General features: G+C 55.4%; 69 protein-coding genes, 1 rRNA gene and 1 other annotated feature (1 of these 71 only partly in view). Of the genes, 1 reads left to right on the top strand and 69 read right to left on the bottom strand.

Going from position 1 to position 54,366, the window contains the following annotated elements:
* The 61 genes from sat to ACFPB1_RS19595 all read right to left on the bottom strand — a co-directional run.
* Window positions 1–216 carry the beginning of a sulfate adenylyltransferase gene (sat, locus tag ACFPB1_RS19895; protein WP_379227839.1) on the bottom strand. It extends 948 nt beyond the left edge of the window, so 216 of the gene's 1,164 nt are visible here — the first part of the coding sequence; it begins with the start codon at window positions 214–216; its stop codon lies beyond the left edge, outside the window.
* Window positions 217–266: 50 nt separating this feature from the next.
* The gene (locus ACFPB1_RS19890; protein ID WP_379227838.1) at window positions 267–959 is read right to left on the bottom strand and encodes a phosphoadenylyl-sulfate reductase; all 693 of its coding nucleotides are present in this window, start codon (window positions 957–959) and stop codon (window positions 267–269) included.
* A gap of 148 nt (window positions 960–1,107) precedes the next feature.
* A complete protein-coding gene (rpsI, locus tag ACFPB1_RS19885; RefSeq protein ID WP_090649146.1) occupies window positions 1,108–1,500 on the bottom strand; it encodes a 30S ribosomal protein S9 in 393 nt (130 codons plus the stop codon).
* A 19-nt stretch (window positions 1,501–1,519) separates the two neighbouring features.
* Window positions 1,520–1,957, bottom strand: a complete 438-nt coding sequence (rplM, locus tag ACFPB1_RS19880) for a 50S ribosomal protein L13 (protein ID WP_379227837.1) — start codon at window positions 1,955–1,957, stop codon at window positions 1,520–1,522.
* Between the two features lie 220 nt (window positions 1,958–2,177).
* On the bottom strand, window positions 2,178–2,918 hold the full coding sequence (truA, locus tag ACFPB1_RS19875; protein WP_379227836.1) for a tRNA pseudouridine(38-40) synthase TruA: 741 nt from the start codon (window positions 2,916–2,918) through the stop codon (window positions 2,178–2,180).
* A gap of 75 nt (window positions 2,919–2,993) precedes the next feature.
* A complete protein-coding gene (gene rplQ, locus ACFPB1_RS19870; RefSeq protein ID WP_090649137.1) occupies window positions 2,994–3,362 on the bottom strand; it encodes a 50S ribosomal protein L17 in 369 nt (122 codons plus the stop codon).
* Between the two features lie 50 nt (window positions 3,363–3,412).
* Window positions 3,413–4,357 (bottom strand): DNA-directed RNA polymerase subunit alpha, encoded by a 945-nt coding sequence (locus tag ACFPB1_RS19865; RefSeq protein ID WP_090649134.1) that lies wholly within the window; start codon window positions 4,355–4,357, stop codon window positions 3,413–3,415.
* Between the two features lie 129 nt (window positions 4,358–4,486).
* A complete protein-coding gene (gene rpsK, locus ACFPB1_RS19860; RefSeq protein WP_090649131.1) occupies window positions 4,487–4,882 on the bottom strand; it encodes a 30S ribosomal protein S11 in 396 nt (131 codons plus the stop codon).
* Between the two features lie 18 nt (window positions 4,883–4,900).
* The gene (rpsM, locus tag ACFPB1_RS19855) at window positions 4,901–5,269 is read right to left on the bottom strand and encodes a 30S ribosomal protein S13 (protein WP_379227835.1); all 369 of its coding nucleotides are present in this window, start codon (window positions 5,267–5,269) and stop codon (window positions 4,901–4,903) included.
* Window positions 5,270–5,286: 17 nt separating this feature from the next.
* Window positions 5,287–5,400, bottom strand: coding sequence for a 50S ribosomal protein L36 (gene rpmJ, locus ACFPB1_RS19850; protein ID WP_003333770.1), 114 nt, complete (start codon window positions 5,398–5,400; stop codon window positions 5,287–5,289).
* Window positions 5,401–5,441: 41 nt separating this feature from the next.
* The gene (gene infA, locus ACFPB1_RS19845) at window positions 5,442–5,657 is read right to left on the bottom strand and encodes a translation initiation factor IF-1 (RefSeq protein WP_015847200.1); all 216 of its coding nucleotides are present in this window, start codon (window positions 5,655–5,657) and stop codon (window positions 5,442–5,444) included.
* A 2-nt stretch (window positions 5,658–5,659) separates the two neighbouring features.
* Window positions 5,660–5,941, bottom strand: coding sequence for a KOW domain-containing RNA-binding protein (locus tag ACFPB1_RS19840; RefSeq protein WP_090649126.1), 282 nt, complete (start codon window positions 5,939–5,941; stop codon window positions 5,660–5,662).
* A gap of 6 nt (window positions 5,942–5,947) precedes the next feature.
* Complete coding sequence (map, locus tag ACFPB1_RS19835; RefSeq protein ID WP_379227834.1) at window positions 5,948–6,709, bottom strand: type I methionyl aminopeptidase; 762 nt, start codon at window positions 6,707–6,709, stop codon at window positions 5,948–5,950.
* Complete coding sequence (locus ACFPB1_RS19830; protein WP_379227833.1) at window positions 6,706–7,359, bottom strand: adenylate kinase; 654 nt, start codon at window positions 7,357–7,359, stop codon at window positions 6,706–6,708. Before ACFPB1_RS19830 ends, map begins: the two co-directional genes overlap by 4 nt.
* A gap of 87 nt (window positions 7,360–7,446) precedes the next feature.
* Window positions 7,447–8,748, bottom strand: coding sequence for a preprotein translocase subunit SecY (gene secY, locus ACFPB1_RS19825; RefSeq protein WP_379227832.1), 1,302 nt, complete (start codon window positions 8,746–8,748; stop codon window positions 7,447–7,449).
* A complete protein-coding gene (rplO, locus tag ACFPB1_RS19820) occupies window positions 8,748–9,188 on the bottom strand; it encodes a 50S ribosomal protein L15 (RefSeq protein WP_379227831.1) in 441 nt (146 codons plus the stop codon). The genes secY and rplO overlap by 1 nt, the downstream gene beginning before the upstream one ends.
* 92 nt (window positions 9,189–9,280) lie before the next feature.
* Window positions 9,281–9,466 carry a 50S ribosomal protein L30 gene (gene rpmD / locus ACFPB1_RS19815; protein WP_379227830.1) on the bottom strand — a complete coding sequence of 62 codons (186 nt, stop codon included), beginning with the start codon at window positions 9,464–9,466 and terminating at the stop codon, window positions 9,281–9,283.
* A 13-nt stretch (window positions 9,467–9,479) separates the two neighbouring features.
* Window positions 9,480–9,977: a 30S ribosomal protein S5 gene (rpsE, locus tag ACFPB1_RS19810; RefSeq protein WP_379227829.1), complete on the bottom strand. Its 498-nt coding sequence runs from the start codon at window positions 9,975–9,977 to the stop codon at window positions 9,480–9,482.
* A gap of 30 nt (window positions 9,978–10,007) precedes the next feature.
* Window positions 10,008–10,376, bottom strand: coding sequence for a 50S ribosomal protein L18 (gene rplR, locus ACFPB1_RS19805; RefSeq protein WP_379227828.1), 369 nt, complete (start codon window positions 10,374–10,376; stop codon window positions 10,008–10,010).
* Between the two features lie 61 nt (window positions 10,377–10,437).
* Window positions 10,438–10,980 carry a 50S ribosomal protein L6 gene (gene rplF / locus ACFPB1_RS19800; protein WP_379227827.1) on the bottom strand — a complete coding sequence of 181 codons (543 nt, stop codon included), beginning with the start codon at window positions 10,978–10,980 and terminating at the stop codon, window positions 10,438–10,440.
* 30 nt (window positions 10,981–11,010) lie between these two features.
* On the bottom strand, window positions 11,011–11,409 hold the full coding sequence (gene rpsH / locus ACFPB1_RS19795) for a 30S ribosomal protein S8 (protein WP_090649099.1): 399 nt from the start codon (window positions 11,407–11,409) through the stop codon (window positions 11,011–11,013).
* Between the two features lie 30 nt (window positions 11,410–11,439).
* Window positions 11,440–11,625 carry a type Z 30S ribosomal protein S14 gene (locus ACFPB1_RS19790; RefSeq protein WP_090583249.1) on the bottom strand — a complete coding sequence of 62 codons (186 nt, stop codon included), beginning with the start codon at window positions 11,623–11,625 and terminating at the stop codon, window positions 11,440–11,442.
* Between the two features lie 22 nt (window positions 11,626–11,647).
* Window positions 11,648–12,190: a 50S ribosomal protein L5 gene (gene rplE, locus ACFPB1_RS19785; RefSeq protein WP_090649096.1), complete on the bottom strand. Its 543-nt coding sequence runs from the start codon at window positions 12,188–12,190 to the stop codon at window positions 11,648–11,650.
* 31 nt (window positions 12,191–12,221) lie between these two features.
* The gene (gene rplX / locus ACFPB1_RS19780) at window positions 12,222–12,575 is read right to left on the bottom strand and encodes a 50S ribosomal protein L24 (RefSeq protein WP_090649093.1); all 354 of its coding nucleotides are present in this window, start codon (window positions 12,573–12,575) and stop codon (window positions 12,222–12,224) included.
* A gap of 45 nt (window positions 12,576–12,620) precedes the next feature.
* Window positions 12,621–12,989 carry a 50S ribosomal protein L14 gene (gene rplN, locus ACFPB1_RS19775; protein ID WP_090583243.1) on the bottom strand — a complete coding sequence of 123 codons (369 nt, stop codon included), beginning with the start codon at window positions 12,987–12,989 and terminating at the stop codon, window positions 12,621–12,623.
* 41 nt (window positions 12,990–13,030) lie between these two features.
* Window positions 13,031–13,294 (bottom strand): 30S ribosomal protein S17, encoded by a 264-nt coding sequence (rpsQ, locus tag ACFPB1_RS19770; RefSeq protein WP_379227826.1) that lies wholly within the window; start codon window positions 13,292–13,294, stop codon window positions 13,031–13,033.
* Between the two features lie 48 nt (window positions 13,295–13,342).
* Window positions 13,343–13,543, bottom strand: coding sequence for a 50S ribosomal protein L29 (gene rpmC, locus ACFPB1_RS19765; RefSeq protein WP_090649087.1), 201 nt, complete (start codon window positions 13,541–13,543; stop codon window positions 13,343–13,345).
* The gene (rplP, locus tag ACFPB1_RS19760) at window positions 13,533–13,967 is read right to left on the bottom strand and encodes a 50S ribosomal protein L16 (RefSeq protein ID WP_090649084.1); all 435 of its coding nucleotides are present in this window, start codon (window positions 13,965–13,967) and stop codon (window positions 13,533–13,535) included. The genes rpmC and rplP overlap by 11 nt, the downstream gene beginning before the upstream one ends.
* Before the next feature lie 2 nt (window positions 13,968–13,969).
* A complete protein-coding gene (gene rpsC, locus ACFPB1_RS19755; RefSeq protein WP_379227825.1) occupies window positions 13,970–14,632 on the bottom strand; it encodes a 30S ribosomal protein S3 in 663 nt (220 codons plus the stop codon).
* Window positions 14,633–14,645: 13 nt separating this feature from the next.
* On the bottom strand, window positions 14,646–14,981 hold the full coding sequence (rplV, locus tag ACFPB1_RS19750; protein WP_379227824.1) for a 50S ribosomal protein L22: 336 nt from the start codon (window positions 14,979–14,981) through the stop codon (window positions 14,646–14,648).
* Window positions 14,982–15,024: 43 nt separating this feature from the next.
* Window positions 15,025–15,306, bottom strand: a complete 282-nt coding sequence (gene rpsS / locus ACFPB1_RS19745) for a 30S ribosomal protein S19 (RefSeq protein WP_090649075.1) — start codon at window positions 15,304–15,306, stop codon at window positions 15,025–15,027.
* A gap of 69 nt (window positions 15,307–15,375) precedes the next feature.
* Window positions 15,376–16,206, bottom strand: coding sequence for a 50S ribosomal protein L2 (gene rplB, locus ACFPB1_RS19740; protein ID WP_379227823.1), 831 nt, complete (start codon window positions 16,204–16,206; stop codon window positions 15,376–15,378).
* Between the two features lie 63 nt (window positions 16,207–16,269).
* Window positions 16,270–16,560: a 50S ribosomal protein L23 gene (rplW, locus tag ACFPB1_RS19735; RefSeq protein ID WP_090649070.1), complete on the bottom strand. Its 291-nt coding sequence runs from the start codon at window positions 16,558–16,560 to the stop codon at window positions 16,270–16,272.
* A complete protein-coding gene (gene rplD, locus ACFPB1_RS19730; RefSeq protein ID WP_379227822.1) occupies window positions 16,560–17,183 on the bottom strand; it encodes a 50S ribosomal protein L4 in 624 nt (207 codons plus the stop codon). Before rplD ends, rplW begins: the two co-directional genes overlap by 1 nt.
* Before the next feature lie 25 nt (window positions 17,184–17,208).
* Complete coding sequence (gene rplC, locus ACFPB1_RS19725) at window positions 17,209–17,832, bottom strand: 50S ribosomal protein L3 (RefSeq protein ID WP_379227821.1); 624 nt, start codon at window positions 17,830–17,832, stop codon at window positions 17,209–17,211.
* A gap of 33 nt (window positions 17,833–17,865) precedes the next feature.
* A complete protein-coding gene (rpsJ, locus tag ACFPB1_RS19720) occupies window positions 17,866–18,174 on the bottom strand; it encodes a 30S ribosomal protein S10 (protein WP_005544556.1) in 309 nt (102 codons plus the stop codon).
* 417 nt (window positions 18,175–18,591) lie between these two features.
* Complete coding sequence (gene tuf / locus ACFPB1_RS19715) at window positions 18,592–19,782, bottom strand: elongation factor Tu (protein ID WP_090649062.1); 1,191 nt, start codon at window positions 19,780–19,782, stop codon at window positions 18,592–18,594.
* A gap of 123 nt (window positions 19,783–19,905) precedes the next feature.
* Window positions 19,906–21,984 (bottom strand): elongation factor G, encoded by a 2,079-nt coding sequence (gene fusA / locus ACFPB1_RS19710; protein ID WP_379227820.1) that lies wholly within the window; start codon window positions 21,982–21,984, stop codon window positions 19,906–19,908.
* Between the two features lie 29 nt (window positions 21,985–22,013).
* Window positions 22,014–22,484 carry a 30S ribosomal protein S7 gene (gene rpsG, locus ACFPB1_RS19705; protein ID WP_379227819.1) on the bottom strand — a complete coding sequence of 157 codons (471 nt, stop codon included), beginning with the start codon at window positions 22,482–22,484 and terminating at the stop codon, window positions 22,014–22,016.
* A 67-nt stretch (window positions 22,485–22,551) separates the two neighbouring features.
* Complete coding sequence (rpsL, locus tag ACFPB1_RS19700) at window positions 22,552–22,971, bottom strand: 30S ribosomal protein S12 (RefSeq protein WP_162359851.1); 420 nt, start codon at window positions 22,969–22,971, stop codon at window positions 22,552–22,554.
* Between the two features lie 135 nt (window positions 22,972–23,106).
* Entirely contained in the window at window positions 23,107–23,337 is a 231-nt protein-coding gene (locus ACFPB1_RS19695) for a ribosomal L7Ae/L30e/S12e/Gadd45 family protein (protein ID WP_090649053.1), read from the bottom strand.
* 235 nt (window positions 23,338–23,572) lie between these two features.
* Window positions 23,573–27,193 carry a DNA-directed RNA polymerase subunit beta' gene (gene rpoC, locus ACFPB1_RS19690; RefSeq protein WP_379227818.1) on the bottom strand — a complete coding sequence of 1,207 codons (3,621 nt, stop codon included), beginning with the start codon at window positions 27,191–27,193 and terminating at the stop codon, window positions 23,573–23,575.
* Window positions 27,194–27,336: 143 nt separating this feature from the next.
* Window positions 27,337–30,900 (bottom strand): DNA-directed RNA polymerase subunit beta, encoded by a 3,564-nt coding sequence (rpoB, locus tag ACFPB1_RS19685; RefSeq protein WP_379227817.1) that lies wholly within the window; start codon window positions 30,898–30,900, stop codon window positions 27,337–27,339.
* 346 nt (window positions 30,901–31,246) lie between these two features.
* Window positions 31,247–31,849, bottom strand: coding sequence for a class I SAM-dependent methyltransferase (locus tag ACFPB1_RS19680; RefSeq protein ID WP_379227816.1), 603 nt, complete (start codon window positions 31,847–31,849; stop codon window positions 31,247–31,249).
* Window positions 31,850–31,942: 93 nt separating this feature from the next.
* Window positions 31,943–32,305: a 50S ribosomal protein L7/L12 gene (rplL, locus tag ACFPB1_RS19675; protein WP_379227815.1), complete on the bottom strand. Its 363-nt coding sequence runs from the start codon at window positions 32,303–32,305 to the stop codon at window positions 31,943–31,945.
* 66 nt (window positions 32,306–32,371) lie between these two features.
* Complete coding sequence (rplJ, locus tag ACFPB1_RS19670; protein ID WP_379227814.1) at window positions 32,372–32,869, bottom strand: 50S ribosomal protein L10; 498 nt, start codon at window positions 32,867–32,869, stop codon at window positions 32,372–32,374.
* 58 nt (window positions 32,870–32,927) lie between these two features.
* Window positions 32,928–33,086, bottom strand: a sequence feature (ribosomal protein L10 leader region).
* Window positions 33,087–33,103: 17 nt separating this feature from the next.
* The gene (gene rplA, locus ACFPB1_RS19665) at window positions 33,104–33,796 is read right to left on the bottom strand and encodes a 50S ribosomal protein L1 (protein WP_379227813.1); all 693 of its coding nucleotides are present in this window, start codon (window positions 33,794–33,796) and stop codon (window positions 33,104–33,106) included.
* Between the two features lie 136 nt (window positions 33,797–33,932).
* Window positions 33,933–34,358, bottom strand: coding sequence for a 50S ribosomal protein L11 (rplK, locus tag ACFPB1_RS19660; protein WP_090986357.1), 426 nt, complete (start codon window positions 34,356–34,358; stop codon window positions 33,933–33,935).
* A gap of 56 nt (window positions 34,359–34,414) precedes the next feature.
* Window positions 34,415–34,948: a transcription termination/antitermination protein NusG gene (gene nusG, locus ACFPB1_RS19655; protein WP_090649179.1), complete on the bottom strand. Its 534-nt coding sequence runs from the start codon at window positions 34,946–34,948 to the stop codon at window positions 34,415–34,417.
* Between the two features lie 32 nt (window positions 34,949–34,980).
* Complete coding sequence (gene secE / locus ACFPB1_RS19650; protein WP_161705055.1) at window positions 34,981–35,190, bottom strand: preprotein translocase subunit SecE; 210 nt, start codon at window positions 35,188–35,190, stop codon at window positions 34,981–34,983.
* Between the two features lie 20 nt (window positions 35,191–35,210).
* Window positions 35,211–35,360 (bottom strand): 50S ribosomal protein L33, encoded by a 150-nt coding sequence (rpmG, locus tag ACFPB1_RS19645; RefSeq protein WP_090583192.1) that lies wholly within the window; start codon window positions 35,358–35,360, stop codon window positions 35,211–35,213.
* 426 nt (window positions 35,361–35,786) lie between these two features.
* Entirely contained in the window at window positions 35,787–36,437 is a 651-nt protein-coding gene (gene sigH, locus ACFPB1_RS19640; protein ID WP_379227812.1) for an RNA polymerase sporulation sigma factor SigH, read from the bottom strand.
* 289 nt (window positions 36,438–36,726) lie between these two features.
* Window positions 36,727–37,251, bottom strand: a complete 525-nt coding sequence (locus tag ACFPB1_RS19635; RefSeq protein ID WP_379227811.1) for an NYN domain-containing protein — start codon at window positions 37,249–37,251, stop codon at window positions 36,727–36,729.
* Window positions 37,252–37,253: 2 nt separating this feature from the next.
* A complete protein-coding gene (rlmB, locus tag ACFPB1_RS19630) occupies window positions 37,254–38,021 on the bottom strand; it encodes a 23S rRNA (guanosine(2251)-2'-O)-methyltransferase RlmB (protein ID WP_379227810.1) in 768 nt (255 codons plus the stop codon).
* Entirely contained in the window at window positions 38,008–38,472 is a 465-nt protein-coding gene (locus ACFPB1_RS19625; protein ID WP_379227809.1) for a Mini-ribonuclease 3, read from the bottom strand. Before ACFPB1_RS19625 ends, rlmB begins: the two co-directional genes overlap by 14 nt.
* Entirely contained in the window at window positions 38,469–39,869 is a 1,401-nt protein-coding gene (gene cysS / locus ACFPB1_RS19620; protein ID WP_379227808.1) for a cysteine--tRNA ligase, read from the bottom strand. Before cysS ends, ACFPB1_RS19625 begins: the two co-directional genes overlap by 4 nt.
* Window positions 39,866–40,594: a serine O-acetyltransferase gene (cysE, locus tag ACFPB1_RS19615; RefSeq protein WP_379227807.1), complete on the bottom strand. Its 729-nt coding sequence runs from the start codon at window positions 40,592–40,594 to the stop codon at window positions 39,866–39,868. Before cysE ends, cysS begins: the two co-directional genes overlap by 4 nt.
* A 476-nt stretch (window positions 40,595–41,070) precedes the next feature.
* Window positions 41,071–42,528 (bottom strand): glutamate--tRNA ligase, encoded by a 1,458-nt coding sequence (gene gltX, locus ACFPB1_RS19610; protein ID WP_379227806.1) that lies wholly within the window; start codon window positions 42,526–42,528, stop codon window positions 41,071–41,073.
* A 40-nt stretch (window positions 42,529–42,568) separates the two neighbouring features.
* On the bottom strand, window positions 42,569–43,054 hold the full coding sequence (ispF, locus tag ACFPB1_RS19605; RefSeq protein ID WP_379227805.1) for a 2-C-methyl-D-erythritol 2,4-cyclodiphosphate synthase: 486 nt from the start codon (window positions 43,052–43,054) through the stop codon (window positions 42,569–42,571).
* On the bottom strand, window positions 43,051–43,773 hold the full coding sequence (gene ispD / locus ACFPB1_RS19600) for a 2-C-methyl-D-erythritol 4-phosphate cytidylyltransferase (RefSeq protein WP_379227804.1): 723 nt from the start codon (window positions 43,771–43,773) through the stop codon (window positions 43,051–43,053). Before ispD ends, ispF begins: the two co-directional genes overlap by 4 nt.
* 92 nt (window positions 43,774–43,865) lie before the next feature.
* Window positions 43,866–44,960 carry a PIN/TRAM domain-containing protein gene (locus ACFPB1_RS19595; protein WP_379227803.1) on the bottom strand — a complete coding sequence of 365 codons (1,095 nt, stop codon included), beginning with the start codon at window positions 44,958–44,960 and terminating at the stop codon, window positions 43,866–43,868.
* Between the two features lie 189 nt (window positions 44,961–45,149).
* Here ACFPB1_RS19595 and ACFPB1_RS19590 point away from each other — a divergent pair, with 189 nt between their 5' ends.
* Window positions 45,150–45,545, top strand: a complete 396-nt coding sequence (locus tag ACFPB1_RS19590) for a DUF1573 domain-containing protein (RefSeq protein WP_208850199.1) — start codon at window positions 45,150–45,152, stop codon at window positions 45,543–45,545.
* A gap of 111 nt (window positions 45,546–45,656) precedes the next feature.
* Here ACFPB1_RS19590 and pssA read toward each other — a convergent pair whose 3' ends face one another.
* The 8 genes from pssA to rrf form a co-directional block, all read right to left on the bottom strand.
* Entirely contained in the window at window positions 45,657–46,412 is a 756-nt protein-coding gene (gene pssA, locus ACFPB1_RS19585) for a CDP-diacylglycerol--serine O-phosphatidyltransferase (RefSeq protein WP_379227802.1), read from the bottom strand.
* Window positions 46,413–46,569: 157 nt separating this feature from the next.
* A complete protein-coding gene (disA, locus tag ACFPB1_RS19580; RefSeq protein ID WP_379227801.1) occupies window positions 46,570–47,646 on the bottom strand; it encodes a DNA integrity scanning diadenylate cyclase DisA in 1,077 nt (358 codons plus the stop codon).
* Window positions 47,647–47,660: 14 nt separating this feature from the next.
* The gene (gene radA, locus ACFPB1_RS19575) at window positions 47,661–49,028 is read right to left on the bottom strand and encodes a DNA repair protein RadA (protein ID WP_379227800.1); all 1,368 of its coding nucleotides are present in this window, start codon (window positions 49,026–49,028) and stop codon (window positions 47,661–47,663) included.
* 133 nt (window positions 49,029–49,161) lie between these two features.
* Window positions 49,162–51,621, bottom strand: coding sequence for an ATP-dependent Clp protease ATP-binding subunit (locus ACFPB1_RS19570; RefSeq protein ID WP_379227799.1), 2,460 nt, complete (start codon window positions 51,619–51,621; stop codon window positions 49,162–49,164).
* A gap of 2 nt (window positions 51,622–51,623) precedes the next feature.
* Entirely contained in the window at window positions 51,624–52,706 is a 1,083-nt protein-coding gene (locus tag ACFPB1_RS19565) for a protein arginine kinase (protein WP_379227798.1), read from the bottom strand.
* A 14-nt stretch (window positions 52,707–52,720) separates the two neighbouring features.
* A complete protein-coding gene (locus ACFPB1_RS19560) occupies window positions 52,721–53,263 on the bottom strand; it encodes a UvrB/UvrC motif-containing protein (RefSeq protein ID WP_379227797.1) in 543 nt (180 codons plus the stop codon).
* A 35-nt stretch (window positions 53,264–53,298) separates the two neighbouring features.
* Window positions 53,299–53,760 carry a CtsR family transcriptional regulator gene (locus ACFPB1_RS19555; protein WP_379227796.1) on the bottom strand — a complete coding sequence of 154 codons (462 nt, stop codon included), beginning with the start codon at window positions 53,758–53,760 and terminating at the stop codon, window positions 53,299–53,301.
* A gap of 321 nt (window positions 53,761–54,081) precedes the next feature.
* Window positions 54,082–54,198 (bottom strand): 5S ribosomal RNA (rrf, locus tag ACFPB1_RS19550).
* Between the last annotated feature and the right edge of the window lie 168 nt (window positions 54,199–54,366).

The raw sequence follows: 54,366 nt of genomic DNA, 5'->3' as shown, positions 1-54,366 counted from the left end.
ACGCATGCGGTCCACGACTGAGCGGTAATCTTCTTCGTTCATGAACCCCGTAAGCGGCGAAAATGCGCCGACACCGATGAGATCCAGGTCCGAAATGGTCCACGAATTGACGATGATGCTGGAAAGCGATGCCGCTTCGGAAAGCAAAGTTTCACGTTCGGCTCCGGTTGCGATTCGGTTGACGAGTACGCCGCCATGCGGTTTGATGCTGGTCATGGTATGCAAGTGCCTCCTAAGATTTATTCGGGTGCTGCCGGTTGCGCTTGTTATTTATGCAATCCGCATTCCGTTTTCTCTTGGCCTGCCCAACGTCCGGCACGCGGATCTTCGCCCGGCATAACTTGACGCGTGCAATGCTCGCAGCCGATGCTTGGATAATTGTTATCGTGCAGCGGGTTGTAGTAGACATTGTGTTCGCGGATATAGTTCCACACATCCTCGGTCGTCCAGTCCGCGATCGGATTGAATTTAATCAGACCGAACTTCGTATCGTATTCGATCTTCTTCGCGTTGGCGCGCGTCGGCGCTTGGTCGCGGCGGATGCCTGTGATCCATGCTTCGTATTTGGAGAGGATTTGCGTCAGCGGCTGTACTTTGCGGATGTTGCAGCATTCGTTCGCGTTCGACTTCCACAGCCCGTCGCCGAATTGGGCCGCTTGCTCTTCCGGCGTGATGGCGGGTTTGACCTGTACGAACTCAAGCCCGTAAATTTCGGCCATTTTATCGCGGGTTTCGTACGTCTCTTTAAAATGAAAATCCGTGTCGAGGTAGAAAATATCCGTTTTCGGACTGATTTTTTGCAGCATATCGACCAGAACGACATCTTCCGCACCGAAACTGCAAGCGAACGTGATGTTTGGGAACGTCTCGACCGCGAATTTCAGAATTTCTTGCGGCGTCGCGGTTTCCAGCTCAACTTCCTTTTGCTTGATCAACGCTTCTTTTTCGAAAAGGTTCATGGATGAGTCCCTCCGTATGCGAATTCCAAGTAATTTTATCTACATTAGATTATACGTCCACTAGGCATAATGTTCAATGTCCGAGTTACATCATTACCATGAAAAAAATGCCTTTCCTGCGAACAGGAAAGGCATTTTGATGAAAAGATTAACGTTTCGAGAATTGTGGGGCACGACGAGCGGCTTTAAGGCCGTATTTTTTCCGTTCTTTCATACGCGGGTCACGCGTCAGGAAGCCTGCGCGTTTCAGCGCTGGACGGAATTCCGGATCTGCTTTCAGCAGCGCGCGGGAGATCCCGTGACGGATCGCGCCAGCTTGGCCGGAGATGCCTCCGCCATTAGCGATCACGATGATGTCGTATTTGCTTGCCGTTTCGGTCAGTGCAAGCGGTTGTTTTACGATCAGCTTCAGTGTTTCCAGGCCGAAGTAGTCGTTCAGATCGCGTTTGTTGATAATGATTCGTCCTTCACCCGGCACGAGACGTACACGTGCTACGGAGTGTTTACGACGACCGGTTCCATAGTATTGAACTTGTGCCATGAAACTGTCCTCCCTCTATTTACCCGCGAAGTTCGTAAACTTCTGGATTTTGTGCTTGATGTGGGTGTTCTGCGCCGGCGTACACTTTCAGCTTCAGCTTCATTTTTTCGCCGAGACGGTTCTTCGGCAGCATGCCATGGATGGCTTGTTCCAGTACTTGCTCCGGTTTGTTCTTGATCATGTCTTGCGCAGGAGTCACTTTCAAGCCGCCTGCATACAAGGAGTGGCGGTAGTACATTTTGTTTTGCAGCTTTTTGCCAGTCAGGTGAATTTTCTCGGCATTGATGATCACGACGAAATCGCCCGTGTCCACATGCGGAGTAAATTGCGGTTTGTGTTTGCCGCGGATGATGCTAGCGGCTTCGCTCGCCAGACGGCCAAGCGTTTTGCCCGCTGCGTCGATGACGTACCATTTGCGTTCAACTTCATTTGGCTTAGCCATATAGGTAGTGCGCATGGAAGATCCTCCCTCTTCAATTCAAACAATCAAGGTTCATGTATCACGTTTCAAGACCGTTTATCGGTTTCAATTCTGTAAGTTAGCACTGCGTTTGCGGCCATTCTTAGCCGGGGCTGTGGGAGAGCCACTAAGAAAGCACAAGTTATATTCTACTACAATGGCCTAGCAAGTGCAAGTTATTTCTTGATTGGGGTTGGCGTCCTGTCATGGGAAGTTTTCAATCGTCGTACTGAACCTCCCATAGGGTCAACCCGTGCGCCATCGCCGTCGGGCCGGCTTCCGCCCTCTTCCGAGCCTTCAGGATCCGTTTGACGTCCTCGGCGGTCAGCTTGCCTTCGCCGACCCACAATAACGTGCCGACAATGATCCGGACCATGTTATACAAAAATCCGTCCCCTGTCAGGAATATGTCCAGCTTCCCCTCGCCGGACTCGATCCGCGCATCCAAAATCGTCCGAACATGCGACGACTTCGTCGATCGGGTCGAGGCGAACGAGGTAAAGTCGTGCGTTCCCTTCAAATGCGCGATCGCGCGGCGCATCTCCTCCAGACGCAGCGGCAGCGGAATATGCAAACGATGCTTCCTTTCGAACACGTCGCCGAACTTGCTCGTGTCGATGCCGTAGCGATACGTTTTCCGCTTGGCGTGGTACGAAGCGTGAAAGTCCAGCGGCACTTCGTCCGCCTGCAGAACGATGATGTCGTCCGGCAGCCTGGAGTTGAGGGCAAGCGCCCAGCGCTCGACGGGGATGGGTGAGGCGGTTCTGAAGTTGATTGCCTGCGCACGGGCATGCACTCCCGCATCCGTTCGACCGGAAGCCGTAATGCTGACTTCCTCGCCCGACAGGACGCGGATGGCTTCTTCCAGCACATCCTGTACCGTGTTGCCCTTCGGCTGTGTCTGGAACCCGTAATACGCCGTTCCCTCATAGCTGATCGTCATCCGAATGTTGCGCATGACATCCCCTTCCCCTGCGCCGAACGTCCTCTCGGGCAACAAAAAAAGGTGGCCGCAAGGTCCACCCTTCGTTTGCTACGCGCGATCTACCAGTTCCAAGTAAACCATAGGCGCCGCGTCACCGCGACGAGGACCCAGCTTCATGATGCGCGTATATCCGCCCGGACGTTCCGAGTAACGGGTAGCGAGCTCGGAGAACAATTTTTGGATTGCATCCTGCTCACCTGCTGCAACGGACTCACGACGAACAAAAGCTGCCACTTGGCGACGTGCGTGCAGATCGCCGCGTTTCGCCAGCGTGATCAGCTTCTCCGCGATTGGACGAAGCTCTTTCGCTTTCGCCTCCGTCGTTTGGATACGCTCATACAAGAACAAGTCGGTGACGAGATCGCGGAACAATGCTTTCCGGGAGCTAGCGTCACGGCTCAGTTTGGAATATGCCATCGAAATTCCCCTCCTTAAAACAGTCTGACGACCTTAGTCTGTGCTGCTCTCTATTCCTCCATGCGAAGGCCAAGACCGAGTTCTTCCAGCTTCTCTTGAACTTCTTCCAAAGACTTGCGTCCGAGGTTCCGGACCTTCATCATGTCTTCTTCTGTTTTCGTGATCAGCTCTTGAACGGTATTGATTCCCGCACGTTTCAGACAGTTATAAGAACGTACCGAGAGGTCGAGCTCTTCAATCGTCATCTCAAGTACTTTCTCTTTCTTGTCTTCTTCTTTTTCCACCATGATCTCGGCATCTTTAGCTTCGTCCGTCAGGCCGACGAACAGGTCGAGATGCTCCGTCAAAATTTTGGCGCCGAGGCTAACCGCCTCTTCAGGACGAATGCTTCCGTCGGTCCAAACTTCAAGTGTGAGTTTGTCGTAGTTCGTCACTTGACCAACACGAGTGTTCTCAACCGTGTAGTTAACACGGGTAATCGGCGTGTAGATCGAATCCACGGGGATGACGCCGATCGGCTGATCTTCCCGTTTGTTGCGATCTGCTTGCACATAACCGCGTCCGCGATTCGCAAATACCCGCATATGGAGCCGTGCACCGGAGGCCAGCGTCGCGATATGAAGATCTGGGCTTAAAATCTCGACATCGCTGTCTGCGCGAATATCGCCAGCCGTAACGTTGCCTTCACCCTCCGCGTCAATCTCCAAGACCTTCTCTTCGTCGGAATGGATCTTCAGCGAAAGGCCTTTGAGGTTCAGGATGATTTCCGTCACGTCTTCCATCACACCTGGAACCGTAGAGAACTCGTGAAGTACGCCGTCGATCTGAACGGAAGTTACGGCTGCGCCGGGTAGCGACGACAGCAGGATTCTCCGAAGGGAATTCCCGAGCGTCGCACCATACCCGCGTTCCAGCGGTTCCACAACGAAACGTCCGTATGTGCCATCCTCGTTCAACTCTACGGATTCGATTTTCGGCTTTTCGATCTCAATCACTAATAGTACCCTCCCTCAAAACGTCGCTCCGTTACCATTATCGCGTATGCAGTCAAATCATGTAGTATGGCAAACCTTCACAACCATTATTCACAAGTTGCAGTAATTTGATACCACAAAGTTTGGAAACTATACGCGACGACGTTTAGGCGGGCGGCATCCGTTATGCGGAACCGGCGTTACGTCTTTAATGAGGTTGACTTCCAGGCCAGCGGCTTGCAGCGAGCGGATTGCCGCTTCACGGCCAGCGCCTGGGCCTTTAACCATGACTTCGACCGTCTTCATGCCGTGTTCCATCGCGGCTTTCGCAGCGGATTCTGCAGCCATTTGCGCTGCGTAAGGCGTGCTCTTACGGGAACCTTTGAAGCCGAGGTTACCCGAGCTTGCCCAAGAAATCGCGTTGCCATGCGGATCGGTAATCGTTACGATCGTGTTGTTGAACGTCGAGCGGATGTGCGCGACGCCGGAGTCGATGTTTTTACGGTCACGGCGTTTTGTACGAACCACTTTCTTTGGTTTTGCCATTTCGGTTATCCCCCCTTATTATTTCTTCTTGTTCGCTACGGTCCGACGCGGACCTTTACGCGTACGAGCATTGGTTTTCGTCCGTTGGCCGCGAACCGGCAGGCCGCGGCGGTGACGCACGCCACGATAGCAGCCGATCTCGATCAGACGCTTGATGTTAAGGGAAATTTCACGGCGCAGGTCGCCCTCCACCTTAACGCTCTTGTCGATCGTGTCGCGCAGTTTGCTTACTTCGTCCTCCGTCAAATCACGAACACGGGTACTTTCGCTAATACCGGTCGTGCTCAGGATTTTATTGGCGGTCGTTCTGCCAATACCGAAGATGTACGTCAGCGCGATGACAACGCGTTTATCACGCGGTAAGTCTACACCAGCAATACGTGCCATCTACAGAAATCCCTCCTTTATCCTTGTTTTTGTTTGTGTTTCGGATTTTCGCAAATAACCATGACATTCCCTTTGCGGCGAATGACTTTGCACTTTTCGCAAATCGGCTTGACCGAAGGTCTAACCTTCATTGTGATTACCTCCCGATATCTTTCGTGGGCAGGCGCGAGGCCTACTTCCGATAGGTAATGCGTCCTCTGGACAAATCGTAAGGCGACAGCTGGATCACGACTTTATCTCCGGTCAGAATGCGAATGAAGTGCATTCTGAGCTTACCCGATACATGGGCGAGAATTTGGTGTCCGTTTTCCAGTTCAACCTTGAACATGGCGTTAGGTAGTGGTTCGATGACCGTACCTTCGACTTCAATGACGTCTTCTTTGGCCATAGTCATTCTCCTTTCCCTTGCACTGCCTTCTGTATGGCGAAACGCAGTTTCGCGTTTGTAACACGGCCGGTTTCCCGCATGCTGTCAACCACCTCGTGACTGACGACCGGTTGCATCTCAAGATGCAAAATGTTCTTCTTTTTCGATTGATCGAAGCGACGTTTGTCTCCGTCCGCTACAAGTACGAGACGTTCATCCAGCACCTGGACGATGACGGCGTATGAGCCTTCGTCTTTTCCCCGCAGCACCTTAACGACTCGGCCAATCTCCGGCTTATTCTCCAAGCGCTCTCAACCTGCCTGCTCCCCGGAACGGGTTAGAATTTCACAGCCATCCGCCGTTACAGCCACCGTATGCTCGAAGTGAGCGCACCATGATTGATCCTCGGTGACGACCGTCCAATTGTCCGCCAGTGTGCGCACGTACCGCTCGCCGATGTTCACCATCGGCTCGATCGCCAGCACCATGCCCGGTTTCAGGCGCGGTCCGCGACCCGGTAATCCGTAATTCGGAATTTGCGGATCTTCATGGAGTTCGGTTCCGATCCCATGACCGCAATATTCGCGAACGACGGAAAAGCCGGCAGCTTCGATAACTTGTTGAATCGCATGCGAGATGGTAAACAAGCGTTCATCCGGTTTCACGAGTGCGAGACCCGCATAGAGCGACCGTTCTGTAATGTCGAGCAGCCGCTGCGCCTCTTCACTAATTCGGCCGACGCCGTAGGTCCACGCCGAATCGCCGTGATACCCTTTATACTGCGCTCCGATATCGATGCTGATGATGTCGCCATCGTTCAGCCTGCGCGAACCGGGAATGCCGTGTACCAGCTCATTGTTCACAGAAGCGCAAATGCTGGCAGGAAACTGATTGTACCCTTTAAAAGAAGGTGAAGCGTCCTGGCTCCGAATGTACGTTTCAGCGATTTCGTCCAATTCCTTGGTCGTCACGCCCGGGCGAATCGCCTCCTTAAGCAAGCGATGCGTATCCGCTACAATTCGTCCAGCTTCTCTCATATATTGCAATTCCGCTTCGGACTTGCATACGATCATTCCGCAGTTCCCCGCAAGCAGTTTACGATGTCCGCCGTGACTTCGTCGATTTCCTTCTCGCCGTCCACTTCCCGCAAAACGCCTTTGCTTGCATAGTACTCAAGCAGGGGAGCCGTTTTGGAAATGTATTCGTCGAGACGCGTGCCTACCTTCGCTTCCGTATCGTCTGACCGCTGATACAGCTCGCCGCCGCATTTATCGCAGACGCCTTCCTGCTTCGGCGGGTTGAACATGACATGGTACGTCGAGCCGCAGCTTTTGCAAATGCGACGACCGGTCAGACGCGCAAGCAGCAGACCGCGATCAACCTTCAAGTTCACGACGTGGTCGATGCTGCGTCCCATCTCAGCCAGCATTCCGTCCAGTGCTTCTGCTTGTTGCAGCGTGCGCGGAAAACCGTCGAGCAGGAAGCCTTTCTCGCAATCCTCGAGCTGCAGGCGTTCGCGAACGATGCCGTTCGTGATTTCGTCCGGAACCAAGAGCCCTTGATCCACGAACTGCTTCGCCTTCTGCCCGAGCGGAGTGCCTTGCTTCATTGCCAAACGGAAAGCATCGCCGGTCGAGATGTGCGGAATCTTGAACGTCTCAACGACCCGCTCGGCCTGCGTGCCCTTTCCGGCTCCTGGAGGGCCCATGAATAAAATGTTCATTAGCGTGTTCCTCGCTTTAAACATAATAGGCTCGGCCGGGTTCCGTCACCGTGCAAGATGCTCGGAATCCCGCTTACGAACCTAGTGTTATTTATTGATAAACCCTTTGTAGTGGCGCTTGATCAGCTGCGTCTCGATTTGCTTCATCGTATCCAGCGCGACGCCGATTACGATCAAGAGCGAGGTGCCGCCCAGCTTCACGTCACGAGGCAAATCCGCGAGCGTTCCGAAGAACACCGGCAGGATCGAGATGAGCGACAGGAAGATCGCGCCGCTGAGCGTAATCCGAGACATGACGCGCGTAATGTAAGACGAAGTCGGTTTGCCTGGGCGAACGCCCGGGATGTAGCCGCCGTTCTTCTTCATTTGATCGGCCATCTGCACCGGATTAATTTGCACGAACGTGTAGAAGAAAGTGAACGCAATGATCAAGATGACGTACAACACCATGCCGAGCGGCTTGTCGTAGTACATATGCGTCTGAATCCATTGCGCCCATGGACGAGTCGACCAGAAATTCGCGATCGTAACCGGGAACATCAGCAGCGATACCGCGAAGATGACCGGGATAACGCCTGCGCCGTTTACTTTCAGCGGAATATGAGTCGATTGTCCGCCGTACATTTTCCGGCCAACGACGCGCTTGGCGTATTGAACCGGAATTTTGCGAATTCCCTGCTGGACGAAAATTACGCCCACGATGATCGCCGCGACCGCAATGACGATTGCGACCACTTTGACGATCCCCAAGAAAAGCGCGTCTCCCGCGTCTACAAACTCTTGCGAGTAGATGGAGCGGACGTGTGCCGGAAGTCTTGCTACGATACCGGCAAAGATCAGGACGGAAATCCCGTTGCCGATCCCTTTCTCCGTGATCTGCTCACCGAGCCACATGAGGAAGGCCGTTCCCGCCGTCAGGATGATCGCGATCATGATGTAATCCGTAACGGTTGCGCCAGGAATCATATCGTACTGATACTGCCGGTTAAAACCGATTGCGGTACCGAAGCCTTGGACCAAGCCAAGCACGATCGTACCGTAACGGGTGATTTGCGCCAGTTTGCGTTTGCCGTTCTCGCCTTCTTTCGCCCATTCGGCGAATTTCGGAATGACGTCCATCGACAGCAGCTGTACGATGATCGAGGCGGTGATATACGGCATGATCCCGATCGCGAAAATCGAGAACTGGAACAACGCCCCGCCCGAGAACGTATTAAGCAAGCCGAACAATTCGGAACCGGCCTGGTCCGTTTGAGTGAAAACATCCTTATTGACGCCCGGAACCGGAATGAAGGAACCGATACGGTAAACCAACAAGATGAACAGCGTGAACAAGATCCGCTTGCGGAGATCTTCCACTTTCCAAATGTTAGACACGGTCTTAAACATTAGATCACCTCGGTTTTACCACCGGCAGCTTGGATTTTCTCTACCGCAGATTGAGAGAATTTGTTTGCTTTCACCGTAAGTTGAACCGTGATGTCGCCGTTGCCCAGGACTTTAATGCCGCTTTGCGGGTTTTTGACGATTCCTTGCTCCATCAGCAATTCAGGCGTTACTTCCGTGCCTGCCGCGAAGCCGTTCAGCTCATCGATGTTAACAATCGCATACTCTTTACGGAACGGATTGTTAAAGCCGCGTTTAGGCAAACGACGGTACAATGGATTTTGACCGCCCTCGAATCCAGGACGAACGCCGCCGCCGGAACGAGCATTTTGACCTTTGTGACCGCGACCCGCAGTTTTGCCGTTGCCGCTGCCGATACCGCGGCCAACACGAAATCCCTCTTTACGGGATCCCGGAGCTGGTTTGAGATCATGCAATTTCATCGGATCGTTGCACCTCCTTAAGTTTTGCATTGCTTCCGCTACGCTCACGCGTCCGGAGAGCCCTTCGTGTATTGCGTGCCCGATGGGCTTAATTACGCTTGTACTTCTTCAACTTTAATCAGGTGGCTGACGCTGTTGACCATGCCGCGGATTGCGGGGCTGTCGTTATGGACAACCGATTGACGAATTTTGCGAAGACCAAGCGTAGCAACAGTCGCACGCTGCTTCTCGTTGCGGCCGATCAGGCTGCGGACGAGGGTGATTTGCAATTTTGCCATCGTATTCTCCTCCTTAGCCCAAAAGCTCTTTTACGGTTTTGCCACGAAGTTTGGCAACGTCTTCGGCACGTTTCAGACGGGACAGTCCTTCCAGTGTCGCGTTGACCATGTTCATGGAGTTCGAAGAACCGAGCGATTTGGTCAGAATGTCGCCCACGCCTGCAAGCTCGAGTACCGCACGGACAGGGCCGCCTGCGATAACTCCGGTACCTTCGGAAGCTGGTTTCAGCAGAACGCGGCCAGCGCCGAAGTGACCAAGTACTTGGTGTGGAATGGTCGTTTTAACGAGTGGAATGTGGATCAGGTTTTTCTTCGCGTCTTCGATACCTTTGCGGATCGCATCAGGTACTTCGCCCGCTTTACCGATCCCTGCGCCAACGTATCCTTTACCGTCGCCTACGACTACCAGCGCGCTAAAGCTAAAACGGCGTCCGCCTTTTACTACTTTCGCAACGCGGTTGATTTGAACTACCTTCTCGGTCAGTTCCAACGAGTTTGGATCAATACGCAAGTCGATTTACCTCCTTCATAAGAATCTCGATTAAAATTCAAGGCCTGCTTCGCGAGCTGCGTCGGCCAATGCTTGGATTCTGCCATGGTACAGATATCCGCCACGGTCAAATACAACTTGCTCTACGCCTTTCGCTTTCGCGCGTACTGCGATCAGTTCGCCGATTTTGCGAGCCGCTTCGATGTTGCCGCCGTTTGTAACTTGACCTGCGAGCTCTTTGTCGAGCGTCGAAGCCGCTGCTACCGTTACGCCTTGAACATCATCGATCAGTTGAGCATAGATGTGTTTGGAGGAACGGAACACGGACAGGCGCGGACGCTGCGTCGTTCCGTTGACTTTCTTACGAACGCGAAGGTGACGCTTCAGACGCGATTTGTTTTTATCGCCTTTTGTAATCATTCGTCGTACACTCCTTTCTGCTATCTCTAAGCTATTCGGTCAAGCAGCCCTAGACGGCTGCTTATTTTTTCTTACCGGCTTTACCTTCTTTGCGAAGGATGCGCTCGCCTTCGTACTTGATGCCTTTGCCCTTATACGGCTCTGGCTCGCGAACGGAGCGGATTTTTGCTGCAGTTGCGCCGACGAGTTCTTTGTCGATGCCTTTAACGATGATTTTCGTGTTGGACGGAACTTCAAACTCGATTCCGCTCTCAGGCACGATTTCAACCGGATGCGAGTAACCGACGTTGAGTACGATTTTCTCGCCAGCTTTATTTGCACGGTAACCAACGCCTACGAGCTCAAGGTTCTTTGCGAAACCTTCGGTCACGCCGCTAACCATGTTAGCGATGACGCTGCGAGTTGTGCCGTGCAGGGAACGATGCAATTTATTGTCGGAAGGACGCTCGATGGTGATGACGCTGTCCGCCACTACCACTTTCATGTCCTTGTGGAGTTCGCGGCTCAACGTACCTTTCGGTCCTTTAACGGTGATGAAACTGTTGTCCAAGTCGATGTTTACGCCACCTGGAACTTGGATCGGTTTACGGCCAATACGAGACATTGTTACACCTCCAATCGATGTGACGGTTAATTACCAAACGTAGCAGACGACTTCGCCGCCGGATTTCTGTTGACGTGCTTCTTTATCGGTCATAACGCCTTTCGACGTGGAAATGATCGCCATTCCCAAACCGCCAAGGACGCGAGGCACTTCCGTGCTCTTCGTGTATACGCGCAGACCCGGTTTGCTGATGCGTTTCAGCCCCGTGATTACACGCTCTTGGTTCGGGCCGTACTTCAAGAAGATACGGATAATCCCCTGTTTATTGTCTTCGATATACTCCGCATCACGAATGAAGCCCTCGCGTTTCAGAATTTCAGCGATTTGCTTCTTTACTTTCGAAGCAGGCATTTCGACAGTCTCGTGACGCACAACGTTTGCGTTGCGGATGCGCGTAAGCATATCTGCGATCGGATCAGACATAACCATTGTGTAAACCTCCTTCCCGAACTAGGCTGATTACCAGCTTGCTTTTTTAACGCCAGGAATCTGGCCTTTGTATGCTAATTCACGGAAACAAATCCGGCAAATTTTGAACTTTTGCAAAACGGAATGCGGACGGCCGCAACGTTCGCAGCGTGTGTAAGCCTGCACTTTGAATTTAGGAGCACGTTGCTGCTTAACCTTCATCGAAGTTTTTGCCACTTGGTATTACACCTCCTGTGGATTACTTCGTAAACGGCATGCCCAGTTGGGTCAGCAGTTCACGAGCTTCTTCGTCCGATTTTGCCGTCGTGACGATGACGACGTCCATACCGCGCACTTTATCAACTTTATCGTACTCGATCTCCGGGAAGATCAGCTGCTCTTTCAAGCCGAGCGTGTAGTTACCACGACCGTCGAACGCTTTGTTCGATACGCCGCGGAAGTCGCGTACGCGTGGGAGAGTGACATTGAACAGTTTATCCAGGAAGTAGTACATGCGCTCGCCGCGCAACGTTACTTTTACCCCGATTGGCATGTTCTCGCGAAGTTTAAATCCGGCAATGGATTTCTTCGAACGCGTAACAACCGGCTTTTGACCCGAGATCAAACGCATGTCTTCAACCGCTGCATCCAGCACTTTGGAGTTGGAGACGGCTTCGCCGACACCCATGTTGATGACGACTTTCTCGATCTTCGGTACTTGCATTACCGTCGAATAGCTAAACTTCTGCATCAATGCAGGTGTGATTTCATTCAAGAAACGGTCTTTCATTCTTGCTGCCATGTAACGTGGACCTCCTTTCCGTATCGGTCGATTAGTCGATTACTTCGCCGGATTTTTTCGCGATCCGGACTTTTTTGCCGTTATCAAGCACTTTGTAGCCGATCCGCGTTACTTTGCCGCTCTTCGGATCGATGTGCATGACGTTGGACACGTGAATCGGCGCTTCTTGCTCGATGATGCCGCCTTGCGGGTTCGCTTGGGAAGGACGCGAATGCTTCTTCACCATATTGACACCTTCGATAAGTACGCGGTTCTGGCGCGGATACGCAGCGATGACGCGGCCTTTCTTGCCTTTGTCTTTGCCCGTAATGACCATTACCGTGTCGTCTTTCTTCACGTGCAATTTATTGTTGTGGGATTCCAACACTTTTTTCAACCGTGGCATGAGTTACACCTCCTGCGTGCTTGCGCCGAATGCGCAAAGTCTATATTAGATAACTTCCGGAGCAAGCGATACGATCTTCATGAAGTCGCGGTCGCGAAGTTCGCGAGCAACTGGTCCGAAGATACGCGTGCCGCGCGGGCTCTTGTCTTCTTTCACGATTACGGCTGCATTCTCGTCGAATGCGATGTAAGAACCGTCTTTACGGCGAACGGCGCGCTTCGTACGCACGATAACCGCTTTGACTACGTCACCCTTTTTGACAACGCCACCGGGTGTTGCTTGTTTGACGGAGCAAACGATCAGATCACCGATATGGCCTACGCGACGTCCCGTGCCGCCCAGTACGCGGATGCACATCAGTTCTTTCGCGCCGGAATTATCGGCAACGGCCAAACGTGTAAATGGTTGAATCATTTCAACGTCCTCCTTTCGAGAAAATGCTTACTGCAGCATTTTTACAGAATCACAGCAGATTCAACGATTTCGACCAAGCGGAACCGTTTGTCTTTCGATAACGGGCGAGTCTCCATGACTTTGACGATATCGCCGATTTTTGCTTGGTTATTCTCGTCATGAGCCTTGAATTTCTTCGTGTACTTGATCCGTTTGTGGTACAGGTCGTGCTTCTTGTACGTCTCGATCGCTACAACGATCGTTTTGTCCATTTTGTCGCTCACGACTTTACCGACTTGAACTTTGCGGGCATTACGTTCGCTCATGTTCATCCTCCTTCCACGCATTCGTTATTCGTCACGGACGATCGCAGCTTAGCCGCTGATTCCGAGTTCTCTTTCACGAAGAACGGTTTTGGCACGAGCTATGTCCTTGCGCACGTCGCGGATACGAGTTGGGTTTTCCAGTTGACCGGTAGCCAATTGAAAACGAAGGTTGAATAGCTCTTCTTTGAAGCCGGCGACTTTCTGTTCGAGTTCAACAGAGGTAAGGTTGCGGAATTCATTAGCTTTCATTTGCTTCACCACCCACTTCTTCGCGTTTCACGAACTTCGTTTTCACAGGCAGTTTATGTGCGGCAAGACGCATAGCTTCACGTGCGATTTCTTCCGATACGCCGGCAAGTTCGAACATGATTTTACCTGGTTTGACGACTGCAACCCACTTCTCGACGTTACCTTTACCGCTACCCATCCGGACTTCGAGAGGCTTTTGCGTAATCGGCTTATCAGGGAAAATCTTGATCCATACTTTACCGCCACGCTTAATATAACGAGTCATCGCGATACGCGCTGCTTCGATTTGACGGTTCGTCACCCACGAAGGCTCAAGCGCTTGGAGGCCGTATTCGCCGAATGCGACTTCAGCGCCGCCTTTTGCGCGACCTTTCATGTGACCGCGTTGTTGCTTACGGTGTTTGACGCGTTTTGGGACCAACATGATTAGTTGCCTCCTTCCTGTGGAGCTTTCTTCTTCGTCGGAAGGATTTCGCCGCGGTAGATCCATACTTTTACGCCGATCCGGCCATAAGTTGTATGAGCTTCCGCTGTTCCGTAGTCAATGTCTGCACGCAGCGTATGAAGAGGAACCGTACCTTCGCTGTAGCCTTCCTGACGAGCGATCTCGGCACCGCCCAAACGTCCGCTAACGGATGTTTTGATGCCTTTCGCGCCTGCGCGGATCGTGCGTTGGATGGATTGTTTCATTGCGCGGCGGAATGAGATCCGACGCTCGAGTTGCTGCGCGATGCCTTCTGCAACGAGAACGGCATCCAGTTCCGGATTTTTGATCTCGGAAATGTTGATGTGTACTTTTTTGCCTTTGGCGATTTTGGAAAGCTCGGAACGCAGGTTTTCAACCTCGGAACCGCCTTTGCCGATAACCATACCAGGCTTGGCTGTGTGAATCGTCACGTTGACGCGGTTTGCTGCACGTTCGATTTCGAACTTGGAAACAGCCGCATCCTTCAATTTGTTTTTGAGGTGCTCACGGATCTTGACGTCTTCCATAAGCAGATCGCCGAAGTCTTTGCCGGCGTACCATTTGGATTCCCAATCACGGATGACGCCGATACGCAGACCGACCGGATTTACTTTTTGTCCCACACGTTGTCCCTCCTTATTTTTCGGATACCACCAAAGTGATGTGGCTGGTTCTCTTGTTAATCCGGCTAGCGCGGCCCATGGCGCGCGGACGGAAACGTTTCATGGTTGGACCTTGGTTGACGAACACTTGCGAAACGACAAGTTTGTTCACGTCCAGTTGAAAGTTGTGCTCTGCGTTAGCGATAGCAGAGTTCAGCAGCTTCTCTACGATTGGGGAAGCCGATTTCGGCGTATGACGCAGAATTGCGATCGCTTCGCCGACTTGCTTGCCGCGAATCAAGTCCACCACCAGCTGCGCTTTGCGAGGAGCAATGCGGACATGGTTAGCGAATGCTTTTGCTTCTGGCATGGATGAACCTCCTCTCGATCATAACTTCATGCAAAACCGTTGCTTAACGACGGCCCGTTTTCTTGTCGTCGTTGCCGTGGCCTTTATACGAACGCGTTGGTGCGAACTCACCGAGTTTGTGGCCGACCATGTCTTCCGTTACGTACACCGGTACGTGTTTCTTGCCGTCATATACAGCGAACGTGTGACCGATGAATTGCGGGAAAATCGTCGAACGGCGCGACCAAGTCTTAACGACCGTCTTTTTGTTCGATTCGTTCAGCACTTCAACTTTCTTCAGCAGGTAACCGTCAATGAACGGTCCCTTTTTCAAACTGCGACCCATGGATGATCCTCCCTTCACGCTAGCGTTAACGCGACGCTGCGCGTCACGCGGATGACGCCAAGGCGCCTATTATTTCGTACGGCGACGTACGATGTATTGGCTGGAAGCTTTTTTCTTCTTGCGCGTTTTGAAGCCAAGCGTCGGTTTGCCCCATGGGGACATTGGCGATTTGCGGCCGATCGGAGCGCGGCCTTCGCCACCGCCGTGCGGGTGATCGTTCGGGTTCATGACGACGCCGCGAACTTCAGGACGCTTGCCCATCCAACGTGAACGGCCGGCTTTACCGATTTTCACGAGCTCGTGATCTTCGTTGCCTACGGAGCCAATCGTTGCGCGGCAAGTTTTCAAGATACGACGAACTTCGCCGGACGTCAAGCGAATCGTTACGTATTTCTCTTCCTTACCAAGCAATTGAGCTTCCGTGCCTGCAGCGCGAACCAGTTGTCCGCCTTTGCCAGGCTTCAGCTCGATGTTGTGGATAACCGTACCGACCGGAATATTTTCAAGCGGCAGTGCGTTGCCGATCTTGATGTCCGCTTGCGGACCGGATACGATTTTATCTCCGACTTTCAAGCCTTTCGGTGCGATGATGTAGGCTTTCTCGCCATCCACGTAGTGGATGAGCGCGATGTTGGACGTACGGTTCGGATCATACTCGATCGCCGCGACGTTGCCCACGATACCGTCCTTATTACGTTTGAAGTCGATAATCCGGTATTTGCGTTTATGGCCGCCACCGTGATGGCGAACCGTAATTTTGCCTTGGTTGTTGCGTCCGGCTTTTTTGAAAAGCGGCGCAAGAAGCGATTTCTCCGGGGTGCTTGTCGTGATCTCTTCGAACGTCGAGACGGACATGGCACGGCGCGCAGGAGAAGTCGGTTTATACTTCTTAACTGGCACTTCGATTCCCTCCTTAGCCGATATCTCGTTTAACTCGCGACAGCCCTAAGGCCGAAGCGCGAATTAGACACTTTCAAAAAACTCAAGTTCGTTGCTGTCAGCGCTCAGTTGAACGATCGCTTTTTTCCACTCGGACGTATATCCGCTGTGGCGTCCGTAACGCTTCGGCTTCGCCGGCATGCGCAGCGTGTTCACGCTCGTTACTTTAACTTTGAAGATCTCTTGAATCGCGAGCTTGATTTCCGTCTTATTCGCACGGAGATCAACTTCGAATACATAGCGTTTGTTCGCCATGAAGTCGCTCGTTTGTTCCGTAATGATCGGGCGCTTGATAATATCGCGTGGATTTTTCATTACGCAAGCACCTCCTGTACTTTTTCGACCGCTTCCTTCGTGATGATCAGCTGGTCGTATTTCACGACGTCAAGAACATTGATGCCATCGGCTGCAACGAACTTCACGTTCGGGATGTTGCGAGCGGAGAGCGCAACGTTATCTTCGTAGTTCGCCGTTACCACCAGTGCTTTACGAGCCACTTTCAGGTTGTTCAGGATCGTGGCAAATTCCTTCGTCTTCGGCTGCGCGAAGGCGAGTTGATCCAAAACGATAATTTCGTTGTCGATCACTTTGGAAGACAGTGCGGATTTGATAGCCAAGCGACGAACTTTCTTCGGAAGTTTGAAGCTGTAGCTACGCGGAGTCGGTCCGAATACCGTACCGCCGCCAACCCATTGCGGAGCGCGGATAGAGCCTTGACGCGCGCGTCCCGTGCCTTTTTGTTTCCAAGGCTTGCGACCGCCGCCGCGTACTTCGGAGCGACCTTTCGTTTTGTGCGTGCCTCTGCGTTCAGCAGCTTGCTGAAGCAATACGGCGCTGTGCACGACGTGAACGTTCGGCTCGATACCGAATACCGCCTCGGACAATTCGATCTCGCCGACTTGCGAACCGTTCACGCTGTAAAGTGCTACTTTCGGCATTTCATGTTCCTCCTTTCTTTAGCGATTATTTCTTCACCGTAGTTTTAACTTTTACGAAGCTGTTTTTGGCACCCGGTACGGAGCCTTTAACCAGCAATACGTTACGTTCAGCGTCTACGCGCACGATTTCAAGGTTTTGAATCGTAACCGTTTCGCCGCCCATATGACCCGGAAGGTGTTTGCCTTTCGGCACGCGGTTCGCTTGGATGGAACCCATCGAACCAGGACCGCGGTGGTAACGCGAGCCGTGAGCCATCGGTCCGCGGCTTTGGTTCCAACGTTTGATCGTACCCGTGAAACCTTTACCTTTGGACGTAGCCGTTACGTCAACGAATTCGCCAGCCGCGAAGAGGTCAGCCTTGATCTCTTGGCCAACTTCATATTCCCCGCCGTTTACGCCGCGGAATTCACGAATGTAGCGCTTAGGAGCCGTGTTGGCTTTTTTGGCGTGGCCGATTTCCGGCTTGTTCGCTCTGCTTTCTTTCTTGTCGGAGAAACCGACTTGGATGGATACGTACCCATCGTTTTCTTGGTCTTTCTTCTGCAAAACAACACAAGGACCTGCTTCGATAACCGTTACAGGAACTACGTTACCGTCGGCAGTAAAGACTTGCGTCATCCCAAGTTTTTTACCTAAGATACCCTTCATGTTGACACCTCATTTCCCTTCAACGTTAAGATCTTACAGCTTGATTTCGATATCTACACCGGATGGCAGGTCAAGACGCATGAGCGCGTCAACCGTTTGCGGTGTTGGGTTCACAATGTCGATCAAACGCTTGTGCGTGCGCATTTCGAATTGTTCACGAGAATCCTTGTACTTGTGTACAGCACGCAGGATGGTGATGATTTGCTTCTCGGTTGGAAGCGGAATCGGCCCAGACACACCTGCACCGGAACGTTTCGCAGTTTCAACAATCTTCTCTGCGGACTGATCCAGAATTCTGTGATCGTATGCTTTCAAGCGAATACGAATCTTTTGCTTAGCCATTTAAGTCCCTCCTTCTATCGCCCAATTTAGTATCGGACATACTCCGCGAGAAAACCCGACACGCCCCTCATGGCAAAGGAGCCGTGTGTGTCGGCAACCTCTCACATCATCGCAACGTCACAGACCAACTTCACTATTATACCTAAGCCTGTAGGCAAATGCAACAAAAACCTGGCTTTATCAATGCTTTTCTCAGATGGAAGGTTGTGTTGCATCCTAATCAAGCTCCGGCTTCGAGCATTGTCTCGTCTTATCGTTGTTGCCCATTTTTCCGCATCAGAAACATCAGTACCATTATCAAAGAAGAAACGCTTTCACCGCAAACCTCAAATTATGTGAAAATTGCTTATCGCAGGGGAATAAAAAAACCCTCACCGAAGTGAGGGTTTTCGCGTTGCAGCTCAGGCTGCAGGGCGCTTATTTTTGGATGGAAGCAACGGCGCCAGCGCCCACCGTACGGCCGCCTTCGCGGATAGCGAAGCGAGTGCCGTCTTCGAGAGCGATCGGAGCGATCAGCTCAACGGTAACCGTGATGTTGTCGCCAGGCATAACCATTTCCGTGCCTTCTGGCAGGGAGATGATACCCGTTACGTCAGTCGTACGGAAGTAGAACTGAGGACGGTAGCCCGTGAAAAAAGGCTTGTGACGTCCGCCTTCTTCTTTCGTCAGGACGTAGATTTGAGCCGTGAAGTTCGTGTGCGGTTTAACCGAACCTGGCTTTGCCAGAACTTGACCGCGCTCGATGTCTTTACGGTCAACGCCGCGAAGCAGTGCGCCGATGTTGTCGCCGGCTTGAGCGGAGTCAAGCAGTTTGCGGAACATTTCAACGCCCGTTACAACGGATTTGCGCGTTTCTTCAACCAGACCGATGATTTCGATCTCGTCGGAAACTTTTACGACGCCACGCTCTACGCGACCCGTTGCAACCGTACCACGGCCTGTGATCGTGAATACGTCCTCGACTGGCATCAGGAACGGTTTGTCCGTGTCGCGTTGCGGAGTCGGGATGTACGTGTCGACTTGTTCGAACAGCTCGACGATTTTGTCGGCCCAAGGACCGTCCGGGTTTTGCAGCGCTTCACGAGCTGCACCACGGATGATCGGCGTGTCGTCGCCTGGAAATTCGTATTCGCTGAGCAGGTCGCGAACTTCCATTTCAACGAGTTCCAGGAGCTCTTCGTCTTCGACCATGTCGCATTTGTTCAGGAATACGACGATGTAAGGTACGCCTACTTGGCGGGACAGCAGGATGTGCTCGCGCGTTTGCGGCATTGGGCCGTCAGCAGCGGATACAACCAGGATTGCGCCGTCCATTTGAGCTGCGCCGGTGATCATGTTTTTAACATAGTCGGCGTGGCCTGGGCAGTCAACGTGAGCGTAGTGACGGTTAGGCGTCTCGTACTCAACGTGTGCGGTGGAGATCGTGATACCGCGTTCGCGCTCTTCCGGCGCTTTGTCGATTTGGTCAAACGCTACGGCAGCACCGCCATAACGCTTGGAAAGAACAGTCGTGATTGCTGCAGTCAGCGTCGTTTTACCGTGGTCGACGTGACCGATAGTTCCGATGTTAACATGCGGTTTATTACGTTCAAATTTAGCCTTAGCCATTGAACTCTTCCTCCTCAATATATAGAAGATTATGTGATCGGCCGGATGAACGCCTCGTGGACGTCCATCATCCGGCCAAGGTACAACTTATGCCAGGCAACTGACTGGCGCAAAGGACGGCGATTACGCTGTGCCTTTGGATTTGGAGATGATCTCTTCCGAGATCGAACGCGGTACTTCTTCATAGTGCGACAGCTCCATGGAGAATACGCCGCGGCCTTGCGTACCGGAACGAAGAACCGTGGAATAACCGAACATCTCTGCCAGAGGCACCTTAGCGCGGACGATCAAAGCGCCATGCTTCGTATCCGAACCTTCGATGCGGCCGCGGCGGGAGCTCAGCATACCCATAACGTCGCCCATGTACTCTTCAGGAACGCTTACTTCAACCTTCATGATTGGCTCGAGCAGTACAGGAGCACACTTGTCCTTAGCTGCTTTCAGCGCCATCGATCCGGCAATTTTGAACGCCATCTCGGAGGAGTCGACGTCGTGGTACGAACCGTCGAATACCGTCGCTTTGATGTCGACCATCGGGAATCCGGCGAGAACGCCGTTCTTCATGGACTCTTCGATACCAGCTTGGATTGGGGCAATGTATTCGCGAGGAATAGCGCCGCCGACGACTTTATTTTCGAAAACAAAGCCGCTACCCGCCTCAAGAGGCTCGAACTCCACCCAACAATGACCGAACTGACCGCGACCACCGGATTGACGAACGAACTTACCTTCGACTTTCGCCGTTTGACGGAACGTCTCGCGATAAGCTACTTGCGGCTTACCAACGTTCGTCTCGACTTTGAATTCGCGAAGCATACGGTCAACGAGGATCTCCAGGTGAAGCTCACCCATGCCCGCGATGATCGTTTGGCCGGTTTCCTCGTCCGTGTGCGCACGGAACGTCGGATCTTCTTCGGCCAGCTTTTGCAGCGCGATACCCATTTTGTCTTGGTCGGCTTTCGTCTTCGGTTCAACCGCGAGCTGGATAACCGGCTCAGGGAAGTTCATCGATTCGAGAATAACAGGGTTCTTCTCGTCGCAGAGCGTGTCGCCCGTCGTCGTATCTTTCAAGCCTACCGCAGCCGCGATATCACCGGAGTAAACTTCGCTGATTTCTTGACGGCTGTTTGCATGCATTTGAAGGATACGGCCGATACGTTCGCGCTTGCCCTTTGTTGCGTTCACTACGTACGAACCGGAGTTCAAAACGCCGGAATATACGCGGAAGAACGTCAGTTTGCCTACGAACGGGTCCGTCATGATTTTGAACGCCAGTGCCGCGAACGGCTGGTCGTCGGCCGATTTGCGAGTCGTCTCCGTACCGTCTTCAAGGTGACCCTTGATATCCGGAACATCGATTGGAGCAGGCAGGTAGTCGACAACGGCGTCGAGCATCAGTTGAACGCCCTTGTTCCGATAGGAAGAGCCGCAGATGACCGGGAAGATCTTAACTTCGCAGACGCCTTTGCGGAGCGCCGCTTTGATTTCTTCCACAGTCAACTCTTCGCCTTCGAGGTACTTCATCGTGAGCTCTTCGTCAAGCTCGGCGACTTTCTCGACAAGCTCCATGCGAAGCTCTTCCACTTTGTCCGCGTACTCGGCCGGAATTTCAATCTTCTCCGGCTCTTTGCCGAGGTCGTCTTTGTATTTGTAAGCAACCCGTTCAACCAGGTCAATTACGCCTACGAATTCGTTCTCCGCGCCGATCGGGAGTTGAATCGCTACCGCGTTGGCTTGAAGACGCGAGCGCATATCGCTAACTACGTTAAGGAAGTCTGCGCCGATAATGTCCATTTTGTTGACATAGGCGATCCGCGGAACGCCGTAACGGTCGGCTTGACGCCAAACGGTTTCGGATTGCGGCTCAACGCCCTCTTTCGCACTGAAAACACCAACGGCCCCGTCCAATACGCGCAGGGAGCGTTCGACTTCTACGGTGAAGTCAACGTGCCCCGGGGTGTCGATAATATTGATGCGGTGACCATTCCATTGAGCGGTCGTAGCGGCGGACGTGATCGTGATCCCGCGCTCTTGTTCCTGCTCCATCCAGTCCATCGTCGCTGCACCTTCGTGCACCTCGCCGATTTTGTGGGTACGGCCCGTATAGAACAGGATCCGTTCCGTCGTGGTCGTCTTACCAGCGTCAATATGCGCCATAATCCCGATATTACGCGTATTTTTCAAGGAGAACTCTCTTGCCATAATTCGATCTCCCTTCGATTATGCGGATACTACCAACGATAGTGAGCGAATGCTTTGTTCGCTTCAGCCATTTTGTGCGTATCTTCGCGTTTTTTAACGGACGAGCCAGTGTTGTTGGAAGCATCGATAATCTCAGCCGCCAAGCGCTCTTCCATCGTTTTCTCGCCGCGGTTGCGCGAGTAGTTCACGAGCCAACGGAGACCAAGCGACGTGCGGCGCTCCGGTTTGACTTCGATCGGCACTTGATAGTTCGAGCCGCCTACACGGCGCGCTTTAACTTCGAGTACCGGCATGATGTTCTTAATAGCTGCTTCAAAAACTTCCATCGGCTCTTTGCCCGTACGTTCGTTGATGAGCGTGAACGCATCATACAGAATCGTTTGAGCAACGCCGCGTTTGCCGTCGATCATGATGCGGTTGATCAAGCGAGTAACGAGCTTGCTGTTGTACACCGGATCCGGCAATACATCGCGCTTTGTTACTGGACCTTTGCGTGGCATTGGAAGTCCCCCTTTCTTCTAGTTTGACAATTTGGGATGAAGTTAACCGTCGCCGGTTACACCTTCATTACTTTTTAACTTTAGGACGCTTCGTACCGTACTTGGAACGAGCTTGTTTACGGTTGTTCACGCCTGCAGTATCAAGCGCACCGCGAACGATGTGGTAACGTACGCCCGGAAGGTCTTTAACCCGGCCGCCGCGAACCAATACGACGCTGTGCTCTTGCAGGTTGTGGCCAATGCCGCCGATGTAAGCCGTTACCTCTACGCGGTTCGTCAAACGTACACGCGCATATTTCCGCAGGGCGGAGTTCGGTTTTTTCGGAGTCATCGTACCTACACGTGTGCAAACCCCGCGTTTTTGAGGCGAGCTTTGGTTCGTTTCTTCACGTTTCAGTGCATTGAAACCTCTTTGCAAAGCCGGCGATTTCGATTTAACGACTTTCGCTTCACGGCCTTTACGTACCAGCTGGTTAATTGTTGGCATGTTGCTTCCCCCTTCCTCACTTAGTAATGCTCTCAAGACATATCGGCTTTATTAAGCCCACAGATCCAGGCGGTTCATAAAGGAACAAACGAAAGTTTTTACTTTCCCTTGCGGGTCGGTAAAAACATCATGTTCTTATTCGATTTCGGGGATTACCGCCGCCATGGCCGCTCCGACTTCGATACCGCAGGTCTCCCCGAGGCTCTTCATCGATTCCGACCAGGTAATCGGTACGCCCGCCGTCTCGCAAAGCCGAACAATATTGTTCTTCAGCCGCGGATCTGCATCTTGCGCAACGTAGACGAGATTGGCTTTGCGTTGCTCTACCATCTTCATCGTTTGCTTACTACCTATTACGAATCGCATAATAACCGTCCTTCCAAGTCAATCAAATGACAAGTGCAGAGGTCGTGCGATTAGGCACACTACGACATATTAGCATTACGCCTAAGGCTATGTCAAGCTTCCAAGCCTCAGAATCGAATGAAAATAAAGTAAACGAGGCGCGCCCATAACGGAGCGAAGAGCGATCAGGGAGACAGTCTACTCGAGACCGCCCCTTCTCGCTCTTCTCCGTACATTTAAGCGCAATTGCCTGGGTTTAAGATTCGACGGACACCGTCTCAGCCTCAAGCTGCTCTTCGAGCTGCTCGTCGTCCATGCCGGCTACTTGCACGCTTCTGTAGCGCTGCATGCCCGTACCCGCCGGAATCAGTTTGCCGATAATGACATTCTCTTTCAGGCCGAGCAATTGGTCGACTTTCCCTTTGATCGCGGCATCGGTCAAGACGCGAGTCGTCTCTTGGAACGAAGCGGCAGATAAGAAGGAATCGGTCTCCAGCGATGCTTTCGTAATCCCGAGCAGAACCGGTTTGGCGACGGCCGGCTCTTGGCCGGACAGGATCGCTTCGCGGTTGGCCGCTTCGTATTCGTGAATATCGACGAACGCGCCCGGGAGCAGCGTCGTGTCGCCGGCTTCGACGATCCGAATCTTACGCAGCATTTGTTTGACCATGACTTCGATGTGCTTGTCGTTGATCTCTACCCCTTGGTTCCGGTAAACGCGCTGAACTTCCTGCAGGATATAGTTCTGCACGCCGCGGATGCCTTTGATCCGGAGCATATCTTTCGGGTCGATGGAACCGTCCGTCAGCTCGTCGCCGGCTTCAATCTGCTTGCCTTTGACCACGCGGATGCGGGAGCCGAAGCTCACCGAATACACCTTGGACTCAGCCTCGCCCTGTACTTCGATTTCGCGGCGATCCTTCGTCTCGCGGATGTCTTTGATGACCCCGTCGATTTCGGAAATAATCGCTTGGCCTTTCGGATTCCGCGCTTCGAACAATTCTTGGATACGCGGCAAACCTTGCGTGATATCGTCGCCGGCAACGCCGCCGGTATGGAACGTACGCATGGTGAGCTGCGTGCCCGGCTCGCCGATTGATTGCGCGGCGATAATGCCGACCGCTTCGCCGATCTCGACGAATTTGCCCGTCGCGAGGTTACGGCCATAGCAGATCTTACATACGCCATGACGCGCGCGGCAGCTCAGCACGGAGCGGATTTGCAGTCTTTCGACACCTGCGGCGACGATCGCTTCCGCCTTGTTCGAATCGATCAGCTCGTTGCGCTGAACGATAACTTCCCCCGTTTGCGGGTGACGAACCGTCTCGAACGAGTAACGGCCTTCGATACGGTCGTACAGATCCTCGATGACCTCTTTGCCGTCTTGGATTTTGCTGACCATGAAGCCTTTGTCCGTGCCGCAATCGTCCTCGCGAACGATGACGTCCTGTGCGACGTCGACCAGACGACGGGTCAAGTAACCCGAGTCGGCCGTACGGAGGGCCGTATCGGCGAGACCTTTACGGGCGCCGTGCGTCGAGATAAAGTACTCGAGGACCGTCAGGCCTTCACGGAAATTCGATTTGATCGGCAACTCGATGATCCGGCCGGATGGGTTCGCCATCAGACCGCGCATGCCGCCGAGCTGCGTGATTTGCGATTTGTTGCCCCGCGCCTTGGAATCGACCATGAGCATGATGGAGTTGTAGCGGTCCATCGACTTCATGAGAATATCCGTGATTTGATCCTTCGTTTTGCTCCAGATCTCGATAACGCGGTCATACCGTTCTTCGTTCGTGATCAAACCGCGGCGGTATTGATTCGTAACGACCTTAACTTTATCTTCGGACTCACGCAGAATATCCTGCTTTTCCTCCGGAACGATAACGTCCGCAACGGCAACCGTGATGCCTGCGCGCGTGGAATATGTGAAGCCCAATTGTTTAATATGGTCAAGCATGACAGAAGTACGGGTCGTATGATATTGACGGAAGCATTCCGCAATAATCAAGCCGAGGTACTCTTTGCCGACGCCGCCGATTTGGCCGATCCCTTCCAGGAAAGCAACCAGGTCCGCGCCCTTCTCATGAACGAAATACTTCTCAGGCGTGCCCTGCAGCAGATTCACCTTCGTCGGTTCGTTGATGAATGGGAAGTCGCTCGGGAAAATTTCGTTGAAGATAACCTTGCCAACCGTCGTGCATATCAGCGCTTTTTGCTGCGCATCCGTAAAGGATGTCTTCTTCAGAACCTTAACGGGGATAAAGATCCGCGCATGCAGCGACACGATGCCGCGCTGGTAAGCCGAGATCGCTTCGTTGACCGTCGCGAACACCGATCCGCTGCCCTTGCCGTCTTTGTTGTCCATCGTCAGGTAGAAGCTGCCGAGGACCATATCCTGCGAAGGCGTAACAACCGGTTTACCGTCTTTCGGGTTCAAAATGTTGCCCGACGCCAGCATAAGCAGGCGCGCTTCGGCTTGCGCCTCGGCGGAAAGCGGTACGTGAACGGCCATTTGGTCGCCGTCGAAGTCCGCGTTGTACGCGGTACACACGAGCGGATGAAGCTTGATCGCGCGGCCTTCAACCAGAATCGGCTCGAACGCCTGGATGCCGAGACGGTGAAGCGTCGGGGCACGGTTCAGCAGAACCGGGTGCTCCTTGATGACTTCCTCGAGCACGTCCCAGACTTCCGGGCTGACACGTTCAACTTTGCGCTTCGCGCTCTTTATATTGTGAGCCAGGTTCTTGTTGACCAGCTCTTTCATGACGAACGGCTTGAACAGTTCCAGCGCCATTTCTTTCGGCAGGCCGCATTGGAACATTTTCAGGCTTGGTCCGACGACGATAACGGAACGGCCGGAGTAGTCGACCCGTTTGCCGAGCAAGTTTTGACGGAACCGGCCTTGCTTGCCCTTCAGCATGTGGCTGAGCGATTTCAGCGGACGGTTGCCCGGGCCTGTTACCGGACGGCCGCGGCGGCCGTTATCGATCAGCGCGTCGACCGCTTCCTGCAGCATCCGTTTCTCGTTCTGCACGATGATGTCCGGCGCGCCGAGATCAAGCAGACGTTTCAGACGGTTATTCCGGTTGATCACGCGGCGGTACAGGTCGTTCAGGTCGGACGTCGCGAAACGTCCGCCGTCCAGCTGCACCATCGGGCGAAGCTCCGGCGGAATGACCGGCAGCACGTCGAGAATCATCCATTCCGGCATGTTGCCGGAGTTGCGGAACGCTTCGATGACTTCAAGACGCTTGATCGCGCGGTTGCGGCGTTGGCCTTGCGCCGTGCGAAGGTCTTCCTTCAGCGTCTCGAGCTCGCGTTCCACGTCGATGTCCTGCAGCAGCTTCTTGACCGCTTCCGCGCCCATGCCCGCTTGGAAGCCGTAGCCGTACTTCTCGCGGTAGCTGCGGTATTCTTTCTCGGACAGCAGCTGTTTCTTCTCGAGCGGCGTATCCCCTGGATCGGTTACGACATAGGATGCGAAATAAATGATCTCTTCCAGCGAGCGGGGCGACATGTCGAGCGCCAGACCCATGCGGCTCGGGATGCCTTTAAAGTACCAAATATGCGATACGGGAGCCGCCAGCTCGATGTGGCCCATCCGTTCGCGGCGCACTTTCGCCCGCGTGACTTCGACGCCGCAGCGGTCGCAAACGACGCCTTTATAACGGACGCGTTTGTATTTGCCGCAATGACACTCCCAGTCTTTGGTCGGCCCGAAAATCTTTTCGCAAAACAGGCCTTCCTTCTCCGGTTTCAGCGTCCGGTAGTTGATCGTTTCCGGTTTCTTTACTTCTCCGCGGGACCACGAACGGATTTTATCCGGCGAAGCCAATCCGATCTTCATATACTCGAAGTTGTTCACGTCCAACAAGGAGCAACCCTCCTTCGTCATGGTTCACTTAATTCTTGCTGCGTCGAATGCCGTACGGCCGGTTCGCGCCCGCGATGGCACTCCCCGGCTTGATACGCCCAGAGGACGAATCGGCATTCTCTATTCCAAGGCAGTGGAAGCTGTTACTCCACGCCGACCTCTGCGCCTTCCAAGTTCAGGTTGAGCTTATCCGTCGTGCCGTCTTCGTCGTCGTCGATCTCTTTCATCTCGATCTCTTCTTCGTTCTCGGTCAGGATCTTAACGTCCATGCCCAAGCTCTGAAGCTCTTTGATCAAGACCTTGAACGACTCCGGTACGCCCGGCTCCGGCACGTTCTCGCCCTTCACGATGGACTCGTACGTTTTGACGCGGCCGACGACGTCGTCGGATTTCACGGTTAAAATCTCTTGCAGCGTATAGGCTGCGCCGTAAGCCTCGAGGGCCCAAACTTCCATCTCCCCGAAACGTTGGCCGCCGAATTGGGCTTTACCGCCCAACGGCTGCTGCGTAACAAGCGAGTACGGACCCGTGGAACGGGCATGAATTTTATCGTCGACCATGTGTGCCAGCTTAATCATGTACATGACGCCGACAGTGACTTCCCGCTCGAACGGCTCACCGGAGCGGCCGTCGTACAGAATCGTCTTGCCGTTGCGCTGCATGCCCGACTCTTCCATGGTATCGAATACGTCGTTCTCGCGCGCGCCGTCGAAGACCGGCGTCGCGGCGTGGATGCCGAGATGTTTACACGCCATACCCAAGTGGACTTCGAGCACCTGGCCGATGTTCATCCGGGAAGGTACGCCCAGCGGGTTCAGAACAACCTCGACCGGCGTGCCGTCCGGCAGGAACGGCATGTCTTCTTCCGGCAGGATGCGGGCGATAACCCCTTTGTTGCCGTGGCGTCCTGCCATTTTATCGCCTTCGGAAATCTTCCGCTTTTGCGCGATGTAGGCGCGAACCAGCTGATTGACGCCCGGCGGCAGTTCGTCGCCGTTCTCGCGGGTGAACACTTTCACGTCCACGACGATCCCGTCGGTACCGTGCGGAACGCGCAGGCTCGTGTCGCGCACTTCGCGCGCCTTCTCACCGAAGATCGCGTGCAGCAGGCGTTCTTCCGCCGTCAGTTCCGTAACCCCTTTAGGCGTTACTTTGCCGACGAGGATATCCCCAGCGCTGATCTCGGCGCCGACGCGAATAATGCCGCGCTCATCCAGGTTGCGGAGCGCTTCTTCGCCCACGTTCGGAATGTCGCGCGTGATTTCTTCCGGTCCGAGCTTCGTATCCCGCGCTTCGGATTCGTATTCCTCGATGTGAATCGAAGTATAGACATCCTCTTTCACGAGCTTCTCGCTCAACAGAATTGCATCCTCGTAGTTGTAGCCTTCCCAGGTCATGAACGCGACGACGACGTTGCGTCCAAGCGCGAGTTCACCCATTTCCGTGGAAGGACCGTCCGCGAGAATGTCGCCTTTTCTCACGATATCGCCCTTTTTGCAAATCGGACGTTGGTTAATGCACGTGCCTTGGTTGGAACGCATGAACTTGTGCAGTTTATGCTTCACCAAGTCGCCGGTAACCGGCTTACCGTCGACCGTTTCGACGCGGCGCAGCCAAATCTCGTTGGCGGACACGCGCTCGATGACGCCGTCGTATTTGGAGACGATGCACACGCCGGAATCCTTCGCCGACTTATGCTCCATGCCCGTGCCGACCAGCGGCGACTTCGGAATGAGAAGCGGCACGGCTTGCCGCTGCATGTTGGATCCCATGAGCGCGCGGTTGGAGTCGTCGTTCTCGAGGAACGGAATCAGCGCCGTCGCGACGGACACGACCTGTTTCGGAGAAACGTCCATGTAGTCGACGCGCTCGGTCGGCATCGTCAAAATGTTGTCGGCTTGCTTATTGTACCGCACGATGACGGCGTCCTCTTTGAACTTACCCTCTTCGTTCAGCTCCGCGTTCGCTTGCGCGATAACGTAGTTGTCTTCCTCGTCGGCCGTCAGGTACGCGATTTGCTCCGTGACGACGCCCGTCTTCGGATCGACCCAACGGTAAGGCGCTTCGATGAAGCCGTACTCGTTGATCCGGGCAAAGGTCGACAAGGAGTTGATCAACCCGATGTTCGGACCCTCCGGCGTTTCGATCGGACACATGCGGCCGTAGTGGGAGTTGTGCACGTCGCGGACCTCGAAGCCCGCGCGTTCCCGCGTCAAACCGCCCGGTCCGAGCGCGGACAGACGGCGCTTGTGCGTCAACTCGGCAAGCGGATTCGTCTGATCCATGAACTGCGACAATTGGGAAGATCCGAAGAACTCCTTGATCGACGCGATGACCGGACGAATGTTGATGAGCGCCTGCGGCGTGATCGCGTTGGCGTCCTGAATGGACATCCGCTCGCGCACGACGCGTTCCATCCGGGATAGTCCGATGCGGAACTGGTTCTGCAGCAGCTCGCCGACCGAACGCAGACGACGGTTGCCCAAGTGGTCGATGTCGTCCGTGCTGCCCACGCCATGAAGCAGATCGATGAAGTAATTGATGGAAGCGATGATGTCCGCCGGCGTAATGTGTTTGACCGCCTTGTCGATCATGCCGTTCGCGATGACCTTGATGACCTTGCTCTCGTCCAGCGGGGAGAATACGCTGACGGTTTGCAGAGGTATACTATCCGCATCCAGAACCCCGTTCGCGACATGGTACGTCTTGAAGCCGACGTTGTTCTCCAGGTACGGAATCAGCTCATCCAGCAGACGGCGGTCGATCATCTGGCCGGCTTCGGCCAAGATCTCGCCCGTGGTCGGATCGAAGAGCGTCTCGGCCAAACGTTGGTTGAACAGACGGTTCTTGATGTGCAGCTTCTTGTTGATTTTATAGCGGCCGACGTTCGCCAGATCGTAGCGCTTCGGATCGAAGAAACGCGCGACCAGAAGGCTCTTCGCGTTATCCAAGGTCGGCGGCTCGCCCGGACGAAGTCTTTCGTAAATTTCGATAAGCGCTTTTTCGGTGGAATCGGTATTGTCTTTATCCAGCGTGTTCCGGATATACTCGTCATGCCCCAGCAGATCCAAAATTTCGGCGTCCGTCCCGAAGCCGAGCGCGCGCAGCAATACCGTGACCGGAATTTTACGCGTGCGGTCAATCCGGACGTAAATGATGTCCTTCGCGTCGGTTTCCAGCTCCAGCCAGGCCCCGCGGTTCGGAATCACCGTCGCCGTGTAATTTTTCTTGCCGTTTTTGTCCACTTTCGTGCTAAAGTAAACGCTAGGTGAACGTACCAATTGGCTGACGATAACGCGTTCCGCTCCGTTGATGATGAACGTGCCCGTTTCGGTCATCAGCGGGAAGTCGCCCATGAACACTTCTTGCTCTTTAACTTCGCCGGTTTCCTTGTTAATGAGCCGAACCTTCACGCGCAGCGGAGCTGCGTACGTTACGTCGCGTTCTTTCGACTCGTCCACGGAATACTTCGGCTCGCCAAGCGAGTAGTCGATGAACTCCAGCATCAAATTGCCCGTAAAATCCTGAATCGGCGAGATGTCCTGGAAAAGCTCAAGCAAGTCCTTCTCCAAAAACTTCTCGTACGATTTTTGTTGGATTTCAATCAGGTTCGGAACTTCGAGCACCTCGCGGATGCGGGCATAGCTTCTGCGCGTGCGACGCCCATACTGAACAAGTTGTCCTGCCAACTTAACCTCACCCCTCATGTCTGCTTCACAGAAAGTGAACAATGACCGTGTATACACAAACATTGCTGTAACCAGAACGTGCAGCAGGCAAATTCTGATTCAATAAAGAAAAGCCCTTATCGAAAATTCGAAAAAAGAGCATGTTTCTGACAGTCAGCCTTCTACGCGGCCACAACCCGTAAAAGTCTCATATCAAGTAATTTTGACCCAAAATGTAAACATTATACGTCAAATTCGCTACTTTTATACGTTTAAAATAGCGCTTGACATTTTAGTTCGCTAAAGAGATTGAGCCCATTTTAATGCTGACATTTTATAATGATACCACATTAGCACTAGCGAGTCAACAAATGATTCTAGGTGCCTATTGTTCTTTGCACGCTCGATAGATGCGGTACCCTTTTTCTTTCGTAACCTCTTCCACGTTCCCGAATACGGCTTCAAGCTTCGCTTCCGCGGACGGCGCCCCCTGCTTCTTCTGAATGACGACCCACATGGAGCCTCCCGGATTCAGCAATTCGGCACCTTCTTCGAAAATCCGATGCACGACCTCTTTGCCCGCCCGAATCGGCGGATTGGTAAGGATCGTATCGAACGTCCGCTCCCGCACGCGCTCGAACAAATCGCTTTGCATGGCGGCCGCATTCGAAATGACGTTCAGCTTAATATTTTCATTCGCAAGCGCAACCGCGCGCTCGTTGATGTCGATCATCGTCACGTGGCCTGCCGGCGCCAGCTTGGCCGCGGCAATGCCCATAGGTCCGTAGCCGCATCCGACATCCAGTATCCGATCCCGGTCGCCGACCTCCAGCGCATCGATCAGTACGCGGCTGCCGAAATCGACGCCCGTCTTCGAAAAGACGCCGGCATCCGTTACGAAACGAAGCGTATGGCCGCGCAGGACGGTTTCGAACTGCTGACGGTCATGCTTGGTGCTTGGCGACTGCGTATAGTAATGATCCGGCATGCTACTCCTCCTGGTTCCGCTAGCTTGATCGTTATCATAAGGAAACCCCTTGAAGCGATTGCTTCAAGGGGTCTGCCGCTGATAAGCCGGTGATTACTTCACTTCTACGGAAGCGCCAGCTGCTTCGAGTTTTTCTTTGATAGCGTCGGCATCTTCTTTGGATACTTTTTCTTTGATCGGTTTAGGAGCGCCGTCAACAAGGTCTTTCGCTTCTTTCAGGCCGAGACCCGTGATTTCGCGAACGACTTTGATAACGTTGATTTTGGAAGCGCCAGCGTTGTTCAGGATGACGTCGAATTCGGATTGCTCTTCGACAACGGCAGCTGCCGCGCCGCCTGCGAATGCTACAGGAGCCGCAGCCGTTACGCCGAATTCTTCTTCGATTGCTTTAACCAGGTCGTTCAGTTCAAGAACGTTCATGCCTTTAATGGCTTCCAAGATTTGCTCTTTGCTCATGAGATAAACCTCCAATAATTTGTTTTAATTTGGGTATTCCGACTCTCCGGCGGACCGGAGCCGTAATTAAGCTTCTTGTTTCTCCGCGACAGCTTTAACCGCAAGGGCGAAGTTGCGCATAGGCGCTTGGAGCACGCTGAGGAGCATGGAGAGCAAACCTTCGCGCGACGGCAGATCCGCCAACGCTTTGATTTGGTCCGCGCTGAATACTTGACCGTCCACGACGCCGCCTTTCAGTTTCAGAGCGTCGTTCTTCTTAGCGAAGTCAGCCAGGATTTTGGCTGGCGCAACTGCGTCGTCTTTGCTGAACGCGACAGCCGTAGGGCCGGCCAGAACGGCATCCAGATCAGTCAGTTCCGCATTTGCGGTCGCACGGCGGACGAGCGAGTTTTTCAGAACTTGGAACTCGACGTTAGCCTCGCGCAGTTGTTTACGCAGTTCCGTTACTTGCGCAACGTTAAGACCGCGGTAATCGGCTACGACCGTGCTGGAGCTCTCGCGAAGCTTCGCCGTGATTTCCGCGACGGCCTGCTCTTTACCTTGAATGATTTTTGCGTTTGCCAAAATGTACACCTCCCGTTATGTTGTCGACATCCCGATGTAGCAGCGGATTCCTTCCCCCGCGATGCATGAGAAAGGCCCCCGCAGACAGTGCGAAGGCCATGATGGTCCGTTACCCGCACACCCGATGGGTGGGCGTACAAACACGTTTATCATAACACCTCGGTAGGAAATTAAGCCGAAAGGCACCTACTGTCTTCGGTATGCATATTCGATTCTAAAATTTCCGTAAATCGCTTAGCGGAACGAAGCGGCGTTCAGACGAGCGCCAGGTCCCATCGTCGAAGAAACGGAAACGCCTTTCAGGTAAACCCCTTTTGCTGCAGCCGGCTTAGCACGGTTCAGCGCGTCGATCAGCGTCTTCAGGTTTTCGTTCAGCTTCTCGGAGTCGAACGAAACTTTGCCGATCGGCGCATGGATTTGACCTGCGCGATCAAGACGGTATTCAATCTTACCGGCCTTGATTTCTTGGACGGCTTTCGTAACGTCGAACGTTACGGTACCCGCTTTAGGGTTAGGCATGAGGCCTTTACCGCCGAGGATACGACCGAGTTTACCAACTTCAGCCATCATGTCCGGAGTCGCGACGCAAACGTCGAACTCGAACCAGCCTTGTTGGATTTTCGCGATTACGTCAGCGTCGCCGACATAATCCGCGCCTGCTGCTTCCGCTTCTTTGGCTTTGTCGCCTTTCGCGAAAACGAGAACGCGTTTCGTTTTACCCGTACCATGCGGGAGTACCACGACGCCGCGGACGGCTTGGTCTTGCTTCTTAGGGTCAACGCCCAGACGCACAGCAACTTCGACGGTTTCGTCAAACTTTGCAGTAGCGGCTTTCTTCACGAGCTCGATCGCTTCGAGCGACTCGTACGTAGCTTCGGCGTCGATCACTTTGAGGGCTTCTTGATACTTCTTACCGTGTTTAGCCATGTGTAAATCTCCTCCTTGTGTGGTAATAACGGAAATCCCCCGGCACTCCGGAGTCCCTCCCACCCGGCTGAACGAGACGTTCCGCCGGACAGACAACGCAGTCTAGCGTGTCTAAAACATGCGCGCGTATCGACAATCAGTCTTCGACGACGACGCCCATGCTGCGTGCCGTACCTTCAACCATGCGCATAGCTGCTTCGACCGAAGCCGCGTTGAGGTCAGGCATCTTTTGTTCTGCGATTTCGCGAACGACGGAACGCTTAACCGTAGCGACTTTCTTCTTGTTCGGTTCGCCGGAACCTTTAGCGATTTTAGCGGCGACGCGAAGAAGAACTGCTGCCGGCGGCGTTTTCGTTTCGAACGTGAACGAACGGTCCTCGAATACCGTGATGACAACCGGAATGATGAGACCCGCTTGATCGGCCGTACGAGCGTTGAACTCCTTACAGAACGCCATGATGTTAACGCCTGCTTGACCCAGGGCCGGACCGATCGGCGGAGCCGGATTCGCTTTGCCTGCTGGAACTTGCAGTTTAACCAACTTGATGACCTTTTTTGCCATTGTGAACACCTCCTTGCCGTAGTAATCACATGCTTAAGCATCGGAAACCAGGTTTATTATACCTTTTCCACTTGGCCGTAATCCAGCTCAACCGGCGTTTCCCTGCCGAACATGTTGACATGAACCTTCAGCTTGCTCTTGTCGAGGAGAATTTCTTCCACCGTACCGACAAAATTGGCGAATGGCCCGACTTTGACACGCACCGTTTCCTTCAAATCGAATTCGATTTTCGGTTTCGGCTCTTCCATGCCCATATGTTTCAAAATTTGATCCACTTCATCAGGCAAAAGCGGAGTTGGTTTTGAACCTGAGCCCGTTGAACCGACGAATCCGGTTACGCCTGGAGTGTTGCGAACGACATACCAAGAATCATCGGTCTGAATCATTTCGACGAGGACATAGCCAGGGTAAACTTTACGCATGACGGTCTTTTTCTTACCGTCCTTGTCTACCACTTCTTCCTCCATCGGAACGAGCACGCGGAAGATCTTGTCCTCCATGCCCATCGATTCAACGCGCTTCTCGAGGTTCGCTTTCACTTTGTTCTCATAACCCGAGTAGGTGTGTACAACGTACCATCTTTTTTCCATCATTTCCATAACAAGCCACCCTTGGCCCCTTCTTAAACAATCAGTTCGACCAATGCGGAAATCCCGATGTCAAGCACCCAGAAGTAAATTGTCATTGCTATAATCGTGAAAAACACGACGAGGGAATAGCTTGTCAATTCTTTGCGGCTTGGCCAACGGACTTTCTTCAATTCAGCGAAGCTGTCGGTGAAGAAGGAAAACGTCGATCCGAAGCTCTGCTTCAGCTTAGCTAAAAATGCCACGTTCACACCTCCAAAGTGACCTATCGGGTTTCGCGATGAGGAGTATGCTCGTTACAATACTTGCAAAACTTCTTCATCTCGATACGGTCAGGGTGATTCCGTTTGTTCTTGCTGGAAGCATAGTTTCTTTGTTTGCAATTCGTGCAAGCCAACGTAATAATTACCCGCATTGTCGACACCTCCCAAACTAAACATAGATAAAGGTTTTACGCGCTGTGTATGTGAAACTAGCCTGATTGACCCATAATAAAAAAAGACCTATTTAGGGCTACCAAAACACTTTATCACAAGCACTAGGGAGTGTCAAGGCGAAACAGCCGTGCCTTGTACTGGCAGCGATGGCAGATTCCGTCCCACAAGACAATCGTCAGCGCGCGAGGCAAACCTCGCAAACTGTCGGATTCCGTGCGGCTCGCATTCCGCGGCCCCCTCTATCGGCTGAGTAAACGTCCATTTCGGCATGAGGCAGCAGCGCAAAGAAACGAAAAATTTTCCTTCTTCGTCTTATCCAGTATCGACGCCGGATGATGGTTTCAAACCCCAAAAACCTTCCCGCTAAATAAAAAAAGAGCCTTGATCGGCTCTTGGCTGACGCGTTAAATCCCGATATTCCGGACTTCCAGATACCGCTCGAGCTTTCGCTTCACGCGCTGAAGCGCGTTGTCGATGGACTTCACGTGGCGATCCAAGTCGACGGCGATTTCCTGATACGACTTCCCGTCCAAATAGAGCATCAGCACCTTGCGTTCGAGATCGCTCAGGATCTCGGACATCTTGTCTTCCAGGCCGACGAACTCTTCTTGGTTAATGATCAGCTCTTCCGGGTCCGACACCCGCGTACCGCAAATAACGTCGAGCAGCGTGCGGTCAGAATCTTCGTCGTAGATGGGCTTGTCCAGCGAAACGTACGAATTCAGCGGAATATGCTTCTGCCGCGTGGCCGTCTTGATGGCCGTGATGATCTGCCGCGTGATGCACAGTTCGGCAAAGGCTTTGAACGATGCCAGTTTGTCGCCTTTGAAGTCCCGGATCGCTTTATACAACCCGATCATGCCTTCTTGGACGATGTCTTCGCGATCGGCCCCGATGAGAAAATAGGAACGCGCTTTGGCCCGGACAAAGTTCTTATACCGATTAATCAAATACTCCAGTGCTTCGCCGTCGCCGTCGCGAACCATATCGACAACGTCTTCGTCCGTTTTGCAGTCATAGTCCAGCGTTTTCCATTCTCTGAGGTCGATGCTCACGAACAATCCCTCCGGCTCGAAAGGCATGAAAGCCCCGTAACTTCAGCAGCGCAATGATTAACCGGCCCGCAGCGCGCAATCGCAAATCGTGTTCGCCAAAACCGGCGAAACCGATTCTAGCAGCAATCTCCGTTCAGAAACATAGACTCAGTATACATTACGTAACCTTGAACCGTCAATGACGATCATGTCCGGATCCTGCTAATTATCTAGCAAAATTGGGATTTCGCGCCTAAAAATCAGGTTCTCGCGTCACTTATGATAACCTGAATTTCACACATAGTTAACATTAGCTTTTTCCCCTGCGAAGCTTCTCGAGTTTCATGCGCACGTCCATGCTCAAGTTGCCGTCAAGCTCGTTTCGGACCTTATTCCGCTGATCAACGACCCGCTGCTCGATCGCCTTGCGGTTCTGCTTGATTTCGATCAGCAGTTCGCGGGCGGAGATGCGCAGTGCGCCTTTGCCGAACGCGACGTGCTGCTCCACCAGATCCGACGTCGCCACGTGGATGTTGCGGCTTCGCATGGCCAGGTTCGAGGCCAGCCGCTCGATGCAGGCGTCCGCGGTTTCCTTCTCCTTGGTGTACACGACCGTCAGCCGGTGTTGCTTGAACGTCGAACCGACGCCCGGCACCTGATGCGCATCGAACACGACGATAACCGTCATGCCCGTAAAGCCTTGGTAGTCCGCCAGCATCTCGAGCAGCCGGTCGCGCGCGTCCTCCAGCTCCTTGTCCCGCAGGGCGGCCAGCTCCGGCCATGCCCCGATCATGTTATAGCCGTCCACGAGCAGGACGTCGTCGCGCCGCTTCACGGTTACTTGCCGAGAGCGAGCCGCTGCCGCAGAACTTCGTACATCAGCACGCCGGCCGCGACGGACGCGTTCAGGGAGTTCAACTGCCCGTGCATCGGGAGCTTGATCAGGAAATCGCATTTCTCGCGGATGAGCCGGCCAATGCCCTTGGCCTCGTTGCCGATGACGACGGCGAGCGGCATGTCGAATTTCATGCCCGACGCGAACACGTCCCGCTCCGCGCCGACGTCCGCGCCCGCGACCCATACGCCCGCTTCCTTCAGCTTGTCGATCGTCTGCGCCATGTTCGTGACCCGCGCGACCGGCACGTACTCCACCGCGCCGGCCGACGTCTTGGCGACCGTCGCCGTCAGCGACGCGGACCGCCGCTTCGGAATGACGACGCCGTGCACGCCTGTGCATTCCGCCGTTCGCAGGATCGAACCGAGGTTATGCGGATCTTCGATCTCGTCGAGCAGCAGGAAGAACGGCAGTTCGCCACTCTCTTTCGCCCGCGCGATCAGCTCCTCCACTTCGAAATACCTATAGGCCGCCGCTTGGGCCACGATTCCTTGATGGTTCGCGCCCTCGACCAGCTGGTCCAGCTTGCGCTTGTCGACGATCTGGACGATCAGCCCCGCCTTCTTCGCCTCCAGCATGAGCGGCTGGGCGCTCTTCTGCGCCTGCTCGGTGACCCAGATTTTATTGATTTCCCGCCCGGAGCGCAGCGCCTCCATGACGGGATGCCTGCCCGCGATCCATTCCTGCGGTTGTTCTTCATGCTCGCGCATCTTGATTCTCCTTCGTTGTGCCGCCGTCTGCCGCGTCGCCGAAAGCGATCGCCATCAGCTCGCGCAGACGTCCGACCTGCTTGCCGTAATAGAGATAGCCGACGAGGCATTCCAATGCCGTCGCCTGTTTATAGTGAGCGGGATCCGCGTTCTTCGGCATCGTGCCGGACTTCGCGTTGCGTCCCCGCCGCACGATGTCCGCCTCCGCTTCCGTCAAATGCGGCCGCCATTTCTCCAAGATATGAAACTGCGCCTTCGCCGACACGAACTGCGTCGCCTGCCGGTGCAGATGATGCGGCCGATGGTTGGGCAGCGAGATCAAATACTGCCGCACCAGCACTTCGTAGACCGCATCGCCGATATACGCAAGGACGATCGGGTTCATCAGGTCGATCGGCTTCATCGGCTCATGGAACCAGAGATGCAGCTCTTCCGATGGCCCGCCGGTCATTTGCGCTTCCAGCGGATGCCCTGCGGCGTGTCTTCCAGGACGATGCCCTGCGCCGCGAGCAGGTCGCGGATCTCGTCGGCCCGCTTCCAGTTCTTCGCGGCGCGCGCCTCCGTGCGCTCCACGATCAGCGCGTCGATCTCCGCGTCCAGCAGCTCCTCGTCGGCGCCGAGCAAGCCAAGCACGCGGTCGAACGCATCGAACGCATCGAGCAGCAGCCGCACCGACTCCGGCGACACGACCGGCCGCTGCAGCAGCTGGTTCGCTTCGCTGACGAGGTCGAACAGCGCGGTAATCGCGTCCGGCGTATTGAAATCGTCGTCCATCTTGGCATTGAACTGCGCCTTGATCTCCGAGATGCGCGCCTTGAGCGCCGTCAGCTCTTCGCCCGCCGGGCTCACCGCCGTCCGCAGCCGGTGCTTCAGATTCGAGACGGCGTTGGCGATGCGCTCGATGCTGTTCTGCGCCTGCTCCATCGTCTCGTCATTGAAATTCAGCGGGCTCCGGTAATGGCCGGAGAGCATGAAGTACCGGATGACCGCCGGCTTGAACCGGCTGAGGAGTTCCTGCACCGTAATGCCGTTGCCGAGCGATTTGGACATTTTCTCGTTGTTGATGTTGATGAAGCCGTTATGCATCCAGTAGTTGGCGAGCGGCTTGCCCGTCAGCACTTCCGACTGCGCGATCTCGCACTCGTGGTGCGGGAACTGCAGATCATGGCCGCCGCCGTGAATATCGAGCGTGTCGCCCAAATATTTGCGCGCCATCGCCGAGCACTCGATATGCCAGCCCGGCCGCCCCGGTCCCCACGGGCTCTCCCAGTTGATCTCGCCGGGCTTCGCCGCTTTCCAGAGGACGAAATCCTGCCCGTTCTCCTTGCGCTCGTCGACGCCGATCCGGATGCCGAGCTGCAGCTCCTCCAGATTCTGATGCGACAGCTTGCCGTAGTCCGGGAAGGTGCTCGTACGGTAGAACACGTCGCCGCCGTTCTCGTACGCGTGCCCTTCGGCGACGAGCTCGGAGATGAACGTGATGATCTCCGGAATGTTCTCGGTAACCCGCGGGTTGAACGACGCCTTGCGGATGCCGAGGCCCTCGATGTTTTCCTTGAAGGCGGCGATGAACCGCTCGGCCACCTCCGGTACCGTCGTGCCGAGCTGCTCCGCCTTGCGGATCAGCTTGTCGTCGACGTCGGTGAAGTTGACGACGTAATGCACGTCGTAGCCGATCGATTCCAGGTACCGGCGCACGACGTCGAAAAAGATCGCCGGCCGCGCGTTCCCGATATGGATGTAATCGTAGACCGTCGGTCCGCAGACGTACATATTCACTTTACCCGGGGTCAGCGTCTTGAAGTCTTCCTTCTCGCGCGTCATCGTATTATATATCCGCAACGTCATGATCTCGTTTCTCCTCCAGCTACTGCATGTTTATGTTTTTCCGGCCGTTCGCGCAGCTCCGCTTCCAACCGTTCGATCCGTTCCTGCTTGTCGCGCCGCTCGCGCTCCAGCTCCAACCGCAGCTCCGCCACTTCCTTCTGCATCGCGCGCAGCATCTCGATCACGGGATCCGGCAGCTGGGCATGGTCGAGCCGGTCGCCTACGCGGGCGCCGTTGCGCTTGACGATCCGTCCCGGGATGCCGACAACCGTGCTGCTCTCCGGCACCTCCCGGAGCACGACGGAATTCGCGCCGATATTCACATTGTCCCCAACCTTGAAAGAGCCTAGCACCTTCGCGCCGGACGCGATGACCACGTTATTGCCGATCGTCGGGTGGCGCTTGCCTTTTTCTTTCCCCGTTCCGCCGAGCGTGACGCCCTGATAGATGATGACGTTGTCGCCGATTTCGCACGTCTCCCCGATGACGACGCCCATGCCGTGGTCGATGAACAGCCGCTCGCCGATCCGCGCGCCGGGGTGGATCTCGATGCCGGTGAAGAACCGGCTCGTTTGGGAAATAATCCGCGCAATCGTAAACCACTTGCGTTTGAAAAAGGCGTGCGCGATCCTATGCGCCCAGATGGCGTGCAGCCCCGAATACGTGAAGACGACCTCGAATATGTTCCTCGCGGCGGGATCGTTCTCCAGCACCGCCTGAATATCGGATTTCATCGAGCGCAGCATGGTCAGGCCCCCCTCTCTACCTCTCCTGGATGACAAGCTCTCCTAGCCGGTAACGGTAAACAAAAACGCCCCCGCAGCCCTAAACGGGCTGCAGAGGCGTACTCCTACGCGGTTCCACTCTGCTTCGCGCCGCCAAGGTACGACCAGGCTGCGCGATCTCGGTTCGTCCGTAACGGGGACGACGGCGTCGTCTTCCACCCTGCCGGCGGCAGTTCGAAGACGCGGCTCCCAGGCGCAACGTCTATTTCCGAAAATCGGCGACTTCCAGCCGATCGCGTGAAGCGCCTAGCGTGCGCGGCTCCGTGCGAAAGGTCGCCATCTCTGGAATTTTCGATTGAAGTAGACGATCCTGTTCCTTGCCTTATGCATCTAAAGGGTGTTGGGTTCGAGCTGCGAATAAGTACTTCAAGTATAGCCCACCATCCCTCAACTGACAAGTGGCCGTGCGCCCTGCGGGCGCTTCGGCCGCGCCGGCTTCAGCCCAGACGGGCCGCGAGCCGCGCCTCCACCTTCGTCTGGCCGAGCAGCACGATGGTCGCATTCAGGTCGGGACCATGGGTTTGGCCCGTCAGCGCCGCGCGGATGGGCATGAACAGCTGCTTGCCCTTGAAGCCGGTCGATGTCTGCACGGCTTTGATCGCGGTCTTCACGCCGTCGACCGTGAACTCGCCCAGCGCCTTGACCTGCTCCAGGAACGCGCCGAGCACGGCCGGCACCTGATCTTCGGCCAGCACGGCCGCCGCGTCCGCTTCGTCCGCCGGCTCCGGCAGGAAGAACAGCTCCGTGAGCGGCACGATCTCGGAAGCGGAGCGCAGCTTATCCTGATACAGCGCGACCAGATCGTTCACCCACGCGCGCTGGCTCTCGGTCAGCATGCCGGTGACGCGGCCAGCGGCTGCCAAGTGGGGCAGGCACAGCTCCACGACGCGGGACAGTTCCGTCTTCTTCATGTATTCGTTATTCATCCACGCCAGCTTGTTCGTGTCGAACAACGCCGGGCTCTTGCTCAGCCGGTTCGCCGTGAACGCCGCGATGAGTTCGTCCTGCGTGAAAATCTCCTGCTCGCCTTCCGGCGACCACCCGAGCAGCGCGATGAAATTGAACAGCGCCTCCGGCAAATAGCCGAGCTTGTCGTACTGCTCGATAAACTGAATGATCGACTCGTCGCGTTTGCTCAGCTTCTTGCGGCTCTCGCTGACGATCAGCGTCATGTGAGCGAACGCCGGAGGCTCCCAGCCGAACGCTTCGTAGATCATTAGCTGGCGCGGCGTGTTGGAGATATGGTCCTCCCCGCGCAGCACGTGACTGATGGCCATCAGGTGATCATCCAGCGCCACGGCGAAATTGTAGGTCGGAATGCCGTCCTTCTTCACGATGACGAAGTCGCCGATGCCGTCCGACTCGAAGCTGATCTCGCCTTTGACCATGTCATTGAACGTATAGGTCTTGCCTTCGGGCACGCGGAAACGAATGCTCGGGACCCGTCCTTCCGCCTCATAGGCCGCCTGCTGCTCCGGCGTCAAATTGCGGTGCTTGCCGGAATAACGCGGCATCTCGCCGCGCGCCGTCTGCTCTTCCCGCTCCTGCTCCAGCTCTTCTTCGGTGCAGTAGCATTTGTAGGCGAGACCGCGGTCGATCAGGTCCTGCCAGTACTGCTCGTAGATATCGAGCCGCTCCGTCTGGCGGTACGGTCCGTAGCCGCCGCCGATATCGACGCTCTCGTCCCAGGTGATGCCGAGCCATTTCAAATACGTCAGCTGGCTCTCCTCGCCGCCCGCGATGTTCCGCTTCACGTCGGTGTCTTCGATCCGGATAATGAATTTCCCGCCGAGATTGCGGGCGAATAAATAATTGAATAAGGCCGTTCGGGCATTCCCGATATGCAGATGCCCCGTCGGCGACGGCGCATAGCGCACCCTGATTTGATCGCTCATGACCGCTCGATTCCTCCCGTCAACGCTTTGTATTGCTGAATCATAGCACAACTTTCGCGAGGCAGACAACCGCCTGCGCGGCGATTCCTTCGCCCCGGCCCGTGAATCCGAGCTGCTCCGTCGTCGTCGCTTTGACGTTGACCTGTCCGCCCTCCTCCGCTTCGAGCGCGCCCGCGATGACGTCGGCCATTTGCGGGATGTACGGCGCCATCTTCGGCTTCTGCGCGATAATCGTCGCGTCGACGTTGCCGAGCTTGTAGCCCCGCTCCTTCGCGAGTCCCCAGACGTGCCGCAGCAGCTGCAGGCTGTCCGCGTCCTTGAACGCCGGATCCGTGTCCGGAAAATGCTTGCCGATGTCGCCAAGTCCGAGTGCCCCCAGCACCGCATCGCTGATGGCGTGCAGCAGCACGTCGGCGTCGGAATGGCCGAGCAGCCCCCGTTCGTACGGAATCGTCACGCCCCCGATGATGCACGGGCGCCCCTCTACCAACTGATGCACGTCGAACCCTTGTCCCACTCGAATCATTCGTCCGTCCCTCTCTCCCGCGCACGGCTTGCCAGCAGAAATTCCGCGTACGGCAAATCGTCCGGCGTCGTGATTTTGATGTTCGTGTAATCCCCTTCGGCGACCGCCACCGGTACGCCGAGCCGCTCGACCGCCGCCGCGTCGTCGGTGCCGACGAACCCGTCCTCCCCGGCCCTGCGCAGCCCCCGTTCCAGCAAAGAACGGCGAAAAGCCTGCGGCGTTTGAATCGCCCACAAGCTTCGCCGTTCGGGTGTCGCGGTAATGACGCCGTCTTCGTTCACTTGCTTGATCGTATCTTTCACGGGTACGGCCAGCACCGCGGCCTCCGTCGCCAACGCCTTCGCCATGCACCGGCGCACGGCCTCCCGCGAGACGAATGGCCGGACGCCGTCGTGCACCATCACCCAATCGACCTCGCCGCCCAGCGCCGCCAGCCCCCGCCCCACGGAATGCTGGCGCTCGCCGCCGCCCTCCAAGATGGAAGCGACTTTATGCAAGCCGTGCTTGGCGACGAGCGCTTCGCAGCGCTCGATATCCGGCCGGCCGACGACCAGCGCGATTTCCGCGATCTCGTCCATCGCCTGGAACGTCTCCAGCGTATGGACCAGGATGGGCTTGTCCCGCAGCAGCAAATACTGCTTGCTCTCGGCTGTCCCCATCCGGGTGCCGCGGCCCGCCGCCACGACGACGACGCCCCATGTTGCCTTTGCTTCCGCCATGCCTCTACCGCCTCGCCGTAAACTTCGATGTCCGCGGGGAACCGCAAGCAAGGCGCCTCGCCCGGACATCATCCGTGTACTATCATACCGCGTTACAGCGCTTTTTCCAACAGCTTCGGCTTCGCGAAAATCATTCGGCCCGCGGACGTCTGCAGCACGCTCGTGACCAGTACTTCCATCGTCGTACCGATATAATCCCGGCCGCCCTCGACGACGATCATCGTGCCGTCGTCCAGGTAGGCGACGCCTTGGCCGTGTTCCTTGCCATCCTTGATGACCTGCACGACGATCTCCTCACCGGGCAGCACGACCGGCTTCACGGCATTGGCGAGATCGTTGATGTTCAGCACGGAGACGCCCTGCAGCTCGCACACCTTGTTCAGGTTGAAATCGTTCGTGACGACTTTGCCATGCAGCGCCTTGGCCAGCTTCACGAGCTTGCTGTCCACTTCGCCGTCTTCCATGTCGCCCTCGTAGATGAGAACCTTGACGTCCAGCTCTTTCTGAATCTTATTCAAGATGTCGAGCCCGCGGCGTCCGCGGTTGCGCTTGAGCAGGTCCGACGAATCGGCGATGTGCTGCAGCTCCTCCAGCACGAACTCCGGAATGACCAGCGTGCCTTCGATAAAGCCTGTCTTGCAAATATCCGCGATCCGGCCGTCGATGATGACGCTCGTATCGAGAATCTTATGCTCCTCGTACGTGCTCTCTTCTTCTGCTCGCGCCGGCTTCGCGGCACGCTCCGCGAACGCCGCGATGGTCTGCGCCAGCTCTTCGCGCTTGTTCAGGCCGATCCGCATCCCGGCATAGCCGAGGAAGGCCGTCAGCGTCACCGGAATGAGCAGCCATGTGCCCTCGAGCCCCGACAGCGCCGGGTACAGCAGCGCCGCGAGCGCCAGGCCGCCGAGCAGCCCCGCGCCGCCCGAGAACAGCTCGCCCGTCGGCATGGCGGACGCCTTGTCCGCGCCTTGCTCGATCCATTTGGTCAGCGGTCCCGCCATTATCGTCGCGAGCGCGAGGCCGCAGGCAGCGCCGATGCCTACGCTCATGTAATAGCTTCCCGAATGCTGCATAATGCCGTTCGCGGGCGCCGCCCAGCTTAGACCGCCGTTTGCGGAGCCGAATAGCTGCGCCCCCATGACGCCGCCAAACCATAGCCCGATTCCTTGAATCATGCGTTTCATCATATAAATCCACCTCCACTACCAATTATGTTCCAATTTCTGTCACGTTAATCGCGCGGAGGCGGCGAATGCATTAGAAATTATTAACTTGCCTTCCGGATGGGACAAAACGCGGAAATCCGTTTTGAAATGATCCCCCGGGAGGCTTATAATGGTACCAAAGCAACCCATTCCTGAAATGAGGTGGATACGATGAACGCACCAACGTTGGAGCAATTCCAGCAGCAAGTATCCGAACTGCTGCTGCGTCATCGAAGCTTGCTGGACGTTCTGTCCAAATACGGTCAATCCGGCGCTTCCGTGAATCGCGCCGTCGCCAAAGCCGTTACCGAGTGCGGGTGCATCGAGCTCAACGCCCGCAAGCAGCCGTACGAAGACGACTTTAACCTGGAGAAGGCCAAGAGAAAGCTGCACCATCATATCTCCGGCGAGCTCTGCGAACATTGCAAAGAAGCGATCCAGAACGAACTGGGCCGCAACCTCTTCTATATGTCGGCCATGGCCAATCTGCTCGACATCAAGCTCGACGACGTCATCGAACGGGAGTCCGACAAGTGCAGCACGCTAGGCCTGTTTAATCTCACGTAAACCGCGGCCTCATCCGCCGGCCGGACCGTTCGCGGTCCTGGCCGCAAACGACAAAGACCGCCCGGCTTCTCCCGAAGGAGAAATCAGGCGGTCTTCTTGTGTTCACACGGATTATGCGCTATGTTCTCCGTTGACGGCCGATTCTTCTTGAAGCTGATTCTCGAGCCGGCGCTTCCGTTTTTTATTCGGGAGACGGCGATCAACGTTTTTTTTTAGGCCGTACAGCGCGTAGAGCACGAGCGGCACGAAAATGATTTTGGACAAGTGGTGCGGAAACAGGATGCCCAAGCCGACCGCGATTGCGACGATGATAGGCACGACCCAGATCGCGTGCTTCGGAATGCCCAGCTTCTTGAAGTTCGGATAACGGATCGTGCTGACCATCAGGAACGAGAGCACGAGCGTGCTCGCCATCAGGACGGACAAGGCGATGTCTTTGTGGAACAAGGCCAAGGTGGCCAGTACGCCGCCGGCGGCCGGAATCGGCAGCCCAATGAAGTAGCCCGGCATGCCGGAAACGACGTTAAACCGGGCCAGCCGGAGCGCCCCGCAAATCGGGAACAGCGCCGTGATGATCCAGGCCGGGGCCGGATTCAGTTCTTGAAAGGCTACGCTATACATAATGAAAGCCGGTGCCACCCCGAAGGAGATGACGTCCGAGAGAGAATCCAATTCTTTGCCAAATTCACTTTGCGCGTTCAGCGCGCGCGCAACCCGCCCGTCGACGCCGTCCATCAGCATGGCGATGATGACCATCATCGCGGCCAACTCGGGCTTGGCGTTATCCGGAAAAACCAATATAACGGCAATGATGCCCAAAAACAAATTCGCCACCGTAAAAAGACTCGGTATCGACTTCGTGATCATTTGCTCCACCTCATCTTTACTATGCCCCAAAACCGACCGTCGCAGTAATGAAGGGCAAACTTGTGAAAAAAGCTTCGAAATCGAAGCTTCATCATCGGCAAGGCGTGAATTGTAAGTTGTACCCAGCTTCTCGTTGCATTCCCCCATTGTATGGGATTTAAATTTGTCTGTCAATGAACATCTGCTCTTGAATCCGCTTCAAACCTTCCTTGATCGCCCGCGCCCGTACTTCTCCGATCCCGTCCACGGCGTCCAATTCTTCGATCGTGGCCATGAGCACGTGCGGCAGCGTGCCGAACTTCTCGACCAGGTTGTTGATGATGCCCGCCGGCAGGCGCGGGATGCGGCTGAGCAGCCGGTATCCGCGGGGCGCGACCATTTCCTCGGCAGATGCGTTGATGCCGCCGTAGCCCAAGGTTTTCAGAATTTGCGGCAGGTCAAGGAGCTCTTCCGACGAGAGCTTGCGGATATTCGTGCGAATGTCCTTCACGCGGTCTTCGTTGGGGTCCTTGGCGTAATCCTTGAGCAGGAACCACGCTTCCTCCTCCACGCCGCCGACCAGCTCATCCATCTGCATGCTGATGAGCCGGCCTTCCGTGCCGAGCTCGTTCACGTAGCGCTTAATCTCCATTTTGACGCGGATAACCATTTCGACCCGCTTGATGACGTGCGCCACTTCCTGCAGGGTGACCATTTCCTCGAACTCCAGCGCAGACAGGTTCGTGAAGGATTGGCCGAGCACCGCTTTATATTTCTCGAGCGTCTGAATCGCCTGATTGGCTTTCGTCAGGATGACGCCCATTTCCTTCAACGAGTACCGGAACTGGCCCTGGTACAGCGTAATGACGTTCCGCCGCTGCGAGATGGACACGACCAGCTTGCCCGTCTGCTTGGCTACGCGCTCCGCCGTCCGGTGCCGAATCCCCGTCTCGCTGGATGAAATCGAGCTGTCCGGAATGAGCTGCGTGTTGGCGTACAAGATTCGCTTGCGATCCTCGCTCAGAATGATGGCGCCGTCCATCTTGGCCAATTCGTACAGATAGTTCGGGGAGAAGTCGCAGTTGATGGAAAATCCGCCGTCGACCACTTCCATCACCTCCGGACTGTAGCCGACCACGATGAGCGCCCCCGTCTTCGCCCGCAGGACGTTGTCGAGTCCTTCGCGGAACGGCATGCCGGGCGCGACCATCTGCAGCAGCTGATTCACCATTTCCGCTTGGTTCGTCTCTTTCACATCGTTTCCCCCCTTTATCCGAATGCCGCGGACAGCGCTTCTGCGACCGTCTCGACGCCGATGATTTCGATTCCTTTGGGCGGAGTCCACCCCTTCAAGCTTTTCTTCGGCATAATGACGCGCTTGAAGCCGAGCTTCTGCGCTTCCTTCACCCGCTGCTCCGCGCGCGACACCGCGCGCACTTCGCCCGTCAGCCCGATTTCGCCGAAAAACACGTCGAACGGCCTCGTCGGCGCGTCCCGGAAGCTCGACGCAATGCTGACCGCCGCGGCCAGGTCCACTGCCGGTTCGTCCAGCCGGATGCCGCCGGCAACGTTCAAATACGCGTCTTGCGTCTGGAGGAACATGCCCATCCGCTTCTCCAGTACCGCGACGATCAAGGTCATGCGGTTGTGGTCAATGCCTGTCGCCATTCGTCGCGGCGAGGGGAAATTCGTCGTCGCCACGAGCGCCTGCATTTCGACGAGAACCGGCCGCGTCCCTTCCATGCTCGCCACGACGGTCGAGCCCGACACGCCCATCGGCCGCTCGGACAGGAACAGCTCGGACGGATTGTTGACCTCCCGCAGCCCGTCCTCGACCATTTCGAAGATGCCGATCTCGTTGGTGGAGCCGAACCGGTTCTTCACCGCCCGGAGCAGCCGGTATGTATGATGCCGCTCCCCCTCGAAATAGAGCACGCAATCCACCATGTGCTCGAGCATCCGCGGTCCAGCGATGGCGCCTTCCTTCGTAACGTGGCCAACGAGCACGGTCGCGATGCCTTTAATCTTCGCCACCCGCATGAAATGCGCGGTGCACTCCCTCACCTGGGAGACGCTGCCCGGCGCGGACTGCACCTGCGGATCGTACACGGTCTGAATAGAGTCGATGACGAGAAAATCGGGGTTCACCGACTCGATCGCATCGTTGATCTGTTCCATGTTCGTTTCGCAGAGCACGTACAGCGTATCCGACAGCGCGCCGAGGCGGTCGGCACGAAGCCGCGTCTGGCGAACGGACTCCTCGCCGGAGATGTACAGCACCGTCAGCTTTTTGGAAGCCAGCGCGTGCGACGTTTGCAGCAGCAGCGTCGATTTTCCGATCCCCGGATCTCCGCCCACGAGAATGAGCGAGCCCGGTACGACGCCGCCTCCGAGAACGCGGTTGAGCTCCAGATTGGAGGTCTCGATCCTCTTTTCTTGACCACTTTCTATATGTATGATAGGTCGCGGCTTTTCTTTCGTCTGAATGAGCGGCGAGCCCATTCCTTGCGTCTTGACCACCGTTTCCTTCTCTTCCACCATCGTATTCCACTGCCCGCAGCCGGGGCATTTGCCCATCCATTTGGGCGATTCGTTGCCGCATTCGGTGCATGCGAACTTGGTTTTAAGTTTTGCCATGAGCGGCTCCTTATGCAAAAGACGTAACATTAAAAGTTTACCATTTCTAACGGTGCGATTAAACCTAAAATTACGCTAAAAAATCCCCCTTGTTTCCCGCGGCGGCGGGAAACAAGGGGGATGCGCCAAATGTTTATTTCGTTGCCGGTTCTTCCGTCGCAGGCGCGCTGTCGGTATGCGTGACCGTCAGTCCGCCATCTTTCTCGTCGATGATGAGCGTATGGCCCTTGGCGATCTTGCCGAGCAGCAGGTCCTCGGACAACCGGTCCTCGATATGCTTTTGGATCGCCCTGCGCAGCGGACGCGCACCGTACTGCGGATCGAAGCCTTCTTTCGCCAGAAACGCCTTCGCGGCATCCGTGAGCGTGAAGTCGACTTCTTGTTCGCGCAGCCGTTTGCGCAGCTCGTCGGACATAAGCGTCACGATTTGCGCGATATGCTCCTGCTCCAGCGAGTGGAAAACGATCGTTTCGTCGATCCGGTTCAGGAACTCCGGACGGAAGCTTTTCTTCAGCTCCGCCAGCACCTTCTCCTTCATGACGTTGAAATCGCGGCCCGCATCCTGGGCGGCCGTGAAGCCGAGCGAGGAATTGCGCTTGATTTGATCCGCGCCGACGTTCGACGTCATGATGATCAGCGTGTTGCGGAAGTCGACGACACGGCCCTTCGAATCCGTCAGGCGGCCGTCTTCCAATACTTGCAGCAGGATGTTGAACACTTCCGGATGGGCTTTCTCGATTTCGTCGAGCAGCACGACCGAATACGGCTTGCGGCGGACTTTCTCCGTTAACTGGCCGCCCTCTTCGTAGCCCACGTAGCCCGGAGGCGCCCCGACCAGCCGCGACGTGGAGTGCTTCTCCATGTACTCCGACATGTCGATACGGATGACCGCGTTCTCGTCGCCGAACATCGCTTCCGCGAGCGCGCGGGCCAGCTCGGTTTTACCGACGCCGGTCGGGCCGAGGAAGATGAACGAGCCCATCGGGCGCTTCGGATCCTTCAAGCCGGCGCGGGCTCTGCGGATAGCACGGGCTACCGCTTTAACCGCTTCGCTTTGTCCGATGACGCGGTCATGCAGAATGTCTTCCATCTTCAGCAGACGCTGCGTCTCTTCTTCGGCCAGCTTCGATACCGGGATGCCGGTCCAGCTCGCCACGACTTGCGCGATGTCCTCCGGCGTCACCTCGGAATCCGTGCGGCCCTGCTTTTCTTTCCACTGGTTCTTCGTCACGTCGAGCTCCTCGCGGATCTTCTGTTCCGTATCGCGAAGCGCGGCCGCTTTCTCGAACTCTTGGCTTTGCACGGCGGAGTCCTTCTCCTTGCGGATGTCCTCCAGACGGTTCTCCAGCTGTTTGAGATTCGGCGGTACCGTGTACGATTTCAATCTTACTTTGGAACTCGCCTCGTCGATCAAATCGATCGCTTTGTCCGGGAGGAAACGGTCCGTAATATAACGGTCCGACAATTTCACGGCTTGCTCGATGGCTTCGTCCGTGATTTTGACCCGGTGATGCGCTTCATAGCGGTCGCGAAGGCCATGCAGGATTTGGACCGCTTCTTCCGGCGACGGCTGGTCGACCGTGATCGGCTGGAAACGGCGTTCCAAAGCCGCATCCTTCTCGATGTACTTCCGGTATTCGTCCAACGTGGTTGCCCCGATGCACTGCAGCTCGCCGCGTGCGAGTGCCGGTTTCAGGATGTTAGAGGCGTCGATCGCGCCTTCCGCGCCGCCTGCGCCGATCAGCGTATGCAGCTCGTCGATGAAGAGTACGATGTTTCCGGCTTGACGAATTTCGTCCATGATTTTTTTCAAACGGTCCTCGAATTCGCCGCGATACTTCGTGCCGGCGACGACAGAGCCCATGTCGAGCGTCATGACGCGCTTATCGCGGAGCGTCTCGGGAATTTCGCCGGCGATGATCTTCTGGGCGAGGCCTTCGGCGATGGCCGTTTTACCGACGCCGGGCTCCCCGATCAGGACCGGATTGTTTTTCGTTCTGCGGCTGAGCACCTGAATGACGCGCTCGATTTCTTTGCTCCGGCCGATAACCGGATCCAGATTGCCGTCTTTGGCGTATGCCGTCAAGTCGCGCGCGAGTCCATCCAGCGTCGGCGTGCTGACATTGGATGGCGCCCCGTGGTTGCTGGACACCGCTTCGCTGCTGCCGAGCAGCTGCAGCACTTGCTGGCGCGCCTTGTTCAGGCTGATGCCGAGGTTATTGAGGACGCGGGCGGCGACGCCCTCGCCTTCGCGAATCAGGCCGAGCAAAATATGCTCCGTCCCGACGTAAGTGTGACCCAGCTTCCGCGCTTCGTCCATCGATAGCTCGATGACCTTCTTCGCGCGCGGCGTGTACGCGATATTGGTAGGTTGCTCCTGGCCGCGGCCGATCAGCGTTTCGACTTCGTCCTGAATTTTCTCGAGGCTCAATCCAAGCCCGATCAGCGCTTTGGCGGCGATGCCTTCGCCTTCCCGGTTCAAGCCGAGCAAAATATGCTCCGTCCCGATATTGTTATGGCCGAGACGAACCGCTTCTTCCTGCGCTAATGCGAGCACCTTCTGCGCGCGTTCGGTAAATCTTCCAAACATCATGTTCACACACCCCCATGATCGGATAGACAAGACTTCAACTGCTTGCGTATAAGTTCCGCACGCCGGACGTCCCGCAGTTCAGGCGACATTTTTTCATGAAACACCTGCTGCAGAAATCCTGGCTGCGTTAATACCATCATTTCGTTCATCGCTTGCGGCGTAACGTCCGGAATCAGTCCGAGATCAATCCCGAGACGAACGTCCGACAAACGCTGCGACGCCTCCTTGGAATCCATGACCATCGCATGGGAAAGGATACCGTAAGAGCGTCTAACGCGATCCTCGAGCCGGACCCGCGATTCCTGCAGCAGCCGCTGCCGCGCCGCCCGTTCGTGCTCGATGATTTGGCGAACGACGTTGTGCAAGTTCTCGATGATTTCCCCCTCGGACTGGCCGAGCGTAATCTGGTTCGAGATTTGAAACAGGTTGCCCGTCGCTTCGCTGCCCTCGCCGTAAATCCCCCGGACCGCCAACCCCACTTGCGTGATCGCCGACAGGATGCGGTTGATTTGCTGCGTCAGCACCAGCCCCGGCAAATGCATCATCACCGAGGAGCGGATGCCCGTTCCGACGTTGGTCGGACAGCTCGTTAAGTACCCCCTGCGTTCGTCGAACGCGTAATCGGTGGCCTCTTCAAAAATATCATCAATGCGGCTGGCCAATCCCCAGGCTTCCTTCACTTGAAACCCCGGGTACAAACACTGGATCCGCAAATGATCCTCTTCGTTCACCATGATGCTGACGGCTTCGTTCTCGCTGAGCATCACCGCGCCGCTGCGCGACTCGTTGGCCAAGTTCGGGCTGATCAAATGCTTCTCGACGAGTACCCTTCGTTCCAGCTCGCTGAGCTGCGAAAGCTCGATCGTCTCGAAATCGCCGATTTCCCGAAGCTTCCCGTTCTTCGCCACGGCGGTCAGCTTCTCCATCACATCCATCGCCTGCTGCTTTGTAGCCAGCATCGGAAACGGATGTCCCGACAAGTTGCGGGCGATGCGAATCCGGCTGCTAATGACGACGTCCGAATCGGGACCGTTGCCCTTCATCCAATCGCTCAGCGCTTCATCGACATAAGACCGCTTCGACACTTCGAATCACCTTCCTACCCGTGCCTTTCCTCTTCGTCGGCCGAATTGCGTTCCAGCTCGCGAATCCGGTCCCGGACCTTCGCCGCGTTTTCGAAATCCTCCTGCTCGATCCGCGTCTGCAAATCGCGCCGGAGCTCCTCGATCTCGCGCTTCACCTGGATTTTGACGCCTGCCCGCTTCGGAATTTTGCCGACATGCGTCGTGTTGCCATGCACCCTTTTCAAGATCGGGTCCAGTTTGCCGCCGAATTGAGTGTAGCAATTGCTGCAGCCGAACCGGCCCATTTTACTGAATTGCGTATACGTCAATCCGCAGTTGTCGCAGCGGAGCTGTTGCGCCTGCTTGGCGCTGAAGTTATTCACGCCGCCGCCGCTCTGCTCGAAGTCGAGCAAGCCGGACAACAAGCTGTGGATGGAGAATCCGTTGGCCGTGCCGGGAATTCCTTCGCCCCGTTCACGCGCGCATGATTCGCAGATATGGAATTCCGTCTTCTCCCCGTTAACGATTTTCGTAAAATGAAGCGTAGCCGGCTTCTTCTCGCATTCCTGACAAAGCATCCCGCACTTTCCCTCCTCTTGCAAGGCTGCGCAGCCTACTTCATGAGCAGCGTGACCAGCATTGCCCTAAGCAGCCTGGCCCGGATTTCGTCGCGCAGGGGGAGCTTCACGGCCAAGGAATCGCGAGACATTGCCGCCCGAAGCAAGTTCGCTTCCCTGCGGGTAATATGCTTGCCCTCCTCCAGCTGATAAATAACCCCTTCCGCCGTATCCTGGTCCACTTGCTCGCCTATCGTTTGCGCGAGATGTTCCTGGAGGGCGGACAGCGTAGGCAGCTCTACGCGTTGGATGCGGATATAACCGCCGCCTCCACGCTTGCTTTCGACGAAATAGCCTTTCTCCAGCGTAAAGCGGGTGCTGAGAACGTAATTGATCTGGGACGGCACGCAAGAGAAGCGGTCCGCCAAATCATTACGCTGCAGTTCAACCGCGCCGCCGGGGCTTTCCTTTAGCATATGCTTCAGGTACTGCTCGATGAGATCGGAAATGTTGCGCATTTCGCCAACCTCCCTAAATTGCCCAAAAGCCCTTCGGTCAAGAAATCATAATTATCCAAGTATTTAGTTAAATTGACTTTGACTTTCTTTGACCTTAATTTCATTATACGCAAATTTCCCAAAAGGTCAAGCGGGTTCCGGCCATCGAATGACGGCCCTGACCTTACTAGCTTTGGGCGGATCCAACCCATTTATACGCGGAGAGGCGGCATATCCACAACATTCCGAGCATTTATTGCTTACAACCACAATATGATTACCCGCAGCGCAAAGATAGTTAAACAACAAAAAACCGACTGCATGCTGCAATCGGTTCATCGTGCTTGGCAACGTCCTACTCTCCCAGGACCCTGCGGTCCAAGTACCATCGGCGCTGGAGGGCTTAACGGTCGTGTTCGGGATGGTTACGCGTGGTTCCCCTCCGCCATCGCCACCAAACGGGCGTCTTCCTTATTCGGAAACGCGGGTCTTGCTCAGAGCTTGCCACCCTGAAAACTGGATACGAACCCTTGCGAAGGTCTTGCTTAGCTGATGCGATGTAGATTGGATAAGCCCTCGACCGATTAGTATTCGTCAGCTCCACGCGTTGCCGCGCTTCCACCTCGA

Source organism: Paenibacillus sp. GCM10023250 (genome assembly GCF_042653205.1).
GTDB lineage: Bacteria > Bacillota > Bacilli > Paenibacillales > Paenibacillaceae > Paenibacillus_Z.
The sequence above is the reverse complement of the archived record's forward strand: the minus strand, read 5'-3'. Positions and strand labels throughout refer to the sequence as shown.

Bases quoted from the DNA above. Each gene is read 5' to 3' on its own strand.
- rpsI (WP_090649146.1), bottom strand. From the start codon at position 1,500: ATGGCACAAGTTCAATACTATGGAACCGGTCGTCGTAAACACTCCGTA.
- ACFPB1_RS19590 (WP_208850199.1), top strand. From the start codon at position 45,150: ATGAACGCACCAACGTTGGAGCAATTCCAGCAGCAAGTATCCGAACTG.
- rplP (WP_090649084.1), bottom strand. From the start codon at position 13,967: ATGTTGGTCCCAAAACGCGTCAAACACCGTAAGCAACAACGCGGTCAC.
- ACFPB1_RS19560 (WP_379227797.1), bottom strand. From the start codon at position 53,263: ATGCTTTGTCAGGAATGCGAGAAGAAGCCGGCTACGCTTCATTTTACG.
- rpmD (WP_379227830.1), bottom strand. From the start codon at position 9,466: ATGGCAAAATTGCAAATCACCCTCGTCCGCAGCCTGATCGGCCGCAAC.
- rlmB (WP_379227810.1), bottom strand. From the start codon at position 38,021: ATGCGCGAGCATGAAGAACAACCGCAGGAATGGATCGCGGGCAGGCAT.
- ispF (WP_379227805.1), bottom strand. From the start codon at position 43,054: ATGATTCGAGTGGGACAAGGGTTCGACGTGCATCAGTTGGTAGAGGGG.
- map (WP_379227834.1), bottom strand. From the start codon at position 6,709: ATGATCGTATGCAAGTCCGAAGCGGAATTGCAATATATGAGAGAAGCT.
- rpsQ (WP_379227826.1), bottom strand. From the start codon at position 13,294: ATGAGCGAACGTAATGCCCGCAAAGTTCAAGTCGGTAAAGTCGTGAGC.
- rpmJ (WP_003333770.1), bottom strand. From the start codon at position 5,400: ATGAAGGTTAGACCTTCGGTCAAGCCGATTTGCGAAAAGTGCAAAGTC.
- ACFPB1_RS19695 (WP_090649053.1), bottom strand. From the start codon at position 23,337: ATGCGATTCGTAATAGGTAGTAAGCAAACGATGAAGATGGTAGAGCAA.
- rplV (WP_379227824.1), bottom strand. From the start codon at position 14,981: ATGCCAGAAGCAAAAGCATTCGCTAACCATGTCCGCATTGCTCCTCGC.
- rplL (WP_379227815.1), bottom strand. From the start codon at position 32,305: ATGAGCAAAGAGCAAATCTTGGAAGCCATTAAAGGCATGAACGTTCTT.
- rpoB (WP_379227817.1), bottom strand. From the start codon at position 30,900: ATGAGGGGTGAGGTTAAGTTGGCAGGACAACTTGTTCAGTATGGGCGT.
- rpsS (WP_090649075.1), bottom strand. From the start codon at position 15,306: ATGGGTCGCAGTTTGAAAAAGGGACCGTTCATTGACGGTTACCTGCTG.
- rplM (WP_379227837.1), bottom strand. From the start codon at position 1,957: ATGCGCACTACCTATATGGCTAAGCCAAATGAAGTTGAACGCAAATGG.
- ACFPB1_RS19570 (WP_379227799.1), bottom strand. From the start codon at position 51,621: ATGATGTTTGGAAGATTTACCGAACGCGCGCAGAAGGTGCTCGCATTA.
- ACFPB1_RS19830 (WP_379227833.1), bottom strand. From the start codon at position 7,359: ATGAACATTTTATTCATGGGCCCTCCAGGAGCCGGAAAGGGCACGCAG.
- rplD (WP_379227822.1), bottom strand. From the start codon at position 17,183: ATGCCGAAAGTAGCACTTTACAGCGTGAACGGTTCGCAAGTCGGCGAG.
- rplA (WP_379227813.1), bottom strand. From the start codon at position 33,796: ATGGCTAAACACGGTAAGAAGTATCAAGAAGCCCTCAAAGTGATCGAC.
- gltX (WP_379227806.1), bottom strand. From the start codon at position 42,528: ATGAGCGATCAAATCAGGGTGCGCTATGCGCCGTCGCCGACGGGGCAT.
- fusA (WP_379227820.1), bottom strand. From the start codon at position 21,984: ATGGCAAGAGAGTTCTCCTTGAAAAATACGCGTAATATCGGGATTATG.
- rplO (WP_379227831.1), bottom strand. From the start codon at position 9,188: ATGAAATTGCATGATCTCAAACCAGCTCCGGGATCCCGTAAAGAGGGA.
- ACFPB1_RS19625 (WP_379227809.1), bottom strand. From the start codon at position 38,472: ATGACCGGCGGGCCATCGGAAGAGCTGCATCTCTGGTTCCATGAGCCG.
- ACFPB1_RS19890 (WP_379227838.1), bottom strand. From the start codon at position 959: ATGAACCTTTTCGAAAAAGAAGCGTTGATCAAGCAAAAGGAAGTTGAG.
- rpsJ (WP_005544556.1), bottom strand. From the start codon at position 18,174: ATGGCTAAGCAAAAGATTCGTATTCGCTTGAAAGCATACGATCACAGA.
- rplC (WP_379227821.1), bottom strand. From the start codon at position 17,832: ATGAAGGGTATCTTAGGTAAAAAACTTGGGATGACGCAAGTCTTTACT.
- ACFPB1_RS19680 (WP_379227816.1), bottom strand. From the start codon at position 31,849: ATGCCGGATCATTACTATACGCAGTCGCCAAGCACCAAGCATGACCGT.
- ispD (WP_379227804.1), bottom strand. From the start codon at position 43,773: ATGGCGGAAGCAAAGGCAACATGGGGCGTCGTCGTCGTGGCGGCGGGC.
- rpsL (WP_162359851.1), bottom strand. From the start codon at position 22,971: ATGCCAACAATTAACCAGCTGGTACGTAAAGGCCGTGAAGCGAAAGTC.
- rplE (WP_090649096.1), bottom strand. From the start codon at position 12,190: ATGGCAGCAAGAATGAAAGACCGTTTCTTGAATGAAATCACACCTGCA.
- rplQ (WP_090649137.1), bottom strand. From the start codon at position 3,362: ATGGCATATTCCAAACTGAGCCGTGACGCTAGCTCCCGGAAAGCATTG.
- rplX (WP_090649093.1), bottom strand. From the start codon at position 12,575: ATGCCACGGTTGAAAAAAGTGTTGGAATCCCACAACAATAAATTGCAC.
- rpsM (WP_379227835.1), bottom strand. From the start codon at position 5,269: ATGGCACGTATTGCTGGTGTAGACTTACCGCGTGATAAACGCGTTGTC.
- cysS (WP_379227808.1), bottom strand. From the start codon at position 39,869: ATGACGTTGCGGATATATAATACGATGACGCGCGAGAAGGAAGACTTC.
- rpmG (WP_090583192.1), bottom strand. From the start codon at position 35,360: ATGCGGGTAATTATTACGTTGGCTTGCACGAATTGCAAACAAAGAAAC.
- rplW (WP_090649070.1), bottom strand. From the start codon at position 16,560: ATGAAAAATCCACGCGATATTATCAAGCGCCCGATCATTACGGAACAA.
- rpsG (WP_379227819.1), bottom strand. From the start codon at position 22,484: ATGCCACGCAAAGGTCCAGTAACAAAGCGCGATGTATTGCCGGATCCG.
- rplF (WP_379227827.1), bottom strand. From the start codon at position 10,980: ATGTCTCGTATTGGCCGTAAACCGATCCAAGTTCCAGGTGGCGTAAAC.
- cysE (WP_379227807.1), bottom strand. From the start codon at position 40,594: ATGCTGCGCTCGATGAAATCCGATATTCAGGCGGTGCTGGAGAACGAT.
- radA (WP_379227800.1), bottom strand. From the start codon at position 49,028: ATGGCAAAACTTAAAACCAAGTTCGCATGCACCGAATGCGGCAACGAA.
- rpsH (WP_090649099.1), bottom strand. From the start codon at position 11,409: ATGGTTATGTCTGATCCGATCGCAGATATGCTTACGCGCATCCGCAAC.
- truA (WP_379227836.1), bottom strand. From the start codon at position 2,918: ATGCGCAACATTCGGATGACGATCAGCTATGAGGGAACGGCGTATTAC.
- rpsK (WP_090649131.1), bottom strand. From the start codon at position 4,882: ATGGCAAAACCAAAGAAAGTGGTTCGTACAAAACGCCGTGACCGTAAA.
- tuf (WP_090649062.1), bottom strand. From the start codon at position 19,782: ATGGCTAAGGCTAAATTTGAACGTAATAAACCGCATGTTAACATCGGA.
- infA (WP_015847200.1), bottom strand. From the start codon at position 5,657: ATGGCCAAAGAAGACGTCATTGAAGTCGAAGGTACGGTCATCGAACCA.
- rpmC (WP_090649087.1), bottom strand. From the start codon at position 13,543: ATGAAAGCTAATGAATTCCGCAACCTTACCTCTGTTGAACTCGAACAG.
- rplK (WP_090986357.1), bottom strand. From the start codon at position 34,358: ATGGCAAAAAAGGTCATCAAGTTGGTTAAACTGCAAGTTCCAGCAGGC.
- rplN (WP_090583243.1), bottom strand. From the start codon at position 12,989: ATGATTCAACCATTTACACGTTTGGCCGTTGCCGATAATTCCGGCGCG.
- rplR (WP_379227828.1), bottom strand. From the start codon at position 10,376: ATGATTACAAAAGGCGATAAAAACAAATCGCGTCTGAAGCGTCACCTT.
- nusG (WP_090649179.1), bottom strand. From the start codon at position 34,948: ATGGAAAAAAGATGGTACGTTGTACACACCTACTCGGGTTATGAGAAC.
- secY (WP_379227832.1), bottom strand. From the start codon at position 8,748: ATGTTTAAGACCGTGTCTAACATTTGGAAAGTGGAAGATCTCCGCAAG.
- ACFPB1_RS19555 (WP_379227796.1), bottom strand. From the start codon at position 53,760: ATGCGCAACATTTCCGATCTCATCGAGCAGTACCTGAAGCATATGCTA.
- ACFPB1_RS19595 (WP_379227803.1), bottom strand. From the start codon at position 44,960: ATGATGAAACGCATGATTCAAGGAATCGGGCTATGGTTTGGCGGCGTC.
- pssA (WP_379227802.1), bottom strand. From the start codon at position 46,412: ATGATCACGAAGTCGATACCGAGTCTTTTTACGGTGGCGAATTTGTTT.